The 57,671-nt window shown below is 73.0% G+C and carries 47 protein-coding genes (1 of these 47 running past the window's edge); 20 read left to right on the forward strand and 27 right to left on the reverse strand.

Annotated features, from left to right (window positions below; translation table 11 throughout):
- Together ACY1JF_RS07000 and ACY1JF_RS07005 are read left to right on the forward strand one after the other, a co-directional pair.
- A protein-coding gene (locus ACY1JF_RS07000; RefSeq protein WP_462704106.1) for a zinc-dependent metalloprotease crosses the window boundary here: on the forward strand, positions 1-743 show its 3' portion. The gene continues 697 nt to the left of window position 1, outside the view; 743 of the gene's 1,440 nt are visible here — the last part of the coding sequence; its start codon lies beyond the left edge, outside the window; the stop codon is at positions 741-743.
- Positions 740-1,267 carry an NUDIX hydrolase gene (locus ACY1JF_RS07005; protein WP_462704107.1) on the forward strand — a complete coding sequence of 176 codons (528 nt, stop codon included), beginning with the start codon at positions 740-742 and terminating at the stop codon, positions 1,265-1,267. Before ACY1JF_RS07000 ends, ACY1JF_RS07005 begins: the two co-directional genes overlap by 4 nt.
- 134 nt (positions 1,268-1,401) lie before the next feature.
- Here the strand turns inward: ACY1JF_RS07005 and ACY1JF_RS07010 are convergent, their stop codons facing one another.
- The 4 genes from ACY1JF_RS07010 to ACY1JF_RS07025 form a co-directional block, all read right to left on the reverse strand.
- The gene (locus ACY1JF_RS07010; protein WP_462704108.1) at positions 1,402-2,157 is read right to left on the reverse strand and encodes an AIM24 family protein; all 756 of its coding nucleotides are present in this window, start codon (positions 2,155-2,157) and stop codon (positions 1,402-1,404) included.
- Between the two features lie 17 nt (positions 2,158-2,174).
- A complete protein-coding gene (locus ACY1JF_RS07015) occupies positions 2,175-2,855 on the reverse strand; it encodes an AIM24 family protein (RefSeq protein WP_462704109.1) in 681 nt (226 codons plus the stop codon).
- A 13-nt stretch (positions 2,856-2,868) separates the two neighbouring features.
- A complete protein-coding gene (locus tag ACY1JF_RS07020; RefSeq protein WP_462704110.1) occupies positions 2,869-4,509 on the reverse strand; it encodes a TerD family protein in 1,641 nt (546 codons plus the stop codon).
- 107 nt (positions 4,510-4,616) lie between these two features.
- Positions 4,617-5,216, reverse strand: coding sequence for a M48 metallopeptidase family protein (locus tag ACY1JF_RS07025; protein ID WP_462704111.1), 600 nt, complete (start codon positions 5,214-5,216; stop codon positions 4,617-4,619).
- Positions 5,217-5,448: 232 nt separating this feature from the next.
- Here ACY1JF_RS07025 and ACY1JF_RS07030 point away from each other — a divergent pair, with 232 nt between their 5' ends.
- Together ACY1JF_RS07030 and ACY1JF_RS07035 are read left to right on the forward strand one after the other, a co-directional pair.
- Positions 5,449-6,675 carry a TOMM precursor leader peptide-binding protein gene (locus ACY1JF_RS07030; protein ID WP_462704112.1) on the forward strand — a complete coding sequence of 409 codons (1,227 nt, stop codon included), beginning with the start codon at positions 5,449-5,451 and terminating at the stop codon, positions 6,673-6,675.
- Positions 6,668-8,080 (forward strand): ABC1 kinase family protein, encoded by a 1,413-nt coding sequence (locus ACY1JF_RS07035; protein WP_462704113.1) that lies wholly within the window; start codon positions 6,668-6,670, stop codon positions 8,078-8,080. The genes ACY1JF_RS07030 and ACY1JF_RS07035 overlap by 8 nt, the downstream gene beginning before the upstream one ends.
- 132 nt (positions 8,081-8,212) lie before the next feature.
- On the opposite strand, the gene ACY1JF_RS07040 is transcribed toward ACY1JF_RS07035, so the two are convergent.
- The 4 genes from ACY1JF_RS07040 to ACY1JF_RS07055 form a co-directional block, all read right to left on the reverse strand.
- Positions 8,213-8,536, reverse strand: a complete 324-nt coding sequence (locus tag ACY1JF_RS07040; protein ID WP_462704114.1) for a hypothetical protein — start codon at positions 8,534-8,536, stop codon at positions 8,213-8,215.
- Complete coding sequence (locus ACY1JF_RS07045) at positions 8,533-8,901, reverse strand: WhiB family transcriptional regulator (protein ID WP_462704115.1); 369 nt, start codon at positions 8,899-8,901, stop codon at positions 8,533-8,535. The genes ACY1JF_RS07040 and ACY1JF_RS07045 overlap by 4 nt, the downstream gene beginning before the upstream one ends.
- Before the next feature lie 168 nt (positions 8,902-9,069).
- Complete coding sequence (locus tag ACY1JF_RS07050) at positions 9,070-9,387, reverse strand: hypothetical protein (protein WP_462704116.1); 318 nt, start codon at positions 9,385-9,387, stop codon at positions 9,070-9,072.
- A 164-nt stretch (positions 9,388-9,551) separates the two neighbouring features.
- Positions 9,552-11,753: an ATP-dependent DNA helicase UvrD2 gene (locus ACY1JF_RS07055; RefSeq protein WP_462704117.1), complete on the reverse strand. Its 2,202-nt coding sequence runs from the start codon at positions 11,751-11,753 to the stop codon at positions 9,552-9,554.
- 229 nt (positions 11,754-11,982) lie between these two features.
- On the opposite strand from ACY1JF_RS07055, the gene ACY1JF_RS07060 reads away from it, so the two are divergent.
- A complete protein-coding gene (locus ACY1JF_RS07060) occupies positions 11,983-12,240 on the forward strand; it encodes a mycoredoxin (protein ID WP_462704118.1) in 258 nt (85 codons plus the stop codon).
- Positions 12,241-12,705: 465 nt separating this feature from the next.
- On the opposite strand, the gene nudC is transcribed toward ACY1JF_RS07060, so the two are convergent.
- The 5 genes from nudC to ACY1JF_RS07085 all read right to left on the reverse strand — a co-directional run bounded on the left by nudC (position 12,706) and on the right by ACY1JF_RS07085 (position 23,224).
- Entirely contained in the window at positions 12,706-13,650 is a 945-nt protein-coding gene (gene nudC, locus ACY1JF_RS07065; protein WP_462704119.1) for an NAD(+) diphosphatase, read from the reverse strand.
- A gap of 179 nt (positions 13,651-13,829) precedes the next feature.
- Positions 13,830-15,242, reverse strand: a complete 1,413-nt coding sequence (locus tag ACY1JF_RS07070) for a dipeptidase (protein WP_462704120.1) — start codon at positions 15,240-15,242, stop codon at positions 13,830-13,832.
- 10 nt (positions 15,243-15,252) lie between these two features.
- On the reverse strand, positions 15,253-18,843 hold the full coding sequence (locus ACY1JF_RS07075; protein WP_462704121.1) for a UvrD-helicase domain-containing protein: 3,591 nt from the start codon (positions 18,841-18,843) through the stop codon (positions 15,253-15,255).
- A gap of 101 nt (positions 18,844-18,944) precedes the next feature.
- Positions 18,945-22,562 (reverse strand): ATP-dependent helicase, encoded by a 3,618-nt coding sequence (locus ACY1JF_RS07080; RefSeq protein ID WP_462704122.1) that lies wholly within the window; start codon positions 22,560-22,562, stop codon positions 18,945-18,947.
- A gap of 275 nt (positions 22,563-22,837) precedes the next feature.
- Positions 22,838-23,224 (reverse strand): MGMT family protein, encoded by a 387-nt coding sequence (locus tag ACY1JF_RS07085; protein ID WP_462704123.1) that lies wholly within the window; start codon positions 23,222-23,224, stop codon positions 22,838-22,840.
- A 198-nt stretch (positions 23,225-23,422) separates the two neighbouring features.
- On the opposite strand from ACY1JF_RS07085, the gene ACY1JF_RS07090 reads away from it, so the two are divergent.
- The 3 genes from ACY1JF_RS07090 to ACY1JF_RS07100 all read left to right on the forward strand — a co-directional run bounded on the left by ACY1JF_RS07090 (position 23,423) and on the right by ACY1JF_RS07100 (position 29,489).
- Positions 23,423-26,170 (forward strand): lysylphosphatidylglycerol synthase transmembrane domain-containing protein, encoded by a 2,748-nt coding sequence (locus ACY1JF_RS07090; RefSeq protein ID WP_462704124.1) that lies wholly within the window; start codon positions 23,423-23,425, stop codon positions 26,168-26,170.
- A 90-nt stretch (positions 26,171-26,260) separates the two neighbouring features.
- The gene (locus ACY1JF_RS07095) at positions 26,261-27,811 is read left to right on the forward strand and encodes an alpha/beta hydrolase (RefSeq protein WP_462704125.1); all 1,551 of its coding nucleotides are present in this window, start codon (positions 26,261-26,263) and stop codon (positions 27,809-27,811) included.
- Positions 27,812-27,950: 139 nt separating this feature from the next.
- Complete coding sequence (locus tag ACY1JF_RS07100) at positions 27,951-29,489, forward strand: alpha/beta hydrolase (protein ID WP_462704126.1); 1,539 nt, start codon at positions 27,951-27,953, stop codon at positions 29,487-29,489.
- Between the two features lie 125 nt (positions 29,490-29,614).
- On the opposite strand, the gene moeZ is transcribed toward ACY1JF_RS07100, so the two are convergent.
- From moeZ to ACY1JF_RS07135, 7 genes are all read right to left on the reverse strand, one after another.
- Positions 29,615-30,793 carry an adenylyltransferase/sulfurtransferase MoeZ gene (gene moeZ / locus ACY1JF_RS07105; RefSeq protein WP_189415228.1) on the reverse strand — a complete coding sequence of 393 codons (1,179 nt, stop codon included), beginning with the start codon at positions 30,791-30,793 and terminating at the stop codon, positions 29,615-29,617.
- 63 nt (positions 30,794-30,856) lie between these two features.
- On the reverse strand, positions 30,857-31,612 hold the full coding sequence (locus ACY1JF_RS07110) for a spherulation-specific family 4 protein (RefSeq protein ID WP_462704127.1): 756 nt from the start codon (positions 31,610-31,612) through the stop codon (positions 30,857-30,859).
- Positions 31,600-32,667 carry an NAD-dependent epimerase/dehydratase gene (locus ACY1JF_RS07115; RefSeq protein WP_462704128.1) on the reverse strand — a complete coding sequence of 356 codons (1,068 nt, stop codon included), beginning with the start codon at positions 32,665-32,667 and terminating at the stop codon, positions 31,600-31,602. Before ACY1JF_RS07115 ends, ACY1JF_RS07110 begins: the two co-directional genes overlap by 13 nt.
- 381 nt (positions 32,668-33,048) lie before the next feature.
- Positions 33,049-34,245, reverse strand: coding sequence for a hypothetical protein (locus ACY1JF_RS07120; RefSeq protein ID WP_462704129.1), 1,197 nt, complete (start codon positions 34,243-34,245; stop codon positions 33,049-33,051).
- Positions 34,242-36,026 (reverse strand): DUF3492 domain-containing protein, encoded by a 1,785-nt coding sequence (locus tag ACY1JF_RS07125; RefSeq protein ID WP_462704130.1) that lies wholly within the window; start codon positions 36,024-36,026, stop codon positions 34,242-34,244. The genes ACY1JF_RS07120 and ACY1JF_RS07125 overlap by 4 nt, the downstream gene beginning before the upstream one ends.
- Positions 36,027-36,233: 207 nt before the next feature.
- Complete coding sequence (locus tag ACY1JF_RS07130) at positions 36,234-37,898, reverse strand: DUF3152 domain-containing protein (RefSeq protein ID WP_462704131.1); 1,665 nt, start codon at positions 37,896-37,898, stop codon at positions 36,234-36,236.
- An 8-nt stretch (positions 37,899-37,906) separates the two neighbouring features.
- On the reverse strand, positions 37,907-38,929 hold the full coding sequence (locus tag ACY1JF_RS07135; protein WP_462704132.1) for an alpha/beta fold hydrolase: 1,023 nt from the start codon (positions 38,927-38,929) through the stop codon (positions 37,907-37,909).
- Positions 38,930-39,165: 236 nt separating this feature from the next.
- Here ACY1JF_RS07135 and ACY1JF_RS07140 point away from each other — a divergent pair, with 236 nt between their 5' ends.
- From ACY1JF_RS07140 to ACY1JF_RS07155, 4 genes are all read left to right on the forward strand, one after another.
- On the forward strand, positions 39,166-39,390 hold the full coding sequence (locus ACY1JF_RS07140) for a hypothetical protein (RefSeq protein ID WP_462704133.1): 225 nt from the start codon (positions 39,166-39,168) through the stop codon (positions 39,388-39,390).
- A gap of 179 nt (positions 39,391-39,569) precedes the next feature.
- Positions 39,570-40,238, forward strand: a complete 669-nt coding sequence (locus ACY1JF_RS07145) for a TetR/AcrR family transcriptional regulator (protein WP_462704134.1) — start codon at positions 39,570-39,572, stop codon at positions 40,236-40,238.
- Positions 40,239-40,403: 165 nt separating this feature from the next.
- Entirely contained in the window at positions 40,404-40,631 is a 228-nt protein-coding gene (locus tag ACY1JF_RS07150; protein WP_215172720.1) for a DUF3107 domain-containing protein, read from the forward strand.
- A gap of 326 nt (positions 40,632-40,957) precedes the next feature.
- On the forward strand, positions 40,958-41,227 hold the full coding sequence (locus tag ACY1JF_RS07155; protein WP_462704135.1) for a hypothetical protein: 270 nt from the start codon (positions 40,958-40,960) through the stop codon (positions 41,225-41,227).
- Positions 41,228-41,404: 177 nt separating this feature from the next.
- Here ACY1JF_RS07155 and ACY1JF_RS07160 read toward each other — a convergent pair whose 3' ends face one another.
- Positions 41,405-42,175: a ferritin-like fold-containing protein gene (locus tag ACY1JF_RS07160; RefSeq protein WP_462704136.1), complete on the reverse strand. Its 771-nt coding sequence runs from the start codon at positions 42,173-42,175 to the stop codon at positions 41,405-41,407.
- 505 nt (positions 42,176-42,680) lie between these two features.
- Between ACY1JF_RS07160 and ACY1JF_RS07165 the strand changes: the two genes are divergently transcribed.
- Together ACY1JF_RS07165 and ACY1JF_RS07170 are read left to right on the forward strand one after the other, a co-directional pair.
- Entirely contained in the window at positions 42,681-45,365 is a 2,685-nt protein-coding gene (locus tag ACY1JF_RS07165; RefSeq protein WP_462704137.1) for a DEAD/DEAH box helicase, read from the forward strand.
- 98 nt (positions 45,366-45,463) lie between these two features.
- Positions 45,464-46,336, forward strand: a complete 873-nt coding sequence (locus ACY1JF_RS07170; RefSeq protein ID WP_462704138.1) for an alpha/beta fold hydrolase — start codon at positions 45,464-45,466, stop codon at positions 46,334-46,336.
- 196 nt (positions 46,337-46,532) lie between these two features.
- On the opposite strand, the gene ACY1JF_RS07175 is transcribed toward ACY1JF_RS07170, so the two are convergent.
- Positions 46,533-47,429, reverse strand: a complete 897-nt coding sequence (locus ACY1JF_RS07175; protein ID WP_462704139.1) for an NYN domain-containing protein — start codon at positions 47,427-47,429, stop codon at positions 46,533-46,535.
- A 212-nt stretch (positions 47,430-47,641) separates the two neighbouring features.
- Between ACY1JF_RS07175 and ACY1JF_RS07180 the strand changes: the two genes are divergently transcribed.
- Positions 47,642-47,794, forward strand: a complete 153-nt coding sequence (locus tag ACY1JF_RS07180) for a hypothetical protein (protein ID WP_462704140.1) — start codon at positions 47,642-47,644, stop codon at positions 47,792-47,794.
- 188 nt (positions 47,795-47,982) lie between these two features.
- On the opposite strand, the gene ACY1JF_RS07185 is transcribed toward ACY1JF_RS07180, so the two are convergent.
- The 3 genes from ACY1JF_RS07185 to ACY1JF_RS07195 all read right to left on the reverse strand — a co-directional run bounded on the left by ACY1JF_RS07185 (position 47,983) and on the right by ACY1JF_RS07195 (position 50,495).
- A complete protein-coding gene (locus ACY1JF_RS07185) occupies positions 47,983-48,588 on the reverse strand; it encodes a MarC family protein (protein ID WP_462704141.1) in 606 nt (201 codons plus the stop codon).
- Positions 48,589-48,641: 53 nt separating this feature from the next.
- On the reverse strand, positions 48,642-49,499 hold the full coding sequence (locus ACY1JF_RS07190) for a PHP domain-containing protein (protein ID WP_462704142.1): 858 nt from the start codon (positions 49,497-49,499) through the stop codon (positions 48,642-48,644).
- A 354-nt stretch (positions 49,500-49,853) separates the two neighbouring features.
- A complete protein-coding gene (locus tag ACY1JF_RS07195; RefSeq protein ID WP_462704143.1) occupies positions 49,854-50,495 on the reverse strand; it encodes a DUF6758 family protein in 642 nt (213 codons plus the stop codon).
- Positions 50,496-50,662: 167 nt separating this feature from the next.
- Here ACY1JF_RS07195 and ACY1JF_RS07200 point away from each other — a divergent pair, with 167 nt between their 5' ends.
- A complete protein-coding gene (locus tag ACY1JF_RS07200) occupies positions 50,663-51,922 on the forward strand; it encodes an MFS transporter (RefSeq protein WP_462704144.1) in 1,260 nt (419 codons plus the stop codon).
- A 22-nt stretch (positions 51,923-51,944) separates the two neighbouring features.
- Here ACY1JF_RS07200 and ACY1JF_RS07205 read toward each other — a convergent pair whose 3' ends face one another.
- Positions 51,945-52,541: a suppressor of fused domain protein gene (locus tag ACY1JF_RS07205; RefSeq protein WP_462704145.1), complete on the reverse strand. Its 597-nt coding sequence runs from the start codon at positions 52,539-52,541 to the stop codon at positions 51,945-51,947.
- A 568-nt stretch (positions 52,542-53,109) separates the two neighbouring features.
- Between ACY1JF_RS07205 and ACY1JF_RS07210 the strand changes: the two genes are divergently transcribed.
- Positions 53,110-54,225, forward strand: coding sequence for a magnesium and cobalt transport protein CorA (locus tag ACY1JF_RS07210; RefSeq protein ID WP_462704146.1), 1,116 nt, complete (start codon positions 53,110-53,112; stop codon positions 54,223-54,225).
- 23 nt (positions 54,226-54,248) lie between these two features.
- Positions 54,249-54,758 carry a hypothetical protein gene (locus ACY1JF_RS07215; protein WP_462704147.1) on the forward strand — a complete coding sequence of 170 codons (510 nt, stop codon included), beginning with the start codon at positions 54,249-54,251 and terminating at the stop codon, positions 54,756-54,758.
- Positions 54,759-54,771: 13 nt separating this feature from the next.
- On the opposite strand, the gene ACY1JF_RS07220 is transcribed toward ACY1JF_RS07215, so the two are convergent.
- Positions 54,772-55,512: a hypothetical protein gene (locus ACY1JF_RS07220; protein ID WP_462704148.1), complete on the reverse strand. Its 741-nt coding sequence runs from the start codon at positions 55,510-55,512 to the stop codon at positions 54,772-54,774.
- A 221-nt stretch (positions 55,513-55,733) separates the two neighbouring features.
- Here ACY1JF_RS07220 and ACY1JF_RS07225 point away from each other — a divergent pair, with 221 nt between their 5' ends.
- Together ACY1JF_RS07225 and ACY1JF_RS07230 are read left to right on the forward strand one after the other, a co-directional pair.
- Complete coding sequence (locus ACY1JF_RS07225; RefSeq protein ID WP_462704149.1) at positions 55,734-57,059, forward strand: magnesium transporter MgtE N-terminal domain-containing protein; 1,326 nt, start codon at positions 55,734-55,736, stop codon at positions 57,057-57,059.
- Positions 57,043-57,654 carry a DUF1003 domain-containing protein gene (locus tag ACY1JF_RS07230; protein WP_462704150.1) on the forward strand — a complete coding sequence of 204 codons (612 nt, stop codon included), beginning with the start codon at positions 57,043-57,045 and terminating at the stop codon, positions 57,652-57,654. The genes ACY1JF_RS07225 and ACY1JF_RS07230 overlap by 17 nt, the downstream gene beginning before the upstream one ends.
- Positions 57,655-57,671: the final 17 nt, after the last annotated feature.

Here is a 57,671-nt window from a genome sequence, read left to right on the forward strand (position 1 = left end):
GCCCGGCCGGCAAGGCCGCCCTGCTGCCGGCCAACGTCGAGCGGTTCGGCACGGACCTGGGCGTGCCCCAGGAGGAGGTGCGGCTGTACATCGCCCTGCGCGAAGCCGCCCACCAGCGCCTCTTCGCGCACGTCCCGTGGCTGCGCTCGCACCTGTTCGGCGCGGTCGACGGCTACGCGCGCGGCATCAAGGTCGACACGGCGAAGCTGGAGGACGTGGTCGGCCAGTTCGACCCGCAGAACCCCGAGCAGCTGCAGGAGGCCCTCCAGCAGGGCATGTTCCAGCCGGAGGACACCCCGGAGCAGAAGGCGGCCCTGGCCCGGCTGGAGACGGCTCTGGCGCTCGTCGAGGGCTGGGTGGACGCGGTGGTGCACGCCGCCGCCAAGCCGCGGCTGTCGTCCGCCGACGCGCTGCGCGAGACGCTGCGCCGCCGCCGTGCCTCCGGCGGCCCGGCGGAGCAGACCTTCGCCACGCTGATCGGCCTGGAGCTGCGCCCCCGCCGGCTGCGGGACGCCTCCCGGCTGTGGGCGTCGCTGACGGACGCGCGCGGGGTCGACGGCAGGGACGGCCTGTGGGCCCACCCGGACATGCTGCCGACCGCCACCGACCTGGACGACCCGGACGGTTTCGTCCACCGCGAGCAGCTGGACTTCTCCGAGCTGGACAAGATGCTCGGCGAGGCGGCCGACAAGCCGGACCTGAGGAAGCGGGACCGGCGGGACGAGGGCGACGGAGCGGAGTGAGCCTTCACGACGACGCGGTCCTCGTGCTCAAGGGGTACGAGGGCCGGGACGAGGCCCAGGACGAGCTGCGCGGGCGGTATCTGGACCATCTGGCGGCCCATGCGGACGGCCTGTGGAAGTCCTGCGCGGACGGGCACATCACGGCGAGCGCCCTGGTGGTCGACCCGTCGCGCGACCGGGTCCTGCTGACCCTGCACCGCAAGCTGCGCATGTGGCTGCAGATGGGCGGCCACTGCGAGCCCGGGGACGCCACGCTCGCCGCGTCCGCGCTGCGCGAGGGCACCGAGGAGTCCGGTGTCGCCGGCCTCACCCTGCTGCCCGGCGGCCCGGTGCGGCTGGACCGCCACCACACGCCGTGCGCCTGGCACCTGGACGTCCAGTACGCGGCCCTGGCCCCGCCGGACGCGGTCGAGGCGATCAGCGACGAGTCCCTGGACCTGCGCTGGTTCGGCTACGACGAGGTCGCGGAGGTGGCCGACGAGTCGGTCGTCCGGCTGGTGGCGGCGGCCAGGGCAAGGCTCTGACGGCTCCCGGTGCTCGGAGTGCTCCGAGTGCTCGGAGTGCTCCGAGTGCTCCGAGTGCTCCGCACGGCGTACAGGTGGCGTACGGGTAAGGGGCGAGCACCCATGGTGATCGCCCCTTGCGCCTGCGCCCGGGGTCAGCTCCAGACGTTGCCCTGGTTCTGACCGCGCGCCCCCTGCTGGCCCACGCCGTACTGCGCGCCCAGGCCCGACCCGATCGCCGCGTTCTGCGGCGGCAGCAGCTCACTGGGCTGCACGAGGGCGAAGCCGCTGCCCATGAAGCTCAGCTCCCAGCCCTCGCCGGTGTCGCCGCGGCGCCGGAACACCCCCGAGGAGTGCGTCTGGGCCTGCATCTGCACCCGCAGCCCCGTGGACCAGGCCACGATCGCGTCGGCGTCGCAGTTGACGTACGTGTCGGGCGTCACCCGCATCAGCAGCGGGGCGCCGGAGGTCATCAGCGCGACCCGGCCGCGCCCGGTGATGTTGAGCTGGTACTTCCCCGAGCCGGAGATGCCGTAGAGGCTGTCCACCGCGATGACCTCGTGGTGCAGGGAGGAGTCCATCGCCAGCACGTAGGAGCTGTCGACGGTGAGGCCCTCCTGCTCGACCTCCATCACGTGGATCCGCTGGGCGAGGTTGGCGAAGTAGACCGTGCCCTGCCCGTGGCAGCGCATCAGGTCCAGTCCCTCGCCGGTGCGCGCACGCGCGCGTGCCTGGCCGCGGCTCTGGAACTCGGCGTCGAACTCGACGAGCCCCTGGTAGGCGACCATCGTGCCCTTGCGGGCGAGGATGTCGTCGTGTCCCTCCAGGGTGACGCGGAGCATCTGCTGGTTCTGCAGGCTCCAGCGTTCCTGGGTCTGCTGGTCGTTGTAGGCGAAAAGCGGGCTCTGCATGGTGTTCCTGCTCCCCCTCAGCCCCGGACCCGGAGACGGTCGGTGCTGTCCTCACTGGGCTGGACGACGACGATGCCCTGACCGGAGAAGGCCATCTGGTAGGCCTCGCCGCTGCCGCGGCCGATCAGGGCCCCCGCCTTGAAGCTGCGCTTGCCCTTCACCTTCAGGTTCGGCGACCAGGCGACGAGCGCGTCCGGGTCGACGTAGGTCTCGTCCTCGCCGCCACCGCAGTCGACGACGATCGGCTTGCCCCGCGAGGTGAGCGCCACCCACCCCTGTCCGGAGATCCTGGTGTTCCACAGCCCCTGACCGGCGAACTTCGCCAGCCCCTTGACCCGCTCCACGCCCCAGGTGAGGTGGGCGTCGAAGGCCAGCAGGTTGGTGGCGTTGACGGAGATCCCCTCCCCGTCGAGGTTGATGACGACGACGTCCGCGCCGTAGTCGGCGAGGTAGAGCAGGCCGTCACCGGAGCACTTCATCAGGGGCGCGCCCTCGCCGGTCACCCAGTCCTTGGCGATCTGGCGGACCGCGGGCGGGTTGGGCTCGTACTGCACGAATCCCTCGTAGGCGACCATCGAGCCCACGCGCGCGAAGAGGTCCTCACCGGTCCGCACGGCGACTTTCAGCATGTGGTCGCCGTGGTTCTCCATACGGGCGGTGACCGGGGCGGGGGCGTAGCCCGCGAGCGGCTGGTCCATGTCGGGCTCTCCCTCAGATCTCGTACGGCTGGACGACGACGAAGTTGCCGGGCGCTCCCCGGAACTGGAGGTTCACGCTCTCACCGGTGTCGCCGGGGTAGGAGTTGCGCCGCATCCGCACCTGGCTGGAGACGATGACCTGGGCCGCGGCCGACCAGGCGACGACCGCGTTGCAGTCGGCGAACGTGGTGGGCGTGACCGGCAGGACCACGGGCGTGCCGTGCGTCTTGACGACGATCGTGCCGGTGCCCTGGAACTGCATCGTGAACAGCGCGCCGCCCGGGATGCCGTGGCCCTCGACGCGGCGGACCTCGTACTGGAGGCCCTCGTCGAACGCCAGCACGTTCTCGGCGGAGACGCAGACCGCGTCGCCCTGGAGCTCGATGGGGTGCAGCATCGTGGACCGGTCGGCGAAGAAGACCTGCCCCTTGCCGGTGCAGCGCATCAGCTGCATCTCCTGGCCGGTCGCGTTGCCGACGATGCGGCCGGTGAATCCGGCGCCCTTGTAGCTGAAGTCGACCTTGCCCTGGTAGAGCACCATGCTGCCCTGGCGGGCCAGCACGGGCTGGTCGCCGAGGCCGAGGTCCACGCGGACGAGTTTCTCGTTCTGCTGCGTCCAGCGCTGGCCGGTGGGCGTCTCGCGGAACTTCCGCAGCGCGGCGGCCACACCCGCGGGCCGCGGCGGGGACTGGGGGGCGTCTGGGGGCTGGGAGACGCCCTGGGGCGGCACACCCGGGGGCGGCTGCACGCCCTGGGGGGCGCCCGGAGCGCCGTAGGGGGCCTGCTGGCCGTACCCGGGGGGCGGGAGCGGGGCCTGCGGGGCCTGCGGCTGGGGGTAGCCCGGGGGCAGCGGGGCGCTCTGGTCCGGTCGGCCGTACGACGGGGCCGGCGGGGGCGCCGCGAGGGTGGGCTCGGGCGCCGGGGGCGGCGTCGGTACGGGCGCAGGCGCGAAGTGCCCCGCGGCGGGCTGGGGAGCTGGGGCCGGGGCGGCGGGAGCCGGGGCGGGGGCCGGGGCGGCGGGGATCCCGAACGCCGGGGGCTCCGGGGCCGGGGCGGGCGCGGCGGGCGGGGCGAAGCCCGGGACCGCGCCGGCGGCGGCCGGCTGCTGCGGCTCCGGCGCCTCCTCCTCGGCCACCTCGCCGCCGAAGTTGCGCAGCAGCGCCTCCAGGCCGCCGTCGAAGCCCTGGCCGACGGCCGCGAACCGCCACACGTCCTTGAGGTAGAAGTCGCCGAGCATCACGGCCCGCTCGGTGGAGAACTCCGAGCCGTCGAACGGGTAGCGGGCCACCTCCTCGCCGCCCGCGACGATGCGGAGGTATCCCGGACCGATCTGCGACATCTGCCCGGCGCCGTCGAGCGCCGCCGTGAAGGACAGCTTCTGGATCCGCGGCGGGATCCGGTCCAGCGTGACCCTGAAGGACTCCGTGTCGCCGGCCTGCGCGCCCAGGAGCTGAATGGCCCCCTCGGGGGACTTCGGCTGGTTGAAGAAGACGAAGTACCGGTCGTCCGAGAGCCGTTCGTCGGCGTCCAGCCCGAAGCAACTGATGTCGAAGGTCAGCCCGGGCCCGGAGATCTGCACACCCACGTACAGATCCGTGCCCGCGGTGAGATCACTGATCCTGGCCTTGTGGCCGCGTTGGAATTCCCTGGCCATGCGTACGACCGTCCCCCATCCCGAATACAAGTGCGTCGCGCCAGGCTAACGGCAAAGCCTGACACCGCCCGAAACCGGGACGGACCCGGGACGAACGCCAGGGGAGTTCAGCGGCCGCGCGCGCCGGGCACGTGCGGGAGCCGGTCGGCGGCGGCCACTCCCTCGAGGTACCCCCGGGCCCGCTCGGTGCGGGGGTACGCCTCCAGCAGGCGCCAGAAGCGGGGGCCGTGCCCGGGGACGAGCAGGTGCGCCAGCTCGTGGAGGAGGACGTAGTCGACGACGTACTCGGGCATCCCCTGGAGGCGGTGCGAGAGCCGGATGCTGCCCTCCGCCGGGGTGCACGAGCCCCAGCGCGTGTTCTGGTTGGTGACCCAGCGCACCGAGCTGGGACGCGCGCGTGACTCGAAGTACTGGGCGGACAGCCGCTGGGCGCGCTCCGCCAGCTCCGCGTCACCGAGGACGCGCTTGCTCTCCTGGGCTTCCAGTTTGTCGAGCATGACGCTCACCCAGCGCTGCTCCTCCGCCTCGGACATCCGGGCCGGGATCAGCACGACGGTGCGGTCGCCCTCGCGGTACGCGGAGACCGTCCGGCGGCGACGGCTGCTTCTGCGGACCTCGATCGCGCGCGCTCCGGAGCCGCTGGGCGGCGGAGTCGTCGGCGGGCGTTGTGGCGTTCCGGCGCGGTGCAGTGGGTCGGCGGAGGACACGCCCCGACGTTACCCGCTGCACACGGGGAAGTCCCGGTTCCGGGACAGTCGGATACGGCCTCCGCCCCGCCACCCCGCACTTACATCTCATATGACCAGTACGACAAGCGCCTACTGCCTGTGGACAACTTTCGGCGCTCTGCGACGGAAACGGGCATGCTGGCACTCGCCGGCTCGGTCGTGACCACCGATCCGGCACACGGGGAGTACCGGAACGTACGGGGGGTCTGGCATGCATCCGATGGTGAAACCCGCGCTGCGGCGCGGCTGGCGCGACCTCAACACGGTGCAGTTCGGGATGACCCCGGCGCACGCGCTGACGCTGGGGCCGGTGGACACCGCGACAGGCAGTTTCCTCGACCTGCTCAACGGCACGCGAGGGCTGCCGCTGCTGCGCGAGGAGGCGCGTCGGATGGACCTGCCCGACGGCCATGTCGACCTGCTGGTGAGGCGGCTGGCGCGGGCCGGGCTCCTCGACGACTCCCGTGGCGGTGGCCCCGCCGCCGACGCCCTCCGCGAGAACGCGGAGGTCCTCGACCGGCTCCGCCCGGACCTCGCCTCCCTCTCCCTGACCACCTCCGGGCCGGGCGACGCCATGGGACGGCTGGCCGCCCGCCGCGCCCTGCGGGTGCAGGTCCGAGGCGCGGGCCGGGTGGGCGCCGTCCTGGCGTCGCTGCTGTCGGGCGCGGGGATCGGCGAGGTCGACGTCCGCGACGGCGGCCGCGTCGAGCCGTGGGACGTCGCCCCCGGGGGGCAGTCCGCCGAGGCGGTCGGCGACCGCCGGGACGAGGCGGCCCGCCGTGCCGTCCGCCGGGCCGCCCCCGGCCGTGCGCCGCGCCGCGGCCCCGCGGCGCGGCCCGAGGACGGCGGTCCGGGCTTCGCCCTGGTGATCATCGCCTCGCGCGACGACATCGCCGTGCACGCGCCCCCGGCGTCCGCCGCCGAGCCCCTCATGGCCTCCGGTACACCTCATCTCTACGCCGGCGTGGTGGAGGGCACGGGAGTCGTCGGTCCCTTCGTGCTGCCCGGCGAGACGGGCTGCGCGGGCTGCCTCCACGAGAGCCGCACCGACCGGGACCCGGCCTGGCCCCGGCTGATCACCCAGTGGCGTTCGGGCTCCCAGCGCCGGGTAGGGCCCTGCGACCTCGCGCTGGCCACCACGGTCGCCGGGCTGGCCGCCGCACACGCCCTCGCCTTCCTCGACGGCCACGTCCCCTCCAGTGCCGGCGCCCGCTGGGAGGCCGCGCTGCCCGGTCTGCGCTGGCACACGCGGCCGGTCCCGGCCCATCCCGCGTGCCCCTGCGCGGCGGCGCGGGCAGATGAGGAAAAAGGTGAGCGGGAACACCCCTCCGGAGAGGGGGAGCGACGCGAGACAATGGCGGAGCAACGGCCGTCAGCACGAGCGCGACGCGGAGCACGGACGGCGCGGCCGGCTGGGACTTGGAGGGCGCATGTCTGATCTTCCCCGGAAGGCGGTCACCCGGACCGCCAAGCTCGCCGCGCTCCCGCTCGGCTTCGCCGGACGGGCGACCTGGGGGCTCGGCAAGCGAATCGTGGGCGAATCCGCGGAGCTGGTCGGCCAGCAGTTGCAGCAGCGCACCGCCGAGCAGCTGTTCAAGGTCCTCGGGGAGCTGAAGGGCGGGGCCATGAAGTTCGGCCAGGCCCTCTCCGTCTTCGAATCCGCCCTGCCCGAGGAGATCGCCGGCCCCTACCGGGCGGCCCTGACGAAGCTGCAGGAGGCGGCCCCGCCGATGCCGACGCGCACGGTGCGCACCGTGCTCGGTGAGCGGCTCGGCGAGAACTGGCAGGAGCTGTTCCTGGAGTTCGAGGACAAGCCCTCCGCCGCGGCCTCCATCGGGCAGGTGCACCGGGGGGTGTGGCACGACGGCCGTGAGGTGGCGGTCAAGGTCCAGTACCCGGGGGCCGGCGAGGCCCTCCTGTCGGACCTGAACCAGCTCGGCCGCTTCGCCCGCCTGCTGGGCCCGCTCATCCCCGGCCTGGACATCAAGCCATTGATCATGGAACTGAGGGACCGGGTCTCGGAGGAACTCGACTACGGCCTGGAGGCACAGGCCCAGCGCGCGCACGCCGAGGAGTTCGCGGACGACCCGGACATCCTGGTACCGGACGTGGTCCATCAGTGCGAGCAGGTCCTGGTCACCGAGTGGATCGGCGGGATCCCGCTGTCCGAGGTCATCACGGACGGCACCCCGGAGCAGCGCGACCGGGCCGGCCAGCTCCTGGCCCACTTCCTGTTCGCCGGCCCGGCCCGCACCGGCCTCCTGCACGCCGACCCGCACCCGGGCAACTTCCGGCTGCTGCCCGGCGGCCCGGACGGCGAGGACGACTGGCGGCTGGGAGTGCTGGACTTCGGCACGGTCGACCGTCTTCCGGACGGTCTGCCGGTCACCATCGGCACCTGCCTGCGCATGGCCCTCGACGGCGCGGCCGAGGCCGTGTACGAAGAACTGCGCGCGGAGGGCTTCGTCAAGGAGACGGTGGAGCTGGACCCGGACGCGGTCCTCGACTACCTCCTGCCGATCATCGAACCGGCCCAGGTCGACGCGTTCACCTTCACCCGCGGCTGGATGCGCAGTCAGGCCGCCCGCATCGGTGACATCCGGTCCCCCGCCTACCAGTTGGGCAAGCAGCTCAACCTGCCGCCGGCGTACCTCCTGATCCACCGGGTCACGCTGAGCACGATCGGTGTGCTGTGCCAGCTGGGTGCGACGGTGCGGCTCCGGGAGGAACTGGAGGCATGGCTGCCGGGGTTCGTGGCGCCGACGGAGGAATCCATGGCGGAGCCGATGGACGAGTCCGCGGCGGAGCCGATGGAGGAAGAGGAGTCGGCGGCGGGTGCCTAGGACCGGGGCCTGGGCACCCTCGCGGACGTGGGGATGACACGCCGCGGGGGCCGGTCCGTCCGGACGGACCGGCCCCCGCGAGGAGAGCTTCGCCTCCCCGGCCGGGGAGACCACCGCTTCGAGTGGGACCGGTTACTGCATCACGGCCATGGCGAGCGCACGCCGGGCACGCATCGAGGCGCGCTCCGCCCTGCGCTGCATCCGGCGGGCGGTCACCAGGCGCACGGCCCGGCGCTCCCGCTCGGCCTCACGCAGTCGCTCTTGCATATGCGCACGAGCCAGTGCTTCTGGGATGAGTTGCATCTCTCGGGTCCTGTTCTGGCGCGAGTCGTTCGCACCGCTGGTGGTGACGTCTTCGGGTGCGGAGCCTGCGGGCTCGTGGGCGGACGGCTTCATCGGGGCCTGCTTCGCGGGGTCGTACGTGAGGGGACGGTCGATCGTGCCTACGGTGTTCATGCCGTGACCGGGTTCTTGCGCGGGCGGCCGCGGGGCCGCTTCCGGGCGACGACGACACCCTGGACGAACAGCTCGCCGCCCCAGACGCCCCAGGGCTCGCGCCGCTCCTTGGCGCCTGCGAGGCAGGCCTCGACCAGCGGGCAGGTGCGGCAGAGGGACTTGGCGTACTCGACGTCCGCCGGCGACTCGGCGAAGAAGACCTCCGGGTCGTAGGAACGGCACGGAACGGGCACGCCGAGGTTCTCGATGGCGTCGTCGAGCGCGGTGAGCGCGGTGAGCGGGGTCAAGGCGGGGTCCTCCGTGGAGCCGGGCTCGGGGATGGTGCCGGAAGGTGGTACGGACGGGGCGTGCGCTTCGAGTTGCACGGTTCGTCTTCCTCGTCTGATCGGTCCGGCCGGTCGGCCGGGGCGGCTTGGTACCGGGTCTCTGGTTGTCCCGAGGCCCTTCGCTCTGTCGTCCCGGTTCAGGACAAACAGAAGGGCCGCGGATCCCGGGTGGGGTTCCGCGGCCCTGAAGGCGCCGGCCTGATCGGATCAGGCTGGATCACTCCAGGGTTCTGGCCCACGGAAGGCCCACATCAGGTGGTGCTGCGTCGTCTGCTTCCGGAATCCGGCACCGGCCGCCGCAAAGGCATAGGCGTGCGCCTGTGCCACTACTGCCGCTTCCAGTGCCTTGGTCGGTCGCTCGTCGCGCTCACGGACGGGCAGGTCCGAGAGAGCAAGGGGGGACGCCGGACGGGCGGCGCGAACGCCGGACAGACCGGTGCCCGGGTTGGAGACGCCGAGCACGGACAGGGAGACGGTCGAGCGATCGGTCAGTTTGCTGACGGAGCTGATGTTGATGCTGATCACTGGACTCGCCTCCTCTCGGCGTCTCAGGGGATCGGTGTGAACCGGTCCACGGATATGCAAGTACAACACGGATCCAGGGCCTCCGGGAAGGCCGCTGCTCCCGTGTCCAAGAACCTATGGGGATTGCCGGGGCATGCGCAAACTATTTTTTCGACGAGTTGGGATCAATCGTCGTCACCCGTCCCGCCGACGTCCTGACCGGCGCAGATGGCCAGGACATCGGCTCCGTAGCGGGTGAGCTTGCGGACTCCGACGCCGGGGATGCGGGCCAGCTCCCGCTCGTCCTCCGGGACGGACTCGGCGATCGCCATCAGCGTCTTGTCGGTGAAGACGCAGAAGGCCGGCTGCCCGCTCCGCCCCGCCTGCACCGCACGCCAGCTGCGCAACCGCTCGTAGAGGCCCTCGTCCATGTCGGAGGGACAGTCCTCGCAGCGCATCAGTTTCATTTCACCCGCGTCGGTGAGAGTGCGCCCGCAGACCCGGCAGCGGGCCGGGCCGCGCTGAGTACGCCGCGGAGCCGGGGCGAACACGGAACGGCCCGTGACGCCGCGCTCCACTCCCCCGGCGCCGCCGGCCGCCACCCGGCCGGCGGCGCCCGCCGAGCCGGGCCGCAGTCCGTCGAGGAAGCGGCTGGGACGGCGGCTCGCCCGGCCGCCGGGCGAGCGGGCCAGCGCCCAGGAGAGGTGCAGACGTTCACGCGCGCGGGTGACGCCCACATAGAGGAGACGGCGCTCCTCCTCTATCTGTTCGTCGGTCTTTGCGTAGGTGATCGGCATCATGCCCTCGGCCAGGCCGACCAGGAAGACGACGTCCCACTCCAGGCCCTTGGCCGAGTGCAGGGAGGCGAGGGTGACGCCCTGGACGGTGGGGGCGTGCTGGGCACCGGCCCGCTCGTCGAGTTCGGCGACGAGGTCGCCGAGGGAGGCACCGGGCCGGGCCGCGGCGAAGTCCTGCGCGAGGTCCACCAGGGCGGCCAGTGACTCCCAGCGCTCGCGGACCGCACCCGATCCGGCCGGGGGCTCGGACGTCCAGCCCTCCCCCGAGAGCACGGCACGGACCTGGGACGGCAGGTCGACGGTGTCGTCGAGGAGGGCGTCATTGCCGCCGAAGCGGGCCGCGGCGCGCAGGGCCGCGCCCGCTTTGCGCACCTCGGGGCGGTCGAAGAACCGTTCCGCGCCGCGCAGCTGGTAGGGCACCCCGGCGTCGGCGAGGGCCTGCTCGTAGATCTCCGACTGGGAATTGGTCCGGAACAGCACGGCGATCTCGGCGGGCCGGACGCCGGAGTCGATCAGTTCGCGGATGCGGCGGGCGGCGCCCTCGGCCTCGGCGGGCTCGTCGGTGTACTCGGTGTAGACGGGCTCGGGGCCGGCCGGGCGCTGGGAGAGCAGCTCCAGGCGGTGCTCGGCGGCGCGGCCCCGGGCCTGGGCGAGCAGGCCGTTGGCGAGGTGGACGACCTGGGGCGTGGAGCGGTAGTCGCGCACCAGCTTGACCACCGTGGCCCCGGGGTGGCGGATCCGGAAGTCGAGCAGGTGGTCGGGGGTTGCTCCTGTGAACGAGTAGATCGTCTGGCTGGCGTCGCCGACCACGCACAGGTCGTCGCGGTCGCCGAGCCACAGGTCCAGCAGCCGCTGCTGGAGGGGGCTGACGTCCTGGTACTCGTCGACCACGAAGTGCTGGTACTGGGCGCGGACCTGCTGGGCCACGTCCTGCCGGTCCTGGAGGACCCCCACCGTCAGCAACAGCACGTCCTCGAAGTCGATCACCCCGCGCCCGCGCTTCAGCTCCTCGTAGGCCAGGTAGAGCCGCGCGATCTCCGCGGGATCACGGGGGGCCGCACGGCCGGCTCTGGCCGCCGCGAGGGCGTAGTCGTCCGGAACGGTCTGGGTGACCTTGGACCACTCGATCTCGGCGGTGACGTCCCGCAGCTCGCCCCGGTCGAGGCGGATGCGGCAGGCCGCGGCGGCGTCGGCGACGAGCTGGATCTTGCGATCGACGAGCCGGGGCAGGGAGCCGCCGATCACTTTCGGCCAGAAGTACTGGAGCTGGCGCAGTGCCGCCGAGTGGAAGGTACGGGCCTGGACGCCGACGGCGCCGAGCTGACGCAGCCGGCCGCGCATCTCCCCGGCGGCACGGTTGGTGAAGGTGACGGCGAGCACCGTGTTGGGCTGCAGGATGCCGGCGCGCACCCCGTAGGCGATGCGGTGGGTGATCGCCCGGGTCTTGCCGGTGCCCGCGCCCGCCAGTACGCACACCGGGCCGCGCAGGGAGGTGGCCACTTCGCGCTGCTCGGGATCGAGTCCGTCGAGCACCGCGTCGGCCGAGTCCGGTACCTGCGGGAAGAGGGTGGAGTGCGTTGCTGCTGTCACACAGCCATGCTGCCAGGTCGCACGGGACGGGAGTGCTGGTTGTCCACAGGCGGGGCCTCGCAGTCGTACTAATGCGGACCCGGTCGTCAGGAGTCCCGGCGGACGGCTTCACACCGGGAGCCGGTGCCGAAGGACCCGCGGTGCCTCGTCCGGGAATGGAGGCGCCGTCGCGGACGTTGGTGCAGTGCGAGCGAACGCATCCCCGAGCCGTTGAAGGAGCACGAGAGACATGCCGGGCACTGTGACGATGTACAGCACCACGTGGTGCGGCTACTGCCGCCGCCTGAAGAGCCAGATGGACCGTGAGGGCATCGCGTACACCGAGATCAACATCGAGCAGGACCCGGATTCGGCCGCGTTCGTGGAGAAGGTGAACGGGGGGAACCAGACGGTTCCGACGGTTCAGGTGGTCCCCTCCCGTGGTGGCGCCGAGGTCGTGATGACGAATCCGAGCCTCGCCCAGGTGAAGCAGGCGCTCGGCGTCTGACCCGCATGACGCGCACGGCCCCCGACCGGCCCGGCGCCGGATCGGGGGTCTTCGATGCCGGCGGCGGAGTCGGCCGGCTCCGTTTCCTGCGCGTCCGCCCGCTCGCTGACGCGGGTCCGCTGCGTTTCCTCGCCGGTCTGGTTCTCGTTGCCCACGGACAGCCGGTCTGGTTCTCGTTGCCCACGGACAAGGGAGCCGGTCGGCCACGGGCCGCACCGAGCGCCCTGGGCTTCTCGCTCACGGCCTCCCCCTCCCGGGCACGGGGCGGCTCTCCCCGGCCGTCACGAGCGGGAGGGAAGTCTCCACACGGTTTCCGGCCGTTCTCCCCCCGACGACTCGACGCTCACCGACCCGTCGCCGGCGCGGGTGAGGCGGAGGATCGGCGCGCAAGCGGGCCGCACGCGTGGCTGAGGGGCCGTCCCGGGCGGGACGGCCCCTCAGCCGTGTCCGGCCCTGTGCCCGGCCTCAGACGAAGCCGCGGGTCGGCAGCGGCTTGCCGTACCAGAGCTCGATCAGGCGGGCGGCGATCGAGATGCCGTAGGGCGGCAGGACCTCGCCGGAGTCGAAGGCCGCGCCCAGCTCGTCACGGGAGAACCAGCGGGCCTCGTGGATCTCGTCGCCGTCGACGGTGATGTCGGTGGAGACGGCCCGGGCCATGAAGCCGAGCATCAGGCTGGACGGGAACGGCCAGGGCTGGCTGGCGACGTACTCGACCTGGCCGACGGTGATACCGGCCTCCTCCCGGACCTCGCGGCGCACCGACTGCTCGATGGACTCACCGGGCTCCACGAAGCCCGCGAGCGTCGAGAAGCGGCCCTCGGGCCAGTGGACCTGGCGGCCGAGCAGGATGCGGTCGCTGTCGTCGATGACGGCCATGATCACGGCCGGGTCGGTGCGCGGGTAGTGCTCGGCGCCGCAGGCGGGGCAGCGGCGGATGTGGCCGGCGGCGGCGATGGCCGTGCGCTCTCCGCAGCGGGAGCAGAAGCGGTGGGTGCGCTGCCAGTTCTCCAGGCCGACCGCGTGCACCATCAGGCCCGCGTCGCGCGGGGAGAGCAGCAGGCCCGCCTCCCGCAGCCCCGCCGCGCGCGCGGACTGGTCCATCCGGCCGGGCAGCGAGTCCTTCTGGAGCGCGAAGTAGCTCACGCCGTCCTCGTCGATGCCGAGGAAGTAGCGGTGCGCCTCGGTGAGCGGGGCTTCGAAGGAGGGTGTCATGACGAGTTCGGTCCGCCCGTCCGGCGTCTCGTCGATGAGGACCTGACCGCCGGAGACCACGAAACAGCGCGTGGAGGGGTGACTCCACGCGGCGGCGAGCCAGGCCTCGTCGAGGCGGTGGTGCGCGGCGCGGTCGACACCGCTCGGTGCGGTGAGCGAGATGGGACGTTCGGCGGTGCGGTCGGTCCAGATGGTCACAGGTGCTTCCAACTCCCCCGGTACGGCGGTCAGTGGTTCGGCGGACGGTTCGGCGGGTTCCGAAGAGGCGGGTTCCGGTGGCGCGGACGGCGACCGGGAGCGCGCCGCGGTACAGGCCCTTCCAGTGTGCCCCGCGCCGGAGGCCGGTCCGGACGGTCCGGACGGTGCGGCGGCATCGGTCAGGGTCCGTGCCGCCAGTGCGCCGCCAGGTCGCTCCAGAGGTGGGCGGAGGTCTCCGCGCCCTTGAGGAGGAGGTCGAGCTCGACCTTCTCGTCGGGCGCGTGCCAGCCGTCGGACGGGACGGAGACACCGAGGAAGAGCACCGGGGCCCCGAGGACGTCCTGGAGGTCGGCGGCGGGTCCGGAGCCGCCTTCGCGGGTGAAGCGGACCGGCTGGTCGAAGGCCCGTTCCATGGAGCGGACGACGGACTGGAGCGCCGGGTGGTCCAGGGGTGTCAGGCACGGGCGCGTGGCGGCGCCGAACGCGATGTCGCAGCGGATTCCCGGCGGGACGCGCTCCGTGACCCAGCCGCGGACGGCCTTCTCCACCTGGCCGGGGTCCTGGCCGGCGACCAGGCGGAAGGAGAGCTTCACCACGGCGTCGGACGGGATGATCGTCTTGCTGCCGGGGCCCTGGTAGCCGCCGCCGATGCCGTTGACCTCGGCGGTGGGGCGGGCCCAGACACGCTCCAGGGTGGTGTACCCGGCCTCGCCGTGGGCGGCGTGGGACCGGGCCGTGCGCAGCCACCGCTGCTCGTCGAAGGGCAGCTCGGCGAAGAGCTCGCGCTCACGGTCGGTGAGTTCGATCACGCCGTCGTAGAAGCCGGGGACCGCCACGCGCCCGTGCTCGTCGTGCAGGGCGGCGACCAGGCGGGCGGCCTCGGTGGCCGGGTTGGGCACGGCGCCGCCGAAGGAGCCGGAGTGGATGTCCTGGTCCGGGCCGTGGAGGTGGATCTCGCACTCGGCGAGGCCGCGCATGCCGGTGCACACGGTGGGGGTGTCCTCGGACCACATGCCGGTGTCGGAGACGATCACGGCGTCGGCGGCGAGCCGCCCGGCGTGTGCCTCGGCCAGCGCGCGGAAATGCGGGGAGCCGGATTCCTCCTCGCCCTCGACCAGCAGCTTCAGGGTGACGGCCGGGGCGGTACGGCCGGTGGCGGCGAGGTGAGCGCGGACACCGAGGGCGTGGAAGAACACCTGTCCCTTGTCGTCGGCCGCCCCGCGCGCGTACAGGCGGTTGCCGCGGACGACGGGCTCGAAGGGGTCGCTCGACCAGCCGTCCTCGCGGGCGGCGGGCTGTACGTCGTGGTGTCCGTAGACGAGGACCGTGGGCGCCGCGGGGTCGTCGGCCGGCCACTCGGCGTAGACGGCGGGGGCGCCCGGTGTCTCCCAGACCTCGGTGGTCGGGAAGCCGGTCTCCTTAAGTCTGGCGGCGAGCCAGTCGGCGCTGCGGCGTACGTCCTGCGCGTGGTGGGGCTGGGCCGAGACCGAGGGGATGCGCAGCCACTCGGCCAGATCGTCGAGGAAGGCGGCGCGGTGGCGCTCGATGTAGGCGCGGACGGCGCTGACGGCAGCGTCAACGGGCTTGCTCATGGCTCCGAGCCTACTGGCCCGCGCCGACACCCTGGCCGTGCGGTTCGTCACCGTACGCTCCGTCGAGCAGCAACCGCTCCAGCGCGGCACGGTCCGGGAGACCGTCCGGGCGCACCACTTCGCCGGTGCGCACGTACAGGAACGCCGCCGTCACCGAGGTGAGCGGTACGCCCTGCTGCTCGGCCCAGGCCAGGCGGTACACGGCGAGCTGGAGCGGGTCCGCGGAGTGGGCGCGGGAGGTCTTCCAGTCGACGATCTCGTATCCGGGACGGTCCCCGTCGTCCTCCTTGTAGACGGCGTCGATGCGGCCCCGTACGACGCGGCCGGCGATCGCGAACTGGAAGGGGGCCTCGACGCGGTACGGGGTGCGGTGCGCGTACTCGGTGCGCTCGAAGGCCTCCTTGAGGGCGGCCAGGTCCTGTTCGCCGGCGATCTCGGCGTCGCCCCCGGGCAGCTCGTCGGGTTCCAGCAGGGGGAGGGTCAGCTCTTCGAAGCGGGATTCCACCCAGGCGTGGAAGCGGGTGCCGCGGCGGGCGGCCGGCCGGGGCGGCTGGGGCATGGGGCGGGCCAGTTCCTGGGCGAGGCCGTCGGGGTCGGCGGCCAGGCGCAGCAGCTGGGTGGCGGTCAGCGAGGCCGGCAGCGGCACCTCGGTGACGGCTTCCCGCGCGCGCAGGAGTTCGCCGGCGAGGGCGTCGAGATCGCGGTCCCAGGAGGCGACGGTGCGGGCTTCCTCCGGCGTGAGGAACGTCTCGCCGCGCGGTGCGTCCTCTCGTGGGCGGGGGCGGGGGCGGGGGGCGCCGGGGCCCGGGGACTGTTCCGGGAGACGGGACCGGTGGAGGTCCGCGGGCGTGGCCTGGCGGGGGACGGTGGGGCCCTCGGGCGTCCGGGGCTCCGCCTGTGCCGGCTCCCCGTCCGGGAAAGGTTCCTCGTCGTGAGGATCCACGTCATAAGGGCCTACGTCATAAGGGCCCGCGTCGCGGGGAGGCTCGTCGCGGGGGGGTGTCTCGTCCTCCGGTGGCGGCGGCCAGTCGGGGTCGTCGTAGGTGTCCGGGTCGTGGACGGCTGCGGGGCGGGCGTGGCCGGGGCCGTCGGCGGAGGCGAGGCGCTCCAGGTGGGTCAGGACCGCCTCGGCGGCCGCCCGGCGACGGGCCAGGGCCGTCTCGTCCAGGGGCAGCGGCCATGCCTGGTCGGCGTCGGCCGCCCGGTGCAGGGCGGGGTTCTCCTCGTCCTCGGCGGGTTCGTCCGCCCATGCCTCGATCTCACCGTGTCCGGCCGCGCAGTGGTCGTACAGGGCCTGGAGGAAGTCGGACGGTCCGCGGGGCTTCTTCTGGGCGGGACCCCACCAGTGGCCGGAGCCCAGGAGCAGGGAGCGGGGGCGGGTGAAGGTGACGTAGCCGAGGCGGAGCTCCTCGGTGTGCTGGTGCTCCTTCATGGCCTCGTGGAAGTCCCTCAGCCCTCGGGAGTCCCAGGAGCCGACGTCGGGGAGGGTGTCGGCGTCGCCGCGCAGGCGGTGCGGGAGGACCTTGCCCTGTGCGGTCCACTTCTCCCTGCCCTGGGTGCTGGGGAAGGTGCCGGTCACCAGTCCGGGGACGGCGACGACGTCCCACTCCAGCCCCTTCGACTTGTGCGCGGTGAGCACCTTGACGGTGTTCTCGCCGCCGGGCAGCGCGTTGTCGAGTCCCTTCTCGTACTGGGCCGCGGTGCGCAGGAAGCCCAGGAAGGCGAGCAGGGACGCCTCGTTGTCCCCGGCGGCGAAGGAGGCGGCGACGTCCAGGAAGTTGGACAGGGTCTCCCGGCGGCGGGCGGCCAGCGCGTTCGGGGACGCCGACAGCTCGACCTCCAGGCCGGTGACGGCCAGGACCCGGTGCAGTACGTCCATCAGCGGGTCGGCGAGGGAGCGGCGCAGGTCGCGCAGTTCGGTGGCGAGGCGGGCGAACCGCACGCGCGCGTCCGGTGAGAACGGCAGTCCGTCGTCGTCCCCGCCGCCGTCCATCGGCGTCTCCAGGAACGTGTCCAGCGCGTCCGCGAGCGATATCACCTCGGACGGGTCGACGCCCTCGACGGCCTCCGCGAGCCGCCGGTCGGGGTCGTCGTCACCCGCCACGCGCGCGTGGGCGACGAGACGGCGGGCGCGGCGCCCCAGCAGGGCGAGGTCGCGCGGGCCGATGCGCCAGCGCGGGCCGGTGAGCAGCCGCACCAGGGAGGCGTTGGCGCCGGGGTCCTGGAGGACCTCGCAGACGGCGACCAGGTCGGCGACCTCGGGCAGGTGGAGCAGGCCGGAGAGGCCGACGACCTCGACGGGGACGTCGCGGGCCACCAGGGCGCCCTGGATCTCGGCGAAGTCGGCCGCCGTGCGGCACAGGACGGCGATCTCGCCGGGCGCCGTCCCGGTGCGTACCAGGTGGGCGACGGAGTCGGCGACCCAGTCGATCTCCTCGGCGTGGGTGGGCAGCAGGGCGCAGCGGACGGTGCCCTCGTGTTCGGCGCCGGGGGCCGGGCGGAGGGCCTCCACGCCCGCGTGCATGGCGCGCAACGGCCCGGCGAGGCCGTTGGCGAGGTCGAGGAGCCGGCCGCCGCTGCGGCGGTTCTCGCTGAGCGACTGCCGCAGGGCGGGGCGGCCGTCGGCGCGGGCGAAGTGCTCGGGGAAGTCGTCGAGGTTGGCGACGGAGGCGCCGCGCCAGCCGTAGATGGCCTGGCAGGGGTCGCCGACGGCGGTGACGGGGTGGCCGGTGCCGCCGCCGAAGAGGCCCGCCAGCAGGACGCGCTGGGCCACCGAGGTGTCCTGGTACTCGTCGAGCAGCACGACCCGGAACTCCTCGCGCAGCAGCCGGCCCACCTCGGGGAGCTGGGCGAGCCGGGCGGACAGGGCGATCTGGTCGCCGAAGTCGAGGAGGTCGCGGTCGCGTTTGGCGGACCGGTAGCGGATCACCAGCTCGGCGAGTTCGCGCCGGGCGGCGGCGGCCTCGGGGACCTTGCGCAGGTCGGCGTTGGTGAGCTTGGCGCTCCGGAGGCTCTCCAGGAGGTCCGCGTCCCAGGTGCGCAGCCGCTCGGGGCCTACGAGGTGTTCGGAGAGCTCGGAGTCGAGGGTGAGGAGGTCGCCGACCAGGTCGGGGAAGGAGCGGGTCAGCGCCGGGTAGGGCCCGGGGGCCTCGCGCAGCACCCGCGCGGCGAGCTGGTAGCGGGTGGCGTCGGCGAGCAGCCGGGAGGCCGGTTCGAGGCCGATGCGCAGGCCGTGGTCGGCCAGCAGGCGGCCGGCGAAGGCGTGGTACGTGGAGATCACCGGCTCGCCCGGCGGGTTGTCCGGGTCGATCACGTCGGGGTCGGTGACGCCGGCCTTGATCAGCGCCTTGCGGACGCGCTCGGCGAGCTCTCCGGCGGCCTTGTTGGTGAAGGTGAGGCCGAGCACCTGTTCGGGGGCGACCTGGCCGGTGCCGACCAGCCAGACCACGCGCGCCGCCATCACCGTCGTCTTGCCGGAGCCGGCTCCGGCCACGATCACCTGCGGGGCGGGCGGCGCGGTGATGCAGGCCGTCTGCTCCGGGGTGAAGGGGATGCCGAGGAGCTCCTTGAGCTCGTCGGGATCGGTGATACGGGCGGGCATGTCGAAAAGGCTAGCGGCGATCACTGACAGTCGAGGCCGCACCAGCTGTCCGGGGCGAGGGATGCGCAGGTCAGCGCGTGTGGTGTGAAGGGGCACACCGGTCACTCGACCACGTGCCGGCCCTCCGGCCGGGCGCTGCACGACGCCCGGAAGGCGCAGTGCGCGCAGTGCTGGCCCGAGACCGGCGTGAACCGTTCGTCGAGGACCTTGCCCGCGGCCGTGGCCAGCAGGTCGCCGACCCACTCGCCGTCCGGTCCTCCGAGCGGCTCCTGGGCCTGCACCTTGGGCAGCGTCTCACCCCCGTCCCGCTTGGCCGCGCCCTGGCGGAGCTGGACCAGTTCGGCGCCGCCCGGCTCGGGGCGCACGCCGCCGAACGCCTCGTCGACGGCGCCTTCGCGGACGGCGAGCTGGTAGACGGCGAGCTGGGGGTGGCGGGCCACCTCGGCGGCGCTGGGCGTCTGTCTGCCGGTCTTGAAGTCGACGACGTAGGCGCGGCCGTCGCCGTCGGCCTCCACGCGGTCCATCTGGCCGCGGATGCGCACCTCGTAGTCGCCCGCGGCGAGCGTGACGTCGAAGTCGTGCTCGCTGGCGACGGGCCTGCGGCCGGTGCGGTCCATGACGTGCCACTTGAGGAAGCGTTCGAGCGCCACGCGCGCGTGGGCCTTCTCCTGCTCGGACTTCCACGGCGCGTCGAAGGCGAGCGCGTTCCACACCGAGTCCAAGCGTGCCATGAGCACGTCGAGGTCGGCGGGGGTGTGCCCCGAGGCGACCTCGTCGGCGAGGACGTGCACCACGTTGCCGAAACCCTGGGCGGCGGTCGCGGGGGCGTCGGCCTTCACCTCGCGGCCGAGGAACCACTGCAGGGCGCAGGTGTTCGCGAGCTGGTCGAGGGCGCTGCCGGAGAGCACGACGGGCTGGTCGCGGTCGCGCAGCGGCACCTTGGACTCGGTCGGTTCGAACATGCCCCACCAGCGGTAGGGATGCGCGGCGGGCACCAGGGGGCGGCCCTCGTCGTCGCTGAGGGCGGCGAGGCGGGCCAGCCGGCGGGCGGCGGCCTCGCGCAGGGCGTCGGATACGCGGGGGTCCACGGTGGTGGCGCGCAATTCGGCGACCAGGGCGGCGACGGACAGCGGACGGCGCGGGCGGCCCGTGACGTCCTTGGGTTCGACGCCCAGCTCGGTCAGGAACCGGGAGGGCTGGTCCCCGTCGTCCGCCGGTGCCTTGACGGCGGTGACGACGAGGCGGTCACGCGCGCGCGTGGCGGCCACGTAGAACAGGCGGCGTTCCTCCGCGAGCAGCGCCCCTGGCGTGAGGGGCTCGGCGAGACCGTCGCGGCCGATCCGGTCCGCCTCCAGCAGGGAGCCACGGCGGCGCAGGTCGGGCCAGAGCCCCTCCTGGACCCCGGCGACGACGACCAGCCGCCACTGGAGGCCCTTGGCACGGTGCGCGGTCATCAGGCGCACGGCGTCGGGGCGTACGGCCCGCCGCGCGAGGGTGTCGGCGGCGATGTCCTCGGCCTCGACCTCCTCCAGGAAGTTCAGGGCACCCCGGCCGCCGGTGCGCTCTTCGGCGCGCGCGGCGGTCGCGAACAGGGCGCATACGGCGTCCAGGTCGCGGTCGGCGTTGCGGCCGGCGGCGCCCCCGCGCCGGGCGGCCCGCTCCAGGCGGCCGGGCCACGGGGTGCCCGCCCACAGCTCCCACAGCGCCTCCTCGGCCGTACCACCGCCCGCCAGACGTTCCCGGGCCGTGCGGAGCAGCGCGCCCAGGCGTTGCGCGCCCCGCGCGTACGCCGGGTCGTGCACGGCCAGGCGCTCCGGCTCGGCCAGGGCCCGGGCGAGCAATTGGTCGGAGGGGGGCGGCAGCGCGTTGCCCGCGGCCCGCTCCTCCTCGCGCAGGGCACGTCCGAGGCGGCGCAGATCGGCGGCGTCCATACCGGCGAGGGGGGAGGTGAGGAGGGTGAGGGCGGTCTCGGTGTCCAGCCAGCCGGTCACCGCCGACTCGGACGCTTCAGAGGTCTCAGTGGCCACCACCGGCTCGGACGCCCCAGCGGCCTCAGTGGCCACCACCGGCTCGGACGCCCCAGCGGCCTCAGTGGCCACCACCGGCTCGGACGCCCCAGCGGTCTCGGCGCCCGCCACCGGCTCGGACGCCCCAGCGGTCTCGGCGCCCGCCACCGGCTCGGACGCCCTGTCAGTTTCGGCACCCACCGACTCGGACGCCCCAACAGTCTCAGTGGCCACCACCGGCCCCAGCGCCGCCGAAGCCGCCCCGGCCGCCGAAGCCGCCCCGGCCGCCGAAGCCGCCCCGGCCACCGGAGCCGCCGCCACCGCGGCCGTGGCCACCGCCCGCAGCGCCGTCAGCAGCGGCGCCACCGCCGGCTCATGACGCAGGGGCAGGTCGTCACCGTCCACGTCGACCGGGACGCCGGCCGAGGTGAGGGCGCGGCGGACCGCCGGGAGGGTGCGGGAGCCGGCGCGCACCAGGACGGCCATCTCGCTCCAGGGGACGCCGTCCTCCAGGTGCGCCCGGCGCAGGATGTCCGCGACGTTGTCCAGTTCCGTACCGGCCGTCGGGTACGTGTACACCTCGACCTGGCCGCCGTCCCGTACCGGCGCGAGTTCGCGGTGGGCGCGGGCCTGGTCGGCGGGGAGGCGGGGCAGGGGCATGCGCCGGGTCAGCAGCCGGGTGGCGTCCAGCAGGGTGGCTCGGGAGCGGCGGGAGGTGCGCAGTACCCGTACGGGCGCCGGACGGCCGTCCGCGCGCGGGAAGGCGTGCGGGAAGCCGAGGATGCCGCCCACGTCCGCGCCGCGGAACGCGTAGATCGACTGGTCGGGGTCGCCGAAGGCCACCAGGGTGCGCCCGCCGCCCGCCAGGGCGTGCAGCAGCCGTATCTGGGCCGGATCGGTGTCCTGGTACTCGTCGACGTAGACGGCGTCGTACTGCCCGGCGAGCCGCTCGGCGACCTCGCGGCGGTGGGCGAGGAGCACCGCGCGGTGGACGAGTTCCGCGTAGTCGAGGACGCCCTGGAGGTCGAGCACGTCGAGGTACTCGGCGAGGAAGACGGCGGCGGCCCGCCAGTCGGGGCGGCCGATGCGCCGGGCGAAGTCCGCCAGGGCGTCCGGGCCGAGCCCCAGCTCACGGCTGCGGGCGAGCACCGCGCGGACCTCGTCGGCGAAGCCCCGGGCGGTCAGGCAGGCGCGCAGTTCGTCGGGCCAGCGCACATGGGCCAGTCCGAGCCGTTCGAGGCCGGCCTGCCCGGCGAGCAGCTCACGGACGGTCACGTCCTGCTCCGGGCCGGACAGCAGCCGCAGCGGCTCGGCGAACAGGTCGCTGTCCTGGTGCGCCCGGACGAGGGCGTAGCTGAAGGAGTGGAACGTGGTCGCGCGCGGGGCGCGTGCCGCGCCCGTGCGCCGGGCCATGCGGTCGCGCAGTTCGACGGCGGCCTTCCGGCTGAAGGTCAGCACGAGGATGCGCTCGGGGTCAGCGCCGCGGGCGATCCGGGCCGCGACGGACTCCACGAGCGTGGTCGTCTTGCCGGTGCCCGGACCGGCGAGCACGAGCAGCGGACCGGCGCGGTGGTCAACCACAGCGCGTTGGGCGGCGTCCAGAAGAGGGGGGTCCACGCGCGGCGGCGGGGTACGGACCAGTCGGTAAGCGCCACGGACCCCCTGTCGCCCCTGGGGGTGCGACAGGTACCTGGTGGAGGAAGAGGAGCTCACGTGGTTCGCCGGTCCTGGTGGGTGTGCTGGTGGGACGACCGCCGCGGGGGACGAGCGGTGGACACCGGGTGAACGGGGTACGCGCAGCCGACGCTACGTCGGCGCCCGGGCGGGAAGCGGGGCTTCCGTTCCTTCCCTTCCCTCCCTCCGTTCACCCGCGACGCGGCAGTCCCGCGCCCCTCGAACGTACGTCATGCCACGGACGTGCCCGTTCTGTCCCGGTTCCCTCATACGGATCACCGGTCACCCCCCGGGGCGTCCGATGGAGGAAGCTTTCAGGTGTGACCCTGCGCGTGCTCGCCGCCGTCCCACCGCGCCCGTCTCATGTCGACGCGCGGCAGGTGGCCCTCCGCGGCCCGGCCCGCCTCCTTCAGGGGCGTCCCCTCCTCCCGGTACCGGGAGAGCGCCTCCCGTTCACGGCCCGCCAGCAGGACTCCGTCGGCGCGGACCACGCGCCACCACGGAATCCCCACCCCATAGAGGGACATCACCCGGCCGACCTGCCGGGGACCGCCCTCCTCCAGCCATTCGGCGACGTCCCCGTAGGTCATGACGCGTCCCGGCGGGATCAGCTCGGTGACCTCGAGGACCCGCTCGGCGTACTCCGGGAGCGCGTCCGCGGGCTCTGGGCGGACCCCGTCCGGAAGACTTTCCTCACTCATCCGCCCCATACTGCCGCACCCCACCGACACTGCGACGCGCTCGCGCGGCCGGTTCGCGCCCCTCGCCCGGGGACGGTGCTTGCGGCAGACTGTGCGGCCCGCGCGTGCGCCCTGATCCACCCTGATGCCCCCATGTGCCGGCGCGGCATGCCACCATCGTGCGGGCGGTGACCAGTGATACGAGAGCAAGAAGAGACGATGAAGCAACAGGGTGTGCGGCCCGGCGGCACGCGGGGCTCCTCCGACGCTTCGTCGCGCCCCGGTGCCGCCGGCGGCAAGGGTGACGCCGGGAGCGCCGCACCGGACACCGGTCCCGCGGACACCGCGCACATCGACGAGGTGGAGGGCGACGAACCGCTGCTCCCCGCGCGCGTGCACCGTCCCTCCGACCTGATGCGGCTCCTGGTGGGCGTGCTGGCGGTCGGCGTGCTGCTCGCCGTCGCCGCGTTCGCCCACGGCACCACCTCGGGCCTCGAACAGGACATCAACAAGGGCACGGGCCAGGCACCCGATCTGCTCATCAAGATCGCCGGCCTGGCCTCCAGCATCGCGATCCTGCTGGTCCCGGTCGCCTTCGCGATCGAGCGGCTGATCAAACGCGACGGGCTGCGGATCGCCGACGGCGTACTGGCCGCCGTACTCGCCCACGGCGTGACGCTCGCCACCGACCTGTGGGTCGCCAAAGCCGCCCCGGACTCGATCCAGGAAGCGCTCACCCAGCCTTCGCCCGGGGACGTCCACGCCCTCACCGACCCGGTGCACGGCTATCTGGCGCCGGTCATCGCGTACATGACGGCGGTCGGCATGTCCCGCAGACCCAGGTGGCGCGCGGTGCTGTGGATCGTGCTGCTGCTGGACGCGTTCTCCATGCTCGTCACCGGCTACACGACACCGTTCTCGATCATCCTGACCGTGCTGATCGGCTGGACCGTGGCCTACGGGACGCTGTACGCGGTCGGCTCGCCCAACGTCCGGCCCACCGGGCGGACGCTCATGGCGGGCCTGATGACGGTCGGCTTCCGCCCGGTGACCGCCTCGCGCGAGGAGGTGGCGGCGGACACCCTGGAGACCGGTGACCGAGGCCGGCGCTACTTCGTCACCCTGGAGGACGGCCCTCCGCTGGACGTCACGGTGGTCGACCGCGAACAGCAGGCGCAGGGCTTCTTCTACCGCGCGTGGCGCAATCTGACGCTGCGCGGCTTCGCCACCCGCAGCAGCCTCCAGTCGCTGCGCCAGGCGCTGGAGCAGGAGGCGCTGCTGGCCTACGCGGCGATCGCGGCCGGCGCCAACGCGCCCAAGCTGATCGCCACCTCGGAACTGGGCCCCGACGCGGTGATGCTGGTCTACGAGCACACCGGCGGCCGCTCCCTCGACTCGCTGCCGGACGAGGAGATCACCGACGACCTGCTGCGCGACACCTGGGAGCAGGTGCGGGCCCTGCAGTCCCGGCGGATCGCGCACCGCAGGCTGGTCGGCGACTCCATCCTGGTGGATCGTTCCGGCACCGTGAGCATCACGGACCTGCGCACCGGCGAGATCGCCGCGGGCGACCTGCTGCTGCGCATGGACGTCTCCCAACTGCTGGTGACGCTCGGACTGCGGGTGGGGGCCGAGCGAGCGGTGGCCTCGGCGGTGGGCGTGCTGGGCCCGGACACGGTGGCGGACTGCCTGCCGATGCTCCAGCCGATCGCGCTGAGCCGCTCCACGCGCGCGACGCTGCGCAGACTCGCCCGGGAACGGTCCCAGCGCGAGCGCGAGGCCGTCCTGGAGGCGTCCCGGCAGGCCAAGCAGGCCCGGGTGGAGACCGCGGCCGACGACGGCTCCGGCACCACGGCCATCGGGACCGGCAAGCCCGGCAAACCGGACAAGAAGAGCGAGCGTGCGGAGCAGCGGGCCGAGAAGCGGGCCCTCGACGAGGCCATGGAGGAGGCGCGCGAGGAGGACCTGCTCACCCAGATCCGCCACCAGGTCCTGCGGATCAGGCCGCAGGCCCCGGTCGAGCCGGCCCGCCTGGAACGGGTCCGGCCGCGCACCCTGATCAGCTTCATCGCCGGTGCGATCGGCGCGTACTTCCTGCTGACGCAGCTCACCCACATCGAGTTCGGACCGCTGATCAGCAACGCCGAGTGGGGCTGGGTCATCGCGGCCGTGCTGTTCTCGGCGGCGAGCTATGTCGCGGCGGCGATGTCCCTCCTGGGGTTCGTGCCCGAACGGGTGCCGTTCCTGCGGACCGTGGCCGCGCAGGTCGCCGGGTCCTTCGTGAAGATCATCGCGCCCGCGGCGGTCGGCGGCGTCGCCCTGAACACCCGCTTCCTCCAGCGCGCCGGGGTGCGCCCCGGGCTCGCGGTGGCGAGCGTCGGCGCGTCGCAGCTGTTCGGGCTCGGCTGTCACATCCTGATGCTGCTGTCCTTCGGCTATCTGACCGGCACCGAGAAGACGCCTTCCCTGTCCCCGTCCCGGACGGTCATCGCGGGTCTGCTGACGGTGGCGGTCCTGGTGCTGGTGGTCACCTCGGTGCCCTTCCTGCGGAAGTTCGTCGTCACGCGCGTGCGGTCGCTCTTCGCCGGTGTCGTGCCGCGCATGCTGGACGTGCTGCAGCGCCCGCAGAAGCTGGTCACCGGCATCGGCGGCATGCTGCTGCTCACCGCCTGCTTCGTGATGTGCCTGGACGCCTCGATCCGCGCGTTCGGCAACGAGTCGACGTCGATCAGCCTGGCCGGCGTCGCCGTCGTCTTCCTCGCGGGCAACGCGCTGGGTTCGGCGGCGCCGACCCCCGGCGGGGTGGGCGCGGTGGAGGCGACCCTGACCCTCGGCCTGATCGCCGTGGGCCTGCCCAAGGAGGTCGCCGCACCGGCGGTGCTCCTCTACCGGCTGCTGACCCTGTGGCTGCCGGTGCTGCCGGGCTGGCTGGCCTTCAACCACCTGACCAGGAAGCAGGCACTGTAGCCCGCCGCGGCACCTGGCGCTCCACGCCCGCCGTACCTCGTACGGCCCGCGCTCCGAGCGTCCCGTCCTGCGTGACCGCACGATGGGGGCATGCCGAATCCCGCCCGGCTGCGTGCCGCCGCCCCCGCCTCCACCGTCGTCCTGCTGTCCTCCCTGCTGGCCGGCTGCGGTGACGGCGCGGCGGACGGGAACGGGGACGTGACACGGCAGAAGCTCTCCTGGCGGGACTGCCCGGCGCCGTCCCAGGCGCAGGGCGGCGGCGCCGCGCCCTCTCCCCTGCCGGACGGCGGCACCTGGCAGTGCGCCACGATGCGGGCCCCGCTCGACTGGGACGACCCCGACGGCGACACCATCGGCATCGCGCTGATCCGGGCCAGGGCCAGCGGCGCCGCCGACCGGCGGATCGGGTCGCTGATCTTCAACTTCGGCGGCCCGGGCGGATCGGGCGTCACCACGCTGCCCGCCTTCGGTGACGACTACGCCAAGCTGCGCACCCGCTACGACCTGGTCGGTTTCGACCCGCGCGGCGTCGGCCGCAGTGCCCCCGTGAAGTGCCTGGACGACCAGCGGCTCGACGCCTACTTCCAGCAGGACGCCACCCCCGACGACGCCGCCGAGCGCACCGCGCTGGTCGACAACACCGAGGACTTCAACGCGGCCTGCGAGAAGAACTCCAAGAAGATGCTTCCGCACGTCGCCACCACCGACGCCGCCCGCGACATGGACCTGATGCGCCAGGTCCTGGGCGACGACAAGCTGCACTACTTCGGCATCTCCTACGGCACCGAACTCGGCGGCGTCTACGCCCACCTGTTCCCGCAGAAGGTGGGCCGCGCCGTCCTCGACGCCGTCGTCGACCCGACGCAGGACTCGGAACAGGGCTCGCTGGGCCAGGCCAGGGGTTTCCAGCGAGCCCTCGACAACTACGCCGAGAACTGTGTCTCCCAGACCGAGGACTGCCCCGTCGGCGACACCGCCGAGGGCGTCAAGAACCGCATCGCGGCCCTGCTGAAGAAGCTCGACCGCGAGCCGATCCCCGGCCTCTCCCCCCGTGAACTCACCCAGACCGCCGCGACCAGCGGCATCGCGCAGTCCCTGTACTCGAAGGACCTCTGGGAGTACCTCACCGAGGGCCTGGAGCAGGCGTACGACGGTGACGGCAGGATCCTGATGGCGCTCGCGGACGCTCTGAACGGACGCGGCGAGAACGGCGAGTACAGCAACATCACCGCGGCCAACGTCGCCATCAACTGCGCCGACGACAAGCCGCGCTACGACGCCGCGTACGTGCGGAAGAGGCTGCCGGAGTTCCGCGCCGCCTCGCCCCTGTTCGGCGACTATCTCGCCTGGTCCCTGGTCAGCTGCACCGGCTGGGCGGTGGCCGGCGCCGCGGACCACCCCGACGTCAGCGCCCCCGGCGCCCCGCCGGTCCTGGTCGTCGGCAACACCGGTGACCCGGCCACGCCGTACGAGGGCGCGGGCAAGATGGTGGACGCCTTGGGCTCGGACGTCGGCGTGGAGCTGACCTACAAGGGCCAGGGCCACGGCGCCTACGACAGCAAGAACACCTGCGTGCGCGAGGCGGTCGACGGATACCTGCTCGACGGACGGACTCCGAAGGCCAGGACGGTCTGCTCCTGACCCCGCCGCCCCCGAGATCGGGTGAATCAGCAGGTCGAAGCGTTATCCACAGGCCCCGGCGGTCATCGTGCGCCCGCCCTACCATGGCATGACAGCCATCCGCCGCTCGGCGCGGACGGCCGGTCAGGGGGGAGCGCGCATGGGGCGGTACGCACGGTCGCGGAACGTACGGTGGCTGGCTTCGCTGGCTGCTGCCGGACTGTTGCTGTCGGGGTGCGGCGGCAGTCCGTCCGAGGGCGGCACGGACGGAAAGGACGGCGGGGGTGGCGCGACCGCGGGGAAGCCGCTGACGTCCCAGCGGCTGGACTGGGGCCGCTGCAAGGCCACCGACGACGCCCCGGCGCCGGGCGGCGACTGGCAGTGCGCCACGCTCCAGGTGCCGGTGGACTGGGCGAAGCCGGACGGCGAGCGGATGGAGCTGGCGCTGATCCGCGCGAAGGCCACCGGGGACCGGCGGACCGGCTCCCTGCTGTTCAACTTCGGCGGCCCCGGCGGCTCGGGCGTCTCCACGATGCCGTCGTACGCCTCCCTCGTCTCCTCCCTGCACGAGCGGTACGACCTGGTCAGCTGGGACCCGCGCGGGGTGGCCGCCAGCGAGGGCATCCGCTGCCGCGGCGACGAGGAGATCCAGGCCGCCGAATCGACGGTGGACGCCACACCCGACACCGCCGCCGAGGAGCAGACGTATCTGAAGGACGCCGCGGACTTCGCCGAGGGCTGCGAGCGGACCGCCGGGAAACTGCTGGCCCACGTCTCGACCACGGACACCGCCCGCGACATGGACCTGATGCGCCAGGTCCTGGGCGACGACAAGCTGCACTACTTCGGCATCTCCTACGGCACCGAACTCGGCGGCGTCTACGCCCACCTGTTCCCGCAGAAGGTGGGCCGCCTGGTGCTGGACGCGGTCGTCGATCCGGCCGCCGACACCATCGGCCACGCCGAGCACCAGACCAGGGGCTTCCAGCGCGCGCTGGACGACTATCTCCGGTCCACCGGGAAGGATCCGGAACAGGGCTCACGGGAGATCGCCGACCTGCTGGAGCGGATCGACGCCGAACCACTGCCGACGTCGTCGCCCGGCCGGAAGCTGACCCAGACCCTGGCCCTGACCGGCATCGTGCTGCCGTTGTACAGCAAGGACAGCTGGCCGGCGCTGACCAGCGCGCTGTCGGCGGCCGGAGCGGGCGACGGTTCGGAGCTGCTGGCGCTCGCCGACGACTACAACGAACGCGATCCGTCGGGGCGTTACGGCACGAGCACCCACTCCCAACGGGTCATATCGTGCTTGGATGACAAGCAGCGGCCGACCCTGGCGGAGACGAAGAAGCTGCTGCCCGAGTTCGAGGAGATCTCCCCCGTGTTCGGCGCCTTCCTGGGCTGGGACACCGCGGGGTGGTGCCACGAGTGGCCGGTGGCCGGGCAGTACGAGACGCCCGAGGTCAGCGCGGACGGAGCGGCACCGGTGCTGGTGGTCGGCAACACCGGCGATCCGGCGACGCCCTACGAGGGGGCCCGCAAGATGGCGGACGAGCTGGGTGGGGACGTCGGTGTGATGCTCACCTGGAAGGGCGAGGGGCACGGTGCGTACGGCAGCGGGAGCGACTGCGTCGACTCCACGGTGGACGCCTATCTCCTGGACGGAACGGTGCCGGAGGACGGCAAGGTCTGTTCGTGACGGCGACCCCGCCCGCGGTCCCCGCCCCGGCTCCGTTCAGGGCGACGGCGGGGGCCCCGGGCACCCATGGTGCGCGGGGCCCCCGCCGCTCGGGAGACCCGGCCGTCCTCGGCTCCGGCCTCGGCTCAGTAGACCGGCTTCTCCGGCTCGATCTGGTTGACCCAGCCGATCACGCCGCCGCCGACGTGCACGGCGTCCGAGAAGCCCGCGGACTTCAGGACCGCGAGGACCTCCGCACTGCGGACACCCGTCTTGCAATGCAAGACGATCTTCTTGTCCTGCGGCAGGTTCTCCAGGGCGGTGCCCATGAGGAACTCGTTCTTCGGGATCAGCCGCGCGCCCGGGATCGAGACGATCTCGTACTCGTTCTGCTCGCGGACGTCGATGATCTCGATGTTCTCGCCCTCGTCGATCCACTCCTTGAGCTGCTTGGGAGTGATCGTGGAGTCGGCGGCCGCCGCCTGGGCCTCCTCGGAGACGACGCCGCAGAAGGCCTCGTAGTCGATGAGCTCGGTGACGGTGGGGTTCTCACCGCAGACCGCGCAGTCGGGGTCCTTGCGGACCTTGACCTGGCGGTACTGCATCTCCAGGGCGTCGTAGATCATCAGGCGGCCGACCAGCGGCTCGCCGATGCCCGCGAGGAGCTTGATGGCCTCGTTGACCTGGATGGAACCGATGGACGCGCACAGCACGCCGAGCACACCGCCCTCGGCGCAGGAGGGGACCATGCCGGGGGGCGGGGGCTCCGGGTAGAGGCAGCGGTAGCAGGGCCCGTGCTCGGACCAGAAGACGGAGGCCTGACCGTCGAAGCGGTAGATCGAACCCCAGATGTACGGCTTGTTCAGCAGCACACAGGCGTCGTTGACCAGGTAACGGGTGGCGAAGTTGTCCGTGCCGTCGACGATCAGGTCGTACTGGCTGAAGATGTCCATCACATTGTCGGCTTCGAGCCGCTCCTCGTGAAGGACGACGTTGGTGTACGGGTTGATGCCCTTGACGGTGTCGCGCGCGGACTCGGCCTTGGAGCGGCCGATGTCGGACTGGCTGTGGATGATCTGGCGCTGCAGGTTCGACTCGTCGACCTCGTCGAACTCCACGATGCCGAGGGTGCCCACGCCCGCGGCGGCGAGGTACATCAGCGCCGGCGAACCCAGGCCGCCGGCGCCCACACACAGCACCTTGGCGTTCTTCAGCCGCTTCTGCCCGTCCATCCCGACGTCGGGGATGATCAGGTGGCGGGAGTACCTGCGGACCTCGTCTACGGTGAGCTCAGAGGCTGGCTCGACCAGGGGTGGCAGCGACACGGGGACTCCGTTGGTCGGTCAATCATTACGGTTGTTCTCCCGGTAACACTGCCATGGCCTTCTTCATTCCGAGACACCCGTCCCGATGCGCGAGACGATGTCGTCCCAGTAGCCGGGCATCGTCTCCCAGGGGCTCGGGGTGACGCGGCCGCGCTGGTCGGTGCGGTCGGTGAACCAGACCGTCGCGGCGCCCTGCCAGCGGGCGATGCGCAGGGCTTCGTCGAGGTGCGGGCCGGGCACGCCGTGGACGAGGTGGCAGAAGCGCTCGGGCGGGTGGTCCGCGGTCCACTCGGCCACCTGGGACCAGCGGTAGTCACTCCAGGAGCCGCGGAAGGTGACCAGTTGGTCGGCGCTCTCGGCGTAGCCGGGATACGGATGGGTGTCGTGGCCGAGGACGACGCGGGCGTCGTCACAAACCGTCCGCAGCAGGGTGACCATGCGGCGGACGGCGGGGAGCGCGTGCCGTTCGCCGGGGCAGCGGTCCAGGAGGAAGCCGCCGGTCCGGTACCAGTCGGCATACCGGTGGGCATCCGCGACCAGTTCGCCGAAGGGCCGGGCGCCGTGTGCGGCGTCGAGCCGGCCGAGCACGCGGTGGCCCGCGTTGTGCAGTCGTCCGGCCGCCTCCAGGCAGTGCGGGTCGGGGACGCTGCCCGGGCCCTCGGCGACGTCGAGGACGACCCAGTGCAGGGGTGTGCCCGGGCGGGTCAGTTCCGCCCACTCGGCGGGGGCGACGAGCGGGTGGGCCAGGCCGGGGACGCCGAGACCGGTACGGACATCGGTGCTCGCGGTGCCCGTTCCGGCGCTGGTCAGATGCGGCATGCGGCCTCCATCCAGATGTCGGCGAGGGATTCCTCGAGGTTGATACGGGGCCGCCAGCCGAGCCGGTCGCGGGCGGTGCGCACATCGGCCTGCTGCCAGCTGCCGCAGCCGTCCGGGTACGGGTAGGCGACCGGAACGGGGTGATCGGCGTCTCCGCGCGGGCCGAGGCCGTCCACGCGGTGGCCCATGGTGTCGGCCCGGTGGAGGCCCGTCGCCTCGGCGCGGTGGCCGAGCGCCTCGGCGCGGTGGGCGACGGACTCGGTCCGGGGATGGCCGATGACCGGTCGCAGGGCGCCGGGCGGGCCGTCGAGTTCGTGCAGGGCGCCGCCGTAGCCGGCCACGCGGGCGAGGGTGGCGGCGGCGTCGCGCAGACGGACGGCACGGCCCGAGCCGATGTTGATGACGCCCTGCGCGGCGGAGAGGGAGGCGGCGTGTACGGCGCGGGCGACGTCGCGGACGTCCACGAAGTCGCGCTGGACGCCGAGGCCGCCGAGGCGCAGTTCGCCTTCTCCGGACTGCATGGCGCGGCGCATGGCCTCGGCGAGACGGCCCAGCGGGGAGCCGGCGGGGGTGCCGGGCCCGGCCGGGGAGAAGACCCGGAGGACCACGGCGTCCAGGCCGGAGCCGAGGACCAGTTCGGTGGCGGCGAGTTTGCTGACGCCGTAGGGGCCGCCGGGCCGGGGCACGGCGTCCTCCGCCGTGGAGGAACCGGGCTGGCTGGGCCCGTACTCCGCGCTGCACCCGATCTGCACCAGGCGGGCGCCGCACCCGCTGCGGCGCAGGGCCTCGCAGACGGTGGCGACGGCGACGGTGTTGTGCCGGGTGAGTTCGCGGGCCCCGCCGCGGGTGGCGCCGGCGCAGTTGACGACGACACCGGGATGGACCGCGTCGAGGAAGCGGGTGAGAGCGCCGGGGCTGCCGCTGGCGAGGTCGAAGCGGACGTCGGCGTCGTCGCCCCGGCCGAGCGCGGTGAGCTGGACGGCCGGGTCGGCGAGCAGGCGGTCGGCGACGAAGCGGCCGATGTAGCCGTTGGCTCCGATCAGCAGGACTCTCATCGGACGACTCCCGGGGCCGAGGCTTCGGGTCGGGAGGTGGTCATGTCGGGTTCTCCTTCGAGGGTGGTGTCGGGAGGGTGTTCCACGACGGCTCGGGCGGCGGCCCGTGCCGCGGTTCGCTCGACGGCTCACGCTGCCGTCCGTACCGCGGCGCGGGGCTGGTTCGGGTCGGTGGGCCGGGTGCCCGGGCGGCCGGGCGCGGCGGGCCGTGGGCGGTGGGGCGTCCTCCGGGGCCGGGGACGTAGGCGCGGGTCCCGCGGCTGCGCCGGGGCGGGGGTGCGGGGGTGCCGTCGGCGCTGCGGCTGCGGCTGCGGCTGCGGCTATGGCTATGGCTATGGCTATGAGGGTGGGTGTGGGTGTGGGTCGCGTGGAGGAGAGGGTTCATCGGCGGGGCTCCGGGTGGATGTGAGCCGAGGCCCTCGTCAGACGGCGGACCGTGTGCGGCAGCAGGACCAGGGCCGCGATGCCGCACACCACGGTCGGGACGCTCCCGGCCCCCCAGGCGGTGACCAGTTCCTCCACGGGGACGGCCAGGCCTCCGCAACCGGGGAGCCGGCTCGCGAAGAGACTGGCCAGGGCAGCGGCCTCGGCGGCCGTCGCCGTGGTGAGGACGAGCGCCGGCGCGTACCCGGATCCGTGGGCGGTGAGGAGGCGGGTCAGCAGCAGGAGGGTGCCCAGGGCGAGGCCCTGGGCATAGGCGGCGGGTTGCTTGAGGATCGCGCCGGTGAGGGCGAGGAGGGCTGAGAGCGCGCCGAGGAACAGGGCGAGGACGCCGAACAGCAGCGGCCGTACGGAAGCGGCGAACTCCTCCAGTCCGCGGCTCGTCCCCAGCCGGCGACGGGCGTGGACCGCGAAGAGGCGGGCGCACCAGGCCGCGGGCGCGCAGGCGAGGGCCAGGGCCAGCACGGGGGCGACCGTGACGGGCCAGGGGCCGTCCGGGGCGCCCGTGGGCAGACCGTCGGGGCCACCGCCGAGAGCGGCACCGAGGAGACCGTCGCCCAGGAGGGCGTAGCCGACGAGGCAGTGGACCCAGACGCCGCTGTGGTGGTCCCCGGCACCCGGCAGCCGTTCCCGGCGCAGGAGCGCGCGCACGGCCAGGGCGACGGCGAGCGCTCCGACGACGGCCGTGACCAGGCGCGGCTGCCCGTCGGTGAGGCGCAGGCCGGCGACCGTCACCGTGCCCAGCGCGCCGGGAAGCAGCGTGAGGGCGAACCAGCCGGTGCCGGGCCGGGGGGCGGGGGCGCCCGCCGGATCCGCCGGGTCGGCGGTACGGCCGGGACTGGCGGCATCGGCGAGGTCCGGGAAGCTGCCGGGCCGGTCGCCGTCGCGTGGGACGCGGGCGTACATCTCCTCGGCGAGGGCGAAGACGTCGCGGTGACGGAAACGGGTGGCGGTCCGGTCGGTGACGCCGTGTGCTTCGAGGCCCGCCGCGATCTCCAAGGGGTCCACGGCCCGTTCACACAGCTCTTGGTGGCGGCGCATCAGGGCTTTGACGGGGTCCGCCCCGGACCGGGCCGGGCGGGCTGCGCCGGGGCCGTTGCCGCCGTTGGCTTCGTTGACGTCGTCGAGGTGGTTCATCGGGCCCCCTCGGCGGTCGCGGAGACCGGCGCGTCCGTCGCCCAGCCGGGGCATCGACCGGAGGCCGGAACAGGGACGGGGGCGGGGGCGGGGGTGGAGGTGGAGGTGACGGCGGGGGCGGCGGGGACCCGAGCCTCGGCCGGCACGGCGAACGGCAGGGGCGTGCCGGCCCCGTCGAGGGCGTTTCGGCGCAGTGGTGCCCGCGAGAGGACGTCCAGGTAAATGCCCTGGAACGCCGCGATGTTCTGCTCCACGGTGAACAGTTCGAGTGCGCGGGCTCGCGCGGCGGCGCCCAGGCGCTCACGGCGCTCGGAGTCGCGCAGCAGCGATACACACGCCTCGGCCAGCGCCCGCGGATCGCGCGGCGGCACGACCAGCCCGGTCTCCCCGATCACCTCGACGACCGTGCCGACGTCCGTGGACACCGTCGCGCGACCGCAGAACATGGCCTCGACCAGACCGACCGGGAAACCCTCGACCACGCTGGAACTGACCACCAGGGCCCCCGCGGCGTAGGCGTCGGCGACAGACGGCAGTTCTGGCCCGCCGACCTCCTCGAAGGACACCGGGTTCCGGCCTACGGCGTGCGGGGCTCCGGCATCGGCGGGGAAGAGCCGGTCGGCCAGGTTCCGGCAGTGCGCGAGATAGGCCGCGTCCCCGGAGGGGCCGGAGGGGCCGGAGGGGCCGGAGGAACTGGAGGGACCGGACGGACCAGAGGAACTGGAGGAGCCGGAGGACATGATCCGCAAGCGGGACCGGGGCCGCGCCCGGCGGACCTCGGCGAAGGCGTGCAGCAAGGTCACCAGGTCCTTGACGGGTTCCACGCGGCCGACCCAGACGACCGTGTCCGGGTCGGCACGGCCCGGCGCCTCCCCGGCCTCGGCGAAGGGTGCCGCGTCCATGCCCGGGTGGACCGTGCGCAACTTGTCGTGACCGGCTCCGCAGCGTTCCTGCCAGCGACGGGCGTGGGCGTTGCCGTGCGTGACGACGGCGGCCCGGCGGTAGGCCTCGGCGGCGAGCCGGCCGTGGAAGGCGGCGAGCACGGTGCGTATCGCGGGCGAGGAGTCGGGGGCGGTCAGATAGTGCGTGCGCAGCCGCACCCCGTACTCGGTGACCAGCAGGGGAACGCCGAAGAAGTGCCGGGCGAGGAGGCCGGGCAGCGCAGCCGCGCCGCCGGACGTCGCGTGGCACAGGTCGACCGCGCCGAGGCCGGCGTCCTCGTACCAGTCGAGCGAGAGGGGGCGCAGGGCGTGTTCCAGGTGGGCCGAGAGGGCGAGGAGATCCGGGACACGGGCCTCGCGCGCCGGGCGCTGGGCCCCGGGCGCGCGACAGGCGTGCTCCAGCGCGCGCACGGCGGCTTCGGAGCGGAGCGCGCCCACCAGGCCGCCCTCGTCACGGGCGAGCTCGGCGAGCCCGTACAGGGCGCTGGCGAAACGGTCCGCCTCGACGGTCCGGGCGGCACCCGCCGTGCCGGACGGGTCCCCGTGGCCCGTGGCGCACAGGACGGCGACGAGTTCGCCGTAGTGCTCGGCGAAGCGCTTGCGCGCCCGTCGCCCGTACACCACGCCGTCGTCCTCGGCCGTCCACAGCGGCGCGGTACGCACCCGGCTGACCTGCGACGGCAGCGGGACCCAGCCCTCGTCCTCCTGGTGCTCACCGCGGCTGAGCGCGTAGACGTCGAACTCGTGCTGTCCGAGCCCGCGCACGAGCCGGTCGCACCAGAGCCCGGCGTCACCGCTGACGTACGGGTAGCCGCCCTCCGTCAGTAGTCCGATGCGCACGTCCACTCCATCTCCCGTGGGGGGAGCCGCCGTTGGTCAGGCGGCTCGCAGCGGGGACGAACGTATGCGGACAAGGTGGTGGCGCGACGGACGGTTGTCCATCGCGCCACCAAAAGGGGTGAACAGGCGTAACTTTCCCGCCCGGGGCGCGTTCGCCGCCCTCAAGGAGTCGGACGCATCTCGAACGCCGTGCGCCTGGCCGGCCGATCAGCCGGACGGGTACGCCCAGGCGTTGGGACGGCACCGGATCCCGTTGTACTCCAGGAACTTGGTCTGCTGCTGCATGACGGGAGCGAGGTCCCCGTCCTTGTCGCAGGTCACGTGGTTGTAGCCGAGACGGTGGCCGACCTCGTGGTTGATCAGCATCTGCCGGTACGAGTGGATCTTGTCGTCACCGTACGTCTCCGCGCCCCGCGCCCATCGGTAGGCGTTGATCATCACGCGTTCGGTGGCGGCCGAGTCACAGGAAACGTTGTCGACCGTGGTGTCCAGACCCGACTTGGCGCACCAGTCGGCGGTGGTGCCCGGGCTGGCCAGCGTGATCACGAAGTCGACCTCGCCGGAGTGGACGCGCTCGAACGTACGGGCGCCGTTGTGGGCCCAGCTCCGGTCGTCGTTGAGCGTCTTCTGCACGGCCTCCGCGAACAGTTCGCCATCGAGGCCCAGCCCCTGCTCGACGTCCACGCGGTAGGTGTACTTCCGCCCCTTCCCCGGCGCCTTCGCGATGCCCTCGATCGCGTCGAACTTGCCGGAGCCCTTGAGTGTGGCGCCGAGCGGGTAGATCTTGTCCATCTGCTGCGCGTACGTGAGCGGCGCCGAGGCGCCCGACCCGGTTCCGCTCCCCGAACCCGCGTCCGATCCCGACCGGGCCTTCTGGTCCTTCGCGTCCTCGGCGGCTTCGTGGGTGGCCCGCGCCTGTTCCGCGGCCGACCGGGATGACCCCGCGTCCTCGCCGACGCGCCCGTCGGTGACCTGTCCGGCCACGACGATCGCCAACACGGTGGTGACCGCCGCGGCGGCGATGCCGGCGAAGGCCCGCCCCTTGGCGCCCTTGGCCGCCTCCGGCCCGTCGGCGAGCGGTCCGTCACCGCCGGCGTCACCGCCGGGGCCGCGCGCCCCGTCCACGGTGCGGACGGGACCGGCCTCGGCGTTCCAGTCGGTGACGGAGGCGTACGGGGCGGGCACGGGCGCGTCGGCACGGGTGCGCACCGGCGCGTGAGACGCGAAGACGTCGTCCTCGCCCTTGTCGAAGGCGTCGAGGTAGTCCTGCCGGGGCCCGCCCGCCGGCACCCGTGGCCCCCGCGGCGTCTGTGGCCCTTGAGACCCCCGTGGCCCTTGAGATCCCTGTGGCCCCTGTGGCATCTGCCGCTGCCGCGGGAGGGGAACGCCGGCGCGGCCGGGAGCGACGCCGGGGCCCGGGACCTCCCCGGCCCCGTGCGGCCCGGGAGCCACGCCAGGCGGCGTACCACCGCGCCCCCCGAACGCGCCCCATCCCCCACCCGGTTCCCGCTGCTCAGGGTGTCCGCCCCGCACCTGTCGCACACCGTTGGCGGGGGTGCCGTCCGGCAGCCTCGGCACGCCTCGGGCCGGGGTCCCGTCACCGGTGTCCGACGCGCCGTAGGGCGGAACGCCGTGCGCAGGAGTCCCGTAGGCCGGAGTCCCGTAGGCCGGAGTCCCGTATCCGGACGTGTCACCCCCTGGCGCGGCTTCGGGCGCCGTTCGGCGCCCCCGCCCCGGCGGCACGGCCGGACCGCCCCTCTCCCGCGACCGTCCGTCCGTCTCCTGTGATTGACCGCTTTGGCGTTCTGGTGCCGCGGTCGCGTCCGCGGTGCCGCCCTTGGGGGCCGGTCCGCGGCGGCTGTGGCGTCCCACGTCGCGCCTCAGCCTCCTGTGTTGTCGTCGGTGTGCAGGTCAGCGGCGGCGCGGCGGGCGTCGCCGTCGGGCGCCGACCCGGCTGTCTCCGCGAGGAGTTCCCGGAAGGCCGTGGCGACCGTCTGCGGATACTCCATCATGGCGACGTGCCCCGCGTCCGGCAGGGTCAGCAGCCGCGAGTCGCGGAAGGCGCGGGCCGCCCGCTGGGCCATGCGGTAGCCGACGAGTTTGTCCCGGCCGCCGTAGACGAGCAGGGTCGGCGCGAGGACGCGTTCGGCCTGGCGCCACAGTCCGTGCTGGCCGCCCACCGTGTAGGCGTTGACGATCCCCCGCGCGGAGCGCGCCATCGCGTCCCAGAAGTACGGCAGCCGCTGGCGTCGCTCCATCTCCTCCACCGCGTGCCGGAAGCCCTCCTCGGACACCCGTCCGGGATCTCCGTAGCACAGCGCCATGACGCCGCGGACCCGCTGCTCGGCCGTCCAGTCCCGGCTCAGCCGGGTGAACAGCGTGGCGACCCCGGGCAGCGCCAGCAGCCCCGTCGGCACGGCGCTGCGCTGGACGCGGATCTCCGGAAGCGCGGGCGAGACCAGGGTGAGCGTCCGCACCAGGTCGGGGCGGACGGCGGCGACGCGGGTGACGACGGCGCCGCCGAGCGAGTTGCCCACCAGGTGTACGGGGCCTCGCCCGGCCGAGTCGAGGAGGCGGATCACCGCGCGCGCGTGCCCGGTGATCGAGTAGTTGCCGTCGTCCGGTGGCGGGGAGTCGCCGAAGCCCGGCAGGTCGACCGCCTCGTTGTCGACGACGTCGTCCAGCAGCGGCATCAGCGCCGACCAGTTCTGGGAGGAGCCGCCGAGGCCGTGGACGTACAGGGCGGGCGGCAGGCCCTCGCGGGACGGCTGCCGCGACCGCACTGTCAGGGTGATCCCCGGCAGCCGCACCGACCTCAGACGCTCACCCTCCGCGACCCTGACGGCCACCGCCTCCGGCAGCACATTGGCAGGCGGCACGGACGGCAGCTCGGTCGAAGACATGCGCCAATGTTACGAGACGATCACGCGGCGGTTCACGTGTTCGGTGTCACAAGAGAGGCGCAACTGTTCGACGTTCCGCACCCCCTGTGACCCCGCGCCCCCCTCCACTCCCCCTGACCCCTCATACGGCATCAGATCGCACCGCATTCGATTCGGGTGTCTCCTAGGCTCGTACAGAGGGCACCCGCACCTGACCCCCGCCTCCCGGCGGGGACGTTCACAGAAAGGGAGCCGGCATGGCCATCGACCCCAGCGACCCCGAGACGTTCGAGAACGACGAGGCACAGGACATCCAGGCCGTCGGCGTCGAGGCCCCGGACGCCGACGCGGCCGAGCAGCAGACGGACATCGCGCCGGTCCGGGACGACCCGCTGACCGGCGTGGACCCAGGCCGCGCCAACGAGGCGGACCTCACGGAGCAGGCCCGTGTGGTCTCTCTGGACGAGGACGACTACCGCTGACGTGCGCCGAACAGGCAAGAGACTGATACTGCCCGGACAGCACATGTTTGAAACGTTTCGCGACCTTTTCATCACCGTCCGGTCCATGAAATTCTCAGCTCGCACCGCGCACACCACGGTTACCGAAAAGTACGATGGCCGCGCGGCGCACACCGCACAGGACGACTTTGGGAGGCGGCGTGACAGCCATCGAGCAGACAGAGGCGGCACGCCCGCGGGGCACGCGCCTGCCGCGTCGCGCCCGACGGAACCAGTTGCTGGGCGCCGCGCAGGAAGTGTTCGTGGCGCAGGGCTACCACGCGGCCGCGATGGACGACATCGCCGAGCGGGCCGGTGTCAGCAAGCCGGTGCTCTACCAGCACTTCCCGGGCAAGCTGGACCTCTACCTCGCCCTGCTGGACCAGCACTGCGAGTCCCTGATCCAGTCCGTCCGCAACGCCCTGGCGTCGACGAACGACAACAAGCAGCGCGTCCGGGCGACCATGGACGCCTATTTCGCGTACGTCGAGGACGACGGCGGCGCCTTCCGGCTGGTCTTCGAGTCGGACCTGACCAACGAGCCGGCGGTGCGCGAGCGCGTCGACAAGGTCACCACCGAGTGCGCCGAGGCGATCTGCGACGTCATCGCCGAGGACACCGGTCTCTCGCGCGCGGAGTCGATGCTGCTCGCCTCCGGTCTGGGCGGCCTCGCCCAGGTGGTGGCCCGCTCATGGCTGCACAGCGACCGCAGCGTGCCGCGCGACCAGGCGGTGCGGCTGCTCGCCTCGCTGGCCTGGCGGGGCATCGCCGGCTTCCCGCTGCACGGCAACGAACAGCACGGCAGCGAGCTGCACGGCGAGCACCACTGAGGTGACCGGCTGAGGCGATCGGCGCGTGCCGTCGCCGTTTGTTCCCGGCGGCTGTTCGCTCCTGGCGTTGTCGCGCCGAGCGTGTACGTCCCCTCACCGGGCTAATGTGTGCTGGGTACGGCGCGGAAGATCGCGCACATCACTGACCGTCGGAGGGACAAAGCCGTGGAGGTCAAGATCGGCGTGCAGCACGCGCCCCGCGAGATCGTTCTGGAGAGCGGTCAGAGTGCCGAGGAGGTGGAGCGCGTGGTGTCCGAGGCACTGGCCGGCAAGTCGGCGCTGCTCAGCCTCGTCGACGAGCACGGCCGCAAGGTACTGATCCCGGCCGACCGTCTCGCCTACGTCGAACTGGGCGAGCCGGCCCCGCGCAAGGTGGGCTTCGGCGCGCTGTAGCCGAACCGGCGTACGCGAGGGCCCGGCGGTCACCCACGCACCGCCGGGCCCTTCCGCATGCCCTGCCGGCCGGGCGGGGGTCTCTTCACCCGCCTCCCCCACCACAAGACGGACCCGGGGACGGATCCGCGGGCAGATCCCGAACAGAGCCGCGAGCAGGTCCCGAACGGAGCCGCGAGCGGATCCCCGACAGATCACGGACGGGTTCGTGGACGGATCCACGAACGGAGCACAACTCCCCCACAGGAAGGGGTTGCATTCCGCAGGTCAGGGGTATGACGGCTACGACCGTTCGAGCAGGCCGGCCGTGTGGGAGGGACCCCGACATGCTGTTGGAAGCGCTCAGCGCCGCGATCCTCGGGCTGGCCCTGGCATGGGCCGCCGCCCACCGCCTGCCGCACCGTCTGCCTGCTCGCGCCCTCGTGCTGTCGACGGGCGTCGCGGGCGCCCTCTTCGGCGCGTTCGTCACGCACAGCGCGCTGGGCGCCGGAAACCTGCTGCCGATCCTGCTGGGCTCGGCAGCCGTCTCCACGGCCTCGCTGTCGCTCCTGCTGCGCCCGGCGGGAAGACTGCGCGGCCGGTCGGCGACCGCCTGACCGACCGCCGTCCCCGACTCCACCGGACGCCCGGCCGATGACCCGCCTCCGGACATCCGGCCGCCGTCCCCGACTCCACCGGACATCCGGCCGATGACCCGCCTCGGCCACAGTCAGACGGACCGGACAGGACCGGCCCCATCGCAACCGGCCGGGACAGGACCGGACTGAACCGGATCAGGCCGCCAGCCCCAGCGCGGCCATCCGCTTGGTGTGCGCCTCGGTGATCCGGGAGAACATCCGGCCCACCTCCGCCAGGTCGAAGCCGTCCGCGACCCCGCCCACCAGCATCGTCGACAACGCGTCCCGGTCGGCGACCACCCGCTGGGACTGCGACAGGGCCTCGCCCATCAGCCGCCGCGCCCACAGCGCCAGCCGGCCGCCCACCCGCGGGTCGGCGTCGATCGCCGCGCGCACCTTCTCCACGGCGAAATCGGCGTGCCCCGTGTCGTCCAGCACGGCCAGCACCAGTTCCCGGGTGTCCGTGTCGAGGCGGGCCGCGACCTCCCGGTAGAAGTCACTGGCGATCGAGTCCCCGACGTAGGCCTTGACGAGTCCTTCCAGCCAGTCCGAGGGCGCGGTCTGCTTGTGGAAGCTCTCGTAGGCGGTGACGAACGGAGCCATCGCCTCCGTCGGCTCCTCACCGATCTCGGCGAGCCGGCCGCGCAACCGCTCGAAGTGGTGGAACTCCGCCGAGGCCATCTTCGCCAGCTCCGCCTTGTCCGACAGGGTCGGCGCCAGCTTGGCGTCGTCCGCGAGACGCTCGAACGCCGCCAGTTCGCCGTACGCGAGCGCTCCGAGCAGGTCCACGACGGCGGCGCGGTACTGCGGGTCGGCGGCTGCCGCCGACCAGTCCCGGGCGGCGACTGCGGTACGTTCGGCGGCGGCTTCCTCGGTGGCTGCTGCGGGGGCGTCGGCGGCGGTGCCAGGCTTGTCAGAGCTCGTCATGCAGCGCACAATAGCCCGCCCGTCGGTGACCGGAAGGGCCTGGTCAGTCAGTGTGACGACGACTACGTGGCCAAATCGGCCATCGCGTGTGCGCGAATCCGGGGTATGGTGGTAATGCGCCTGCCGAGTGTGTGACGTACGAGTACGTGTCGTACGGCTACGTGACGTGTTCGTCGGGCCGCACGCATGAGGATGCCCGGTCGGTGGCCCGATCGGCTCCGCCCGACAGCCCTCCCGGCCGTACGCCACTGTGTACGGCAGCCCGGAGGGGGACCCTCAGCGGTTCGAGCGCTAGAGCGTCGGCAGAGGTCCCGTGTCTACGGCTCGCCCGTAAGGCAGTCGACGTCCCCGGCACGGTCCTGACACGACCCCCGCGCTCGCCTCGCACCGCGCACACAGAAGAGGCAGCACCCTGACTACGACGTTTCGTTCCCTCGGAATCCTCCCCGAGACCGCCGAGGCCCTGGAGGCCGTCGGCATCATCACCCCCTTCCCCATCCAGGAGATGACGCTCCCCGTGGCCCTCTCGGGCACGGACGTCATCGGCCAGGCCAAGACCGGCACCGGCAAGACGCTGGGTTTCGGTCTCCCGCTCCTCGAGCGCGTCACCGTTCCCGCCGACGTGGAGGCCGGCCGCGCCGCTCCCGAGGCCCTGACCGACGCCCCCCAGGCCCTCGTCGTCGTCCCGACGCGCGAGCTGTGCCAGCAGGTCACCAACGACCTCCTGACCGCCGGCAAGGTGCGCAACGTGCGCGTCACCGCGATCTACGGCGGCCGGGCCTACGAGCCCCAGGTCGAGGCCCTGAAGAAGGGCGTCGACGTGATCGTCGGCACCCCCGGCCGGCTCCTCGACCTCGCGGGCCAGAAGAAGCTGAGCCTGAAGCACGTCAAGTGCCTGGTCCTCGACGAGGCCGACGAGATGCTCGACCTGGGCTTCCTGCCCGACGTCGAGAAGATCATCAACCTGCTTCCGGCCAAGCGGCAGACGATGCTGTTCTCGGCCACCATGCCGGGCGCGGTCATCGGACTGGCCCGCCGCTACATGTCGCAGCCCACGCACATCCGCGCCACCGCGCCGGACGACGAGGGCCAGACGGTGGCCAACACCACGCAGTTCGTCTACCGCGCGCACAACATGGACAAGCCCGAGATGGTCGCGCGCATACTGCAGGCCGAGGGCCGTGGACTGGCCATGGTCTTCTGCCGCACCAAGCGCACCGCGGCCGACCTGGCCGACCAGCTCCAGCAGCGCGGCTTCGCCTCCGGCGCGGTCCACGGCGACCTGGGCCAGGGCGCCCGCGAGCAGGCGCTGCGCGCCTTCCGCAACGGCAAGGTGGACGTGCTCGTCTGCACCGACGTCGCCGCCCGCGGCATCGACGTCGAGGGCGTGACGCACGTCATCAACTACCAGTCACCGGAAGAGGAGAAGACGTACCTGCACCGCATCGGCCGCACCGGCCGCGCGGGCGCCAAGGGTACGGCGATCACCCTGGTCGACTGGGACGACATCCCCCGCTGGCAGCTGATCAACAAGGCGCTGGACCTCGGCTTCAACGACCCGCCGGAGACCTACTCCACCTCTCCGCACCTCTACACCGACCTCGGCATCCCCGAGGGCACCAAGGGCGTCCTGCCGCGCGCGGCCCGCACGCGCGCCGGGCTGGCGGCCGAGGAACTGGAGGACCTGGGCGAGCCCGGCGGCCGGGGCGGCCGTGACCGCGGTCGCGGCGGGCGGAGCGGACGGGACGAGTCCCGTACCGCCGACCGGGACCGCGAGCGCTCGGCGCGTACGCCGCGGCGCAGGCGCCGTACCCGCGGCGGCACGCCGCTGGACGCGGCTGCCTCCCCGGCCACCGAGGCGGCCCCGGCCGCGACCGGCGGCGGTGTGCCGGAGGACGGCGACGCCGCCCCGCGCGTGCTGCGCCGGCGCCGGCGCACCCGCGGCGGATCCCAGACCCGCCAGCCGCTGCCCGCGGCGACGCAGGCCGGCCCCTCCGGCACAGGAACGGCGAAGACCACTGGGGCCGCGGACGCCGCCCTGGTGACGGCTGAAGACGCTGCCGTGAAGACCTCCGGGACCGCTACGGCGGTGGCGGCACCGGCCGTCACCGAGGCCCCTGCGGTCATCGAAGCCCCGGCCGTCACCGAGGCCCCGGCGGCCCCTGCGGCTCCGGAAGCCCCCGCCGAGAAGCCGCGCCGTCGCCGCACCCGCAAGACGGCGGAGACCGCCGTGGCGGCAAAGGCCCCGGCGGAGACCGCGCCGGTGATCACGGAAGCCGCTCCGGCCGCCGAGGCCACGCCGGCCGCCGAGGCCACGCCGGTCATCGAAGCCGCTCCGGTCATCGAAGCCGCTCCGGTCGAGGAGGCCCCGGCCACCAAGCCGCGCCGTCGCACCCGCAAGACCGCGGCGGCCACCGAGCCGGCGGTCGAGACCGCCGAGGGCGCCACGGCCGCCGAGCCGGTCAAGCCGCGCCGCACCCGCAAGACGGCCGCGAAGGCCACCGAGGCCGTACCGGCACCGGCCACCGAGGACGCGGAGCCCGAGACCAAGCCGAAGACCCGCCGCACCCGCAAGACCACCGCGGCCACGGCCCCCACCGACACGGCGACCGACACGGCGGTCGAAGCCACGCAGACCGAGGACGCCAAGCCCAAGGCCCGCCGCACCCGCAAGACCACGGCGGCCACCGCGACCGCACCCACCACCGACATCCCGGCCCAGACCACACAGGAACCCGGCCCCGAAGCCGAGGCCAAGCCCCGCCGCACCCGCAAGACCGCGGCGAAGGCCACCGAGGCCGTACCGGCACCGGCCACCGAGGACGCGGAGCCCGAGACCAAGCCGAAGACCCGCCGCACCCGCAAGACCACCGCGGCCACGGCCCCCACCGACACGGCGACCGACACGGCGGTCGAAGCCACGCAGACCGAGGACGCCAAGCCCAAGGCCCGCCGCACCCGCAAGACCACGGCGGCCACCGCGACCGCACCCACCACCGACATCCCGGCCCAGACCACACAGGAACCCGGCCCCGAAGCCGAGGCCAAGCCCCGCCGCACCCGCAAGACCGCGGCGAAGGCCACCGCCCCGGCCGAGGACACGGAGCCCAAGCCCAGGACGCGTCGCACCCGCAAGACCGCGGCGGTCACGGCCCCGCAGCCCGCGGAGTCGGAGTCCCCGGAGAGCTGATCTCCACGCCTCGTCGGCCCGGTACCGCCCCGCGCGGTGCCGGGCCGACGGCGTCACCCCCGCCCCGGGGTCCGCGACGCCCCCGATACCCTCGCCCCGTGAGCAGGAACGCCGTCTTCGCCCCGCCCCCCGGCGCCCGCACGTACCGGTTGCGGACGGCGCGCGGTGAGTTCGCCGCCGTCGACTCGCCCGTGGCCGAAGGGGCCGAGCCGCGCGGCGTCGTGCTGATGCTGCCCGGCTTCACCGGCAGCAAGGAGGACTTCACCCTGCTGCACGAGCCGCTGGCGGCACGCGGGTACCGCACGGTCGCCGTGGACGGGCGGGGACAGTACGAGTCCGACGGCCCCCGGCACGACGAGTCCGCGTACGCCCAGCGGGAACTGGCACGGGACGTGCTCGCCCAGGCCGCCGCCCTCCGTACCCCCGTCCATCTGCTCGGCCACTCCCTCGGCGGTCAGATCGCCCGCGCGGCCGTCCTCCTCGACCACTCCCCCTTCCGCTCCCTCACCCTGATGTCCTCGGGGCCGGCGCGGATCTCGCAGCCCCAGCAGCAGCGCGTGAGACTGCTGCGGGACGCGCTCGCCACGCTGACGATGGCGGAGGTCTGGGAGACGATGCAGGCGATGGGGCCGCCCGAAGAGGTCGGCGGACCCGTCCGCGGCCCGGTCGACCAGGAGCGGCTACGGCTCCGCTGGCTGGGCACCGCGCCCGCGCAACTCCTCGCCGGAGGACGGCAGTTGTGCACCGAGCCGGACCGCGTCGCGGAACTCGCGACCGTGCCGTTGCCGTTCCACGTGCTCTCCGGGGAACGCGACGACACCTGGCCGCTGCCGCTCCTGGACGACATGGCTATACGGCTGGACGCGCGCCGGACCGTGATCGCCGGCGCCGAACACTCCCCCAACGCGGATCAGCCGCTGCCCACCGCCACGGCCCTCGCCGACTTCTGGGACCACACCACGGACCGGTGAACACAGCGCACCCACCGCCCCGGTCACACCGCCGGAGCCATCCGAATCAACCGAACCACCTGAACCATCTGAATCAACCGAACCACCCGGACCGCTCCGATCAACCACCCCGGTACGCGGCAAGTTCGTGGTGCGGGTCGACGGAACAGCAACCACCACCGACACCGCTCCTGCTCCCAGCGAACGGCGACCGCCGTCAGCACTGCGTCTGCACGTACTCCCAGAACCCGTCCCGCAGCGCCCGCCGCAGATCGGGCTGGCCGCGCAGGGAGTACTGGAGCAGGCCCTCGGCCTCGACCAGCAGGTCCTGGTCGGTCGGGCCGGGCAGGTACGGGTGGCCGTCGAGGAGTTCCACCAGCCCCTCCCGGCCCCGGGACGCCAGCCACTTCGCCGCGATCTGCGAGCCGACGAAGCGGACGTTCTCCCGGGTCGGCCGGGCCGCGCCCGTCGCCTCGTACACGGGCAGGGTGCGTCTGGAGACGTACGGCTTGAAGAAGTCCAGGTCGAAGGTGCGCTGGCTGTCGACCTCCCAGAGCAGCGGATCGGCCTGGTTGCGTCCCTCCGGGGCCTCGACGCCCCAGAGGTGGACGCGGGCGCCGTACCCCTGGGCGGCCTCGACCGCGGAGACCAGGTCCTCGTCGCCGCCGAGCAGGGCCGCGTCGCTGATCGCGCGGTGCCGGGCGAGGGACTCCAGGTCGCCGCGGATCAGGGAGTCGACGCCCTTCTGCTGGTTGTTGGCGTTGAGGTTGCCCAGCCGTACCTTCACGTCGGGCAGCTCGGCGATGGACTGCTGCTCGGCGGTGTGGATGCGGCGCCGGGCGCCGTCGTACCAGTAGACCCGCAGCAGCCTGCTGTCCGCGAAGATGGTGCGGGCCCGGTCGATGAGCGCCTCGATCAGCCCTTCGGCGTCCAGGTCGAAGGCCCGGCGGTCCTCGGTCCCGGCGACCAGTCGTCCCGCCGCCGCGTACAGGTATCCCGCGTCCACGAAGATCGCGTGGGTGGAGGGTGTCTTCGCCACCTCGGCGAGCATGCGCTGGAGCAGCTCGTTGGTGCGGTCGATGCGGGCGGGCAGGGATGCGAGGTCGTCGTTCATCACATCCATTGTCCCGGCGGTCACGCTGCGAACACAACCGGTCCCGATCAGTCCCTTACCGAGCGGTAATTAGTCTTTCGAAAAATTTATTTAGCGTAGGGAATGTTTGTAACATGCGGCCCGTTGTCTATCTGTGGAACCCCGGGCACCGATGACCTTGGGGATTCCTCAGTAGTTCTCCTCAGGAGGATGACCAGACGAAGGGAGAGGCCATGCGCTTTGAAGTCATGCGACTCGACGACATCGACGGTACGCCCGTGGACAGCACAGTCGTGGACGCCGCCTCCGTCAACCGGATGGTCCAGCAGGCCGCCGCCATCGGGCAGCGCCTGTGGATCCGCCCGGCCGAGACCACGGCCTCGTAGCGGCGGACCGTTTCATCACCGTTCCGGCCGGGCCCCCGTACGCGCGTCGTACGGGGGCCCGGTCGTATGTCCCACCAGTCCCGGCCCCGATCCCGGTCGCACGTCACACCGGCCCCGGCCCCGGTCGCGCGTCGCACCGGTGCCGGTCCCGGTCGCGTCCGCCGCCCCCGCGGGTCCGCCCGCAGCGCTCAAGCCCCCTGGATCACCTGCGTGACGCCGTTGATGATCTGCTGCACGGCGATCGCGGAGAGCATCATGCCCGCGAGCCGGGTCACCAGGACCACACCGCCGTCCTTGATGACCCGGATAATCAGCAACGAGTACCGCATCACCAGCCACAGCACGACATGGATGGCGAGGATCGCCGACCACACCGACAGCTGCCCGCCCGCCCCGTCGGCCTTCTGCACCGCGAGGATCACGGACACGATCGCGCCCGGCCCGGCCAGCAGCGGCATGCCGAGCGGTACGAGGGCGACGTTGACGTCCTTGGTCTGCTTGGGCTCGTCCGTCTTGCCGGTGAGCAGGTCCAGCGCGATCAGGAGCAGCAGCAGTCCGCCCGCGATCATCAGCGCGGGCACCGACACGTGCAGGTAGTCCAGGATCTGGTGCCCGAGCAGCCCGAACACGGTGATCACGCCACCGGCGACGCAGACGGCCTGGAACGCCATCCGCTTCTGGGCCTTGCCGGGCCGCCCGGCGGTCAGGGCGAGGAAGATCGGGGTGATCCCGGGGGGATCCATGATGACAAAAAGGGTCAGGAAGAGAGAACCGAAGACGGCGATGTCGAACATGGGTGAGCTACGAGCCTTGCGGAGGTACGTGTACGGGGGTGCGGAGGCGGACCTCAGGCCCCGCCGGCCCCCGGCACCGGGAACGCCCCGAACGCGCGCCGCGTGATCTCCCCGTAGACCTCGGGGTCGGTCGTGTACTCGCCGAGCACACAGGTCTTCCGGCTGCCGTGGTAGTCGCTCGACCCGGTGGTGAGCAGGCCCAGCTCTCCGGCGAGGCCGCGCAGCCGTTCCCGGGTGGGCTCGTCGTGGTCCATGTGGTCGACCTCGATGCCGTCGAGCCCGGCGGCGGCCATCTCGGCGATCGCCGACTCCGGCACCGTACGACCGCGCTTGGCGGCGGCCGGGTGCGCGAACACCGCGACACCGCCCGCGGCCTTGATCAGCCGGATGGCCTCGAAGGGGTCGGTCTCGTGCTTGTCCACGAAGGCCCGGCCGCCGTCGGCCAGCCACTCCTGGGTGAAGGCGTCGCCCACGGTCGGTACGACGCCCAGCTCGACGAGGGCGGAGGCCACGTGCGGACGGCCGACCGAGCCGTCCCCGGCGATCCGCGCGACCTGCTCCCAGGTGACGGGCACGCCCAGCTCGTTGAGCTTGGCGATCATGCCCTTGGCGCGCGGCACCCGGTCGTCCCGGACCAGCTCCCGCTCGGCGAGCAGCGCCGGCTCCTCGGGGTCGAAGAGGTAGGCGAGCATGTGCATGCTGACGCCGTCGATACGGCAGGACAGCTCGGCGCCGGTGACCAGCGTGAGCCCCTCGGGCAGCGCCGCGACGGCCTCGGCGTGTCCCCGGGTGGTGTCGTGGTCGGTCAGCGCGACCACGTCCAGCCCGGCCGCGGCGGCGTTGCGCACCAGCTCGGCCGGGGTGTCCGTGCCGTCGGACGCGGTGGAGTGGCAGTGCAGGTCGATGCGCACGGCGGGCTCCAGGCGGCGACGGAAGAGGAACGGACACGGAAAGGATAACCGGATCTCCGCCGCCCTCCGTCACCCCCGCGGACGCTGGGAGCCCCCTACAAGTCCCCTGTGCGACTCCCGAGTCCCCCGTGTGACCGCCAAGTCCTTCGCGCGGCCCCCGAGCCCCGCGCGGCCCCCGAGTTCCCGTGCGGCCTCCAAGTCCCCCACGCGGCCCCGCCCTCAGGAGGACCTCCGGGAACCCCCAGGAACCCCCAGGAACCCCCTGAAGTTTCTCGGGGACCCCCAGGAACCCCCGAGGACCCCCGAGAAACTTCAGGGGGACTCCCGGGGAACTCCCGGGGCACTCCCGAGCATCTACGGTTCGAGCAGGCGCGGCGACAAGGCGCCGCACGGCACCAGCTCCACCTCCGCCCCCGCCTCCCGCAGGTCCGTCAGCACCAGTTCGTCGTACATCAGCAGCCCCGACCGCTCGGGCCAGACCACGGCCCACAGCCACATCCCGAGCGCCTCGCCCGCGAAGACGGCCCGGTCGGCGGGGGCGCCGGAGACGTGCCAGAGCGGGGTCGGCCGACCGGCGGCGAGCACCTTGGCCTGCGGCGGTTTCTCGACGTCCAGGAAGGGCCCCGGGTCGGGCCCGTCGAGACCGGCGTAGTACGCGCCGAGTCCGACCCCCAGCTCCTCGGCCACCAGGATCAGCTCCCCGACGCCCCCGAGCGGTCCGGGCCCGGAGCAGGCCACCGCCGTCGCGCGCCCGCCGCTGCGGTCGTCGCCCGCGCAGGCCACGCCCGTGAAGAGCCAGCCGACCGGCAGCGGCCACGGCATCCACACCGGCACCTGGGTGCGGTGGACCACGACCTCCAGGGCTTCGACGCTCGGCGGTATCACGGGCTGGACCGGGTGGACCGCGCCGTGCACGTCGCACTGCCAGGAATCGGCGAAGAGACCGGGCGCCCTGACCCGGCCACCGCACTTCGGGCAACTGGGTTCGCCCCTCATAGGGCCCCACGGTCCTACCCCGGCTCCGCCGCGTCAAGGACGATCACCCGTCCGGAGGCGCCGGCGGCGGCCGCGCCGACCAGCCAAAAGTAGATGCAGTTTGCATCATTTAGTCGACCTAAATTATTGTATGTAAATACCAACCACTTCTGCGCATTGGAGCCAGCATGGACCCCTTCGAAGCGGGGGCCGGCAGTATCCTCAGGCAGCCCAAGGCCGTCTGGGCGACCGCCGGCGCGTCCGTCGTCGCCTTCATGGGCATCGGCCTGGTCGATCCGATCCTGCCGTCCATCGCGACCGGACTGCACGCGAGTGCCAGCCAGGTCTCCCTCCTGTTCACCTCGTACTTCCTGATCACCGCGATCGCGATGCTGGTCACCGGCTTCGTCTCCAGCCGCATCGGCGGCAGGAAGACGCTGCTGCTCGGCCTCGCCTTCGTGGTGGTCTTCGCGGGCCTGGCCGGCACCTCCGACACGGTCGGCCAGCTCGTCGGCTACCGGGCCGGCTGGGGTCTGGGCAACGCGCTCTTCGTCTCGACCGCCCTCGCCGTCATCGTCGGCGCCGCGGCCGGCGGCAGCGCGGCGGCGATCCTGCTCTACGAGTCCGCCCTCGGCCTCGGCATGGCCTGCGGCCCGCTGGTGGGCGCGCTGCTCGGCGACGCCAGCTGGCGCTACCCGTTCTTCGGCACCGCGTTCCTGATGGCGGTCGGCTTCCTGTGCATCACGGCGTTCCTGGGGGAACAGCCCAGGCCCGCCCGCAAGACCTCGCTGCTCGACCCGGTCAGGGCGCTCGGCCACGGCGGTCTCGCCTCGGCCGCGGTCTCGGCCTTCTTCTACAACTACACGTTCTTCACCGTGCTGGCCTTCACCCCGTTCGTGCTGAACATGACGCCGTACAAGTCGGGTGCCGTGTTCTTCGCGTGGGGTGTGCTGCTGGCCGTCTTCTCGGTGCTGGTGGCGCCGCTCCTGCAGAGGCGGTTCGGTTCGCTGAAGGTGCTCGGCGGCTCACTGGTGCTGCTGGCCGCGGACGTGCTCGTCCTCGGCTACGGCGGCCACACCGCGGCGGTCGTCTGCACGGTCCTGTCCGGTGCCTTCATCGGCGTGAACAACACCGTCTACACCGAACTGGCCCTCGGCGTCTCCGACGCCCCGCGTCCGGTGGCCAGCGCGGGCTACAACTTCGTGCGCTGGTTCGCCGCCGCCGCGGCCCCGTACTTCGCGCCGAAGATCGAGGAGTGGACCGACATCCACGTCCCGTTCGTGGTGGCGGCGGTCACCGCCGTGCTCGGCGCGGCCGTGGTCGCCGTACGCCGCCGGGCCCTCACGCTCCCCCGCTCCCGGCCCCGCTCGGGCGGGGGGACCCCGGTGGCGGCGGAACCGGCGCCGGGGCGCGCCGCCGGGGACGGCGTCTCGGCGTTCACCGGCTGACGTACCCGCGCGGTGAGCCCGGTCACTCCAGCGGCACCGACCCGCGGGCCGGGTCCCGCAGGTCGGTGCCGTGCGTCAGCCAGCGCTCCTGGAGCGCCTGCCCGCCGTGCACCCGCTTCCAGGCGGCCTCGTTGGGCGTCATCGGCAGCAGCGGCAGGAAGCGCACGGGATCCAGCGGCGGGTCCAGCTCCAGGTCCGCCACCAGGCCGCCCGGCTCGGCGACCAGGACGGAGGTGAAGGGAGCCCCGGGCCACAGCGGCTCACCGACGTCCAACGAGGCACCGGGCGCCACGATCACCCCCTCGACCTGCGGGGACGCGGCGAGCACGGCCAGCGGGCGGAGCGCCTTGTCGGTGTCGGCGACACCGGCTCGGACGGAGAGGACCAGTTCGGCGCGGGGCCCCTTGACCGGGTCGGCGAGCACCGCCGTGGGGTCCGCCATCGGCTGCGCGGACATGCCCAGGGTGGCGTAGCGGACGACGTTCCCGCCCTGGCCCCGGGCGTGGAAGCGGAGCACCTCGATACGGTCCGTGCCGAGGAAGGTGACCCCTGCGCGGGCGTCCGGTTCGCCGAGCGCGCTGCGCAACCGGGCCTCGACCAGAGGAAGAACATCAGCCATGCGGCGAGCATAGAACTCGTCAGTACGAGGCAAAGCGGGACCTTGACACAAGCGGCGGCTGGTACTCTGGGCCGGTCGCCGGGCAGCCCGCGTGAGCGCGGGGCGCAAGTCCCGTCGCTGCTTTGAACGTTCCCCTACGGGGAACCCCTCCAAACGAGGGAATGGACATCCCTTACGAGGGATCGGCCGGAGGAGGTGGGGCTGGCATGGACCGAAGTCGACCGTGCAGTACCACCCGCTCTTCCGGCCGCTGACGCCGCCGCTTCCGGACTCTCCCGGTCGTCGCCTTCCGTCAGCCGCGCGCTTTCCTGCGGAAGAGCACTTCGTCTCATGAGAACTCATGTGATCCAGCAACTCATGTGAACCAGCAGTGAAGCCCGCCACCGCGACGGTGGGGTGCTCCCCGCTTTGTGGACGCGCCAGACACGCGCAGCACGTACGGCCGCGCAGGGCCCGTACGGCACGTACGGCGACGTACGGCACGTACGGCCAGACGCAGGACGTCCTCATTCCGGGTGGTTCCACCCGTCGCCGGCGCCGTTCGCTGCGCGTAGCGAAGGAGCCTGCCATGTCGATGATCCGTGACCTGCGAGCCGCGGTCCGCCCCTCCCGTGTGCCGCCGCGCAAGGACAGCGGCGCCTACGACACCACCCGCGACCCGGCCTCCGCCTCGGCCGTGGTCGACTGCGCCGTCTACCGCGAGGGCCGCCGCGTCGTGACGGACGCCCCGCTCAGCCCGCACGAGGCGATGCGCCAGGTGCGCCGCGACGGCGGCTTCGTGTGGATGGGGCTGCACGAGCCCACCGAGGACGAGTTCGCCGGCATCGCCCGCGAGTTCGGGCTGCACCCGCTGGCCGTGGAGGACGCCGTCGTCGCCCACCAGCGGCCCAAGCTGGAGCGGTACGACGACTCCCTGTTCACCGTCTTCAAGACCGTCCACTACGTCGACCACGACGAACTGACCGCCAACAGCGAGGTCGTCGAGTCCGGCGAGGTCATGTGCTTCACCGGGCGGGACTTCGTCATCACCGTCCGGCACGGCGGCAAGGGCTCGCTGCGGGCGCTGCGCCACCGCCTCCAGGACGACCCGGAGCTGCTGCTCAAGGGCCCCTCGGCGGTGCTGCACGCCATCGCCGACCACGTCGTCGACGGCTACATCGCGGTCGCCGACGCCGTGCAGGACGACATCGACGAGGTCGAGACCGAGGTGTTCTCGCCGGGCCGCAAGGGCTCCCCGCGCGGCACCGACGCCGGCCGGATCTACCAGCTCAAGCGCGAGGTCCTGGAGTTCAAGCGGGCCGTCTCCCCGCTGCTGCGGCCCATGCAGCTGCTCAGCGAGCGGCCGATGCGGCTGGTCGACCCCGACATCCAGAAGTACTTCCGGGACGTCGCCGACCACCTCGCCCGGGTGCAGGAGCAGGTCGTCGGCTTCGACGAGCTGCTGAACTCCATCCTCCAGGCCAACCTCGCCCAGGCCTCCGTCGCGCAGAACGAGGACATGCGGAAGATCACCTCGTGGGCCGCGATCGTCGCCGTACCGACGATGGTGTGCGGGGTGTACGGCATGAACTTCGATCACATGCCCGAACTGCACTGGCGGTTCGGCTACCCGATGGTCCTCGGCGTCACCGTCGCCATCTGTTTCGGCATCCACCGCACGCTGAAGCGCAACGGCTGGCTGTGAAGTCGCCCGGATAGGCTGGGCGCATGACACGCGAGCTGCTCGACCAGGCCCTCGTCGAGGAGGCCACCAAGAAGTCCGGCCTCGTCTGGGTCGCGGGCCCCGGGAGCCCGGCCCGCGCGCTGTGGCACGTCTGGCACGAGGGCGCGGCCTGCGTCGTCGGTGACGGACCCGGCGAGCAGCCGCTGCCGTCCCTGGCCGACGGGGCCGCGGCCGAGGTGACGGTCCGCAGCAAGGACAAGGGCGGCCGGCTGGTCTCCTGGACGGCGCGGGTCGTGGAGCTGGCGGCCGGCTCCGAGGCGTGGCGGACGGCGGTCGACGAGCTGAAGGGCAAGCGGCTCAACGCCCCCGACGCCGAGACGATGCCGGAGCGCTGGGCGCGCGAGTGCCGGGTGCTGCGGCTGGAGCCGACGGGGGCGGTGGGGGCGCTGCCGGACGGGTCGCTGGCCGCGCCGCCGGCTCCCACGCCGGTGACGACGCGGGAGCCGGTCCCCGCGGGGCTGCAGCGGCTGCTGCTGAGGCGCCGCAAGCGGTAGGGGCGCGGCGGGATCAGGACGTCGGCAACTGCTTGCCGTAGTCCAGGGTGTCGTCCTTGTCCGGTTCCGTCAGGGCGAAGTCCTTGTCCCACTCCGAGAAGGTCAGCGTGCCCGCGCTGCCCGCCCGGACCAGGCGCAGCGGGTACGGCTTGCCCTCCAGGGAGACGTCGAGCGAACCGCCGTCCCCGCCGTCCCCGCTGATGCGCACGGTGCGGGTGCCGTTCCGTTCGTGCCGGCCCTCGGTCTCCACCGTGCCGTGCAGCGCCAGCAGACCGTCGAGGAGCACGTCCTTGTCCGTGAAGCCGCTGAACTTCTTGTACGAGGGGTCGCCCTGCGGCACCTTCACGTACTTGCCGGCCAGCTTCTCGGCCGCGGCGGCGTCCGCGTCACCGGTGTCGTGGCTCCAGAAGCCGGCGTCGGCCTTCAGGAAGAGCTGGTCGCCGACCCGCAGCAGCCCGAACGTCGTGCCCTCCGCGGTGACCGACCCGGTGCCCCCGTCGGACTTCAGGCGCATGTCGAGCGCGTACGTGCTGCCGCTGGTGACGACGGTGCCGTGCAGCCGCACGGTCCGGGCGGCCTCGGCGACGGTGCGGGTCTTGCGCTGGATCTGCGCGGCGGACAGCTTGCCGACCCCGTTGGTGCCGGCGTCGGGGTCCTCGCCGCCGCACCCCGTCAGTCCCGTCCCCACGGCCAGGACACACACGGCACCGGCGAGAGCGGCCCGGGGATTTCTGCGCCGGGGAGTCACAGTCACGGGTGGGGCTGCCTTTCTCACGGGAGACCGGTGCGGCGTACGGCAGCGTACCGGGGCCGGCCACGGGCGGCGGAGCCAGTCCGTCCGGACCGGCCACCAGGGCGGACGGGTTCCGGACGGGCTAGCCTGAAGGGCGTCCGAGCGGGCAATTCGGAAAAGGGACACAGCACGACGACGCAACACGCCCGCTCACGCCGGCGTGAGGAAAAGGAGCCGCGTCCATGGCAGCCGGCGCCCCCCGGATCTTCGTATCGCACCTCTCCGGTGTCGCCGTCTTCGACCCCAACGGGGACCAGGTGGGGCGGGTGCGCGACCTGGTCGTCATGCTCCGCGTCGGACGCAGACCCCCGCGCCTGCTCGGCCTGGTGGTCGAGGTCGCCACCCGCCGCCGGATCTTCCTGCCGATGACCCGGGTCACCGGCGTCCAGTCCGGCCAGGTGCTCACCACCGGCGTGCTCAACGTCCGCCGCTTCGAGCAGCGGCCCACCGAGCGCCTCGTCTTCGGTGAGCTGCTCGACCGGCGCGTCACGCTCGGCGAGACCGGCGAGGAGGTCACCGTCCTGGACCTGTCGGTGCACCAGCTGCCCGCCCGCCGCGACTGGGAGATCGACAAGGTCTTCGTCCGCCGGGGCCGGCGGGGCGGCGCCTTCCGGCGCGGCAAGGGGGAGGCGCTGACCGTGGAGTGGTCGGCGGTCACCGGGTTCTCCGCGGAGGAGCAGGGGCAGGGCGCGGAGAACCTGCTCGCCACCTTCGAGCAGCTGCGCCCCGCCGACCTGGCCAACGTCCTGCACCACCTGTCCGCCAAGCGCCGCGCCGAGGTCGCCGCCGCCCTCGACGACGACCGCCTGGCCGACGTCCTGGAGGAGCTGCCGGAGGACGACCAGATCGAGATCCTCGGCAAGCTGGCGGAGGAGCGGGCCGCCGACGTCCTGGAGGCGATGGACCCCGACGACGCCGCCGACCTGCTGGGCGAGCTGCCCGAGCAGGACAAGGAGCGGCTGCTGAGCCTGATGAAGCCCGACGACGCCGCCGACATGCGCCGGCTGATGGCGTACGAGGAGCACACGGCCGGCGGTCTGATGACGACCGAGCCGATCGTGCTGCGTCCCGACGCCACCGTCGCCGACGCCCTGGCCCGCATCCGCAACCCCGACCTGTCGCCGGCGCACGCCGCGCAGATCTACGTCTGCCGGCCGCCCGACGAGACGCCGACCGGCAAGTACCTCGGCACGGTCCACTTCCAGCGGCTGCTGCGGGACCCCCCGTACACCCTGGTCGGTTCGATCATCGACGACGATCTGCAGCCCCTGGAGCCGGACGCCGCGCTGCCCGTGGTCGCGGGGTTCTTCGCCACGTACGACATGGTGGCGGCCCCCGTGGTCGACGACTCCGGGTCGCTGCTGGGCGCGGTGACCGTCGACGACGTGCTGGACCACTTGCTGCCCGAGGACTGGCGGGAGACCGAGTACCACCTCGAAGAGGCGAACGGGACGGACGGGACGGCAGAGGCGGGAGAGGGGGTGCGTGCCGATGGCGCCGGAGCGTGAGACGCCGGTGCGGGAGCGCGCCGCCTCGGGTGCGACGGCCGCCTCGCGGCACCGCGGGCCCCGTCTCGACCAGCCGCGCGCGCCGCGCCGCCGTCTGCTGCCCGAGTACGACCCGGAGGCGTTCGGGCGGCTGTCGGAGCGGATCGCCCGCTTCCTGGGCACCGGGCGGTTCATCGTCTGGATGACGGTCGTCATCATCGTGTGGGTGGTGTGGAACGTCTCCGCCCCGGCCAACCTGCGGTTCGACGAGTACCCGTTCATCTTCCTGACGCTGATGCTGTCCCTCCAGGCCTCCTACGCCGCCCCGCTGATCCTGCTCGCGCAGAACCGGCAGGACGACCGGGACCGGGTCAACCTGGAGCAGGACCGCAAGCAGAACGAGCGGTCGATCGCCGACACCGAGTACCTGACCCGCGAGGTCGCCGCCCTGCGCATCGGTCTGGGCGAGGTCGCCACCCGGGACTGGATCCGCGGCGAGCTCCAGGAAATGATCAAGGAACTGGAGTTCCGGCGCGACGGCCACCACCCCGGGACCGACGCGAACCTGACGCTCTCGGCGGAGCGGCCGCGGGGACGTGACGCAGACGACCGCTGACGGGCTTTCCGGGGTGC

Source organism: Streptomyces sp. SYSU D01066-1, assembly GCF_054956795.1.

Coding starts and splice junctions, on each gene's coding strand:
- ACY1JF_RS07070 (WP_462704120.1), bottom strand. CDS start 15,242: ATGAGCAAGCCCGTTGACGCTGCCGTCAGCGCCGTCCGCGCCTACATC.
- ACY1JF_RS07120 (WP_462704129.1), bottom strand. CDS start 34,245: ATGAACCACCTCGACGACGTCAACGAAGCCAACGGCGGCAACGGCCCC.
- ACY1JF_RS07200 (WP_462704144.1), top strand. CDS start 50,663: ATGGACCCCTTCGAAGCGGGGGCCGGCAGTATCCTCAGGCAGCCCAAG.
- ACY1JF_RS07095 (WP_462704125.1), top strand. CDS start 26,261: ATGCCGAATCCCGCCCGGCTGCGTGCCGCCGCCCCCGCCTCCACCGTC.
- ACY1JF_RS07180 (WP_462704140.1), top strand. CDS start 47,642: ATGCGCTTTGAAGTCATGCGACTCGACGACATCGACGGTACGCCCGTG.
- ACY1JF_RS07100 (WP_462704126.1), top strand. CDS start 27,951: ATGGGGCGGTACGCACGGTCGCGGAACGTACGGTGGCTGGCTTCGCTG.
- ACY1JF_RS07075 (WP_462704121.1), bottom strand. CDS start 18,843: ATGCCCGCCCGTATCACCGATCCCGACGAGCTCAAGGAGCTCCTCGGC.
- ACY1JF_RS07060 (WP_462704118.1), top strand. CDS start 11,983: ATGCCGGGCACTGTGACGATGTACAGCACCACGTGGTGCGGCTACTGC.
- ACY1JF_RS07035 (WP_462704113.1), top strand. CDS start 6,668: ATGTCTGATCTTCCCCGGAAGGCGGTCACCCGGACCGCCAAGCTCGCC.
- ACY1JF_RS07160 (WP_462704136.1), bottom strand. CDS start 42,175: ATGACGAGCTCTGACAAGCCTGGCACCGCCGCCGACGCCCCCGCAGCA.
- ACY1JF_RS07115 (WP_462704128.1), bottom strand. CDS start 32,667: ATGAGAGTCCTGCTGATCGGAGCCAACGGCTACATCGGCCGCTTCGTC.
- ACY1JF_RS07110 (WP_462704127.1), bottom strand. CDS start 31,612: ATGCCGCATCTGACCAGCGCCGGAACGGGCACCGCGAGCACCGATGTC.
- ACY1JF_RS07085 (WP_462704123.1), bottom strand. CDS start 23,224: ATGAGTGAGGAAAGTCTTCCGGACGGGGTCCGCCCAGAGCCCGCGGAC.
- ACY1JF_RS07215 (WP_462704147.1), top strand. CDS start 54,249: ATGACACGCGAGCTGCTCGACCAGGCCCTCGTCGAGGAGGCCACCAAG.
- ACY1JF_RS07015 (WP_462704109.1), bottom strand. CDS start 2,855: ATGGACCAGCCGCTCGCGGGCTACGCCCCCGCCCCGGTCACCGCCCGT.
- ACY1JF_RS07175 (WP_462704139.1), bottom strand. CDS start 47,429: ATGAACGACGACCTCGCATCCCTGCCCGCCCGCATCGACCGCACCAAC.
- ACY1JF_RS07155 (WP_462704135.1), top strand. CDS start 40,958: ATGCTGTTGGAAGCGCTCAGCGCCGCGATCCTCGGGCTGGCCCTGGCA.
- ACY1JF_RS07225 (WP_462704149.1), top strand. CDS start 55,734: ATGGCAGCCGGCGCCCCCCGGATCTTCGTATCGCACCTCTCCGGTGTC.
- ACY1JF_RS07030 (WP_462704112.1), top strand. CDS start 5,449: ATGCATCCGATGGTGAAACCCGCGCTGCGGCGCGGCTGGCGCGACCTC.
- ACY1JF_RS07195 (WP_462704143.1), bottom strand. CDS start 50,495: ATGAGGGGCGAACCCAGTTGCCCGAAGTGCGGTGGCCGGGTCAGGGCG.
- ACY1JF_RS07185 (WP_462704141.1), bottom strand. CDS start 48,588: ATGTTCGACATCGCCGTCTTCGGTTCTCTCTTCCTGACCCTTTTTGTC.
- ACY1JF_RS07230 (WP_462704150.1), top strand. CDS start 57,043: ATGGCGCCGGAGCGTGAGACGCCGGTGCGGGAGCGCGCCGCCTCGGGT.
- ACY1JF_RS07135 (WP_462704132.1), bottom strand. CDS start 38,929: ATGTCTTCGACCGAGCTGCCGTCCGTGCCGCCTGCCAATGTGCTGCCG.
- ACY1JF_RS07010 (WP_462704108.1), bottom strand. CDS start 2,157: ATGCAGAGCCCGCTTTTCGCCTACAACGACCAGCAGACCCAGGAACGC.
- ACY1JF_RS07165 (WP_462704137.1), top strand. CDS start 42,681: ATGACGCTCCCCGTGGCCCTCTCGGGCACGGACGTCATCGGCCAGGCC.
- ACY1JF_RS07140 (WP_462704133.1), top strand. CDS start 39,166: ATGGCCATCGACCCCAGCGACCCCGAGACGTTCGAGAACGACGAGGCA.
- ACY1JF_RS07205 (WP_462704145.1), bottom strand. CDS start 52,541: ATGGCTGATGTTCTTCCTCTGGTCGAGGCCCGGTTGCGCAGCGCGCTC.
- ACY1JF_RS07040 (WP_462704114.1), bottom strand. CDS start 8,536: ATGAACACCGTAGGCACGATCGACCGTCCCCTCACGTACGACCCCGCG.
- ACY1JF_RS07020 (WP_462704110.1), bottom strand. CDS start 4,509: ATGGCCAGGGAATTCCAACGCGGCCACAAGGCCAGGATCAGTGATCTC.
- ACY1JF_RS07210 (WP_462704146.1), top strand. CDS start 53,110: ATGTCGATGATCCGTGACCTGCGAGCCGCGGTCCGCCCCTCCCGTGTG.
- ACY1JF_RS07090 (WP_462704124.1), top strand. CDS start 23,423: ATGAAGCAACAGGGTGTGCGGCCCGGCGGCACGCGGGGCTCCTCCGAC.